Source organism: Bradyrhizobium sp. 87 (genome assembly GCF_023073015.1).
GTDB lineage: Bacteria > Pseudomonadota > Alphaproteobacteria > Rhizobiales > Xanthobacteraceae > Bradyrhizobium > Bradyrhizobium canariense_D.
This window is the reverse complement of the sequence record NZ_JADPIQ010000030.1, coordinates 1-52,981: the sequence shown is the minus strand read 5'-3', so window position 1 is coordinate 52,981 and position 52,981 is coordinate 1. Positions and strand designations below refer to the sequence as shown.

The following is a 52,981-nucleotide window of genomic DNA, read 5'->3' as shown; positions in this document are numbered from 1 at the left end:
ACTTGACGCCGGTCCGCTGGATCTTGCCGGGCGAGAGTTTGATCGATCCGTCGTCGCTGTCGTCGCCCTCATAGACGGGGATGTAGTCCATCCCCATCGCATCCTTCTTCGGCGTCGGCGATGTGTCCGGCAGGCCCATGGGATTGCGGTAGTATTTGATCTTGCGCTCTCCGGAGGCGCCGGCCGCCGTTGTCGCCGGCGGCGGGGTTTCCGCCTGGTCATCGTCGAAGCGGATGTCGGCGCCTGCGGGCACCGCGCGGAAATCCCGGCCATCCGGGGTCTTTCTCGGCACCAGCGAGTACGACGGCTTGCCGTCCGGATCCTGGTAGTAGATCGGGGCGCCGCTCTCCTCGGCCGCAGCGGGACCGATCACGGCGGCGGTTCGCGCCGTCGGCCACTGCGGGCCGGCGAAGACGAACGCGATGCCCGCCGCCGCGATCAACGCGGCGGCCAGGCTTGCTGCGACGGAGTTCGTCACTTCTGCGCCGTGATGACGAGCTTGTTCTCGACGGTGCCGGTCTCGCCTTGGACCTTGGCTCCGAGCGAAAGCTGCCATCGCCCCGCCATGCCGAAGGTCGCCTTGAAGCGGTACGTGCCCGGCTCCGTCCCCGGCATGGGGGTGACCTTGGTCGCCATCTCCTGCATGCCGTCCGGAGCCATGTCCAAACGGCTGGCGAAGATCACCGCATCCGGCACCGGTTTGCCGGTTTTGGTGTTCACGAGCCGGACCGTGACGACCTTGTCGGGCCCGGCCTGGACCGATTGGTCGACGAGCTCGAACGTGTAGTCCTTGATGTCGGCCAATGCGGCCGTGCTTGCGCCGGCGATGGCCGCAGCGATCAACGCGGCCTGGACGGCGCGCGCGAAGGTAGACGTCTTCATGTTGTATCCTCGATGTCCTGAATTCGCCGCCAAGGCGGCGCGCGTCATCCGCGCGCGCGAGGCGCACGGACGCGATCGGCGTCAAGCGCCGTTCAGGCCGGGGTTCGAGGGGGTTGGTCGGGAGGTGGACGGGTCAAGCCGTCGCCGACGACGTCGTCGGCGACGGAGTGCGTGGTCCGGATCGCGTGCCGCAGCGGGAGGGCGGCGGCCTCGGAGGGGCCCGCCTGGGCCGTCTTCAGGACGCACATCGCAACCAGCGGGCAGTCCTGGCAGTCCTTGCTCTTCTGCTCATCGGGGCAACAGGGCATGTCGGTGGACACGGACATGTCGCTCATGCCGTCCGAGCGAGCTTGCGCGGCTGCCGCCGGCGCCGCCAAGGGCGCCAACGTCAAACTGGCGGTCACCAAGACCGCGAACGCAACTCTGAGCAGCCCTCGCAGATTCATAAACCGAGCATCCCACGAGCGGGGTCGCTTTGTAAGTCGGGCCCCTTCACATGTTCGCCACCCGGGACCCGCAGCGACATAGCTCAGCCGGCCCTTTTGGGCCCGCCCAGGAGCATTCCAGGCCTTGGCCGGCCCTGATATCGCATTTCGGCTCCAACGCGCTCCTGGCCGGCCCAGACCAGGCAGTCGCAGCACCCCAGCACCTCACGAACCATGCGGGCCTAAATCTCGGGCCGACCGGTGCAGGACTGGCGGATCGTCATTCAGCGGGCCTGATTGCTCAGGCCTGGGCTGCACGGGCCCACATCAGCGCCAGCGGCCCCGGCGAAATGCCGGCCGCAAGCACGATCCAGCAGCCACCTGCCGTGTTGGGGCCGGCCGGCAACCTAGTGGCCGAGGAGGCCGTGGGGTGCTGCGCGCCAAGCCAAAATCGCTGGAACAACATGAAGCATAAGACCTGAGCTGGTCGAGGTCGTCTCGCGACTATTGTGCCCGCCGATCAAGCCGAGCTTCAGTTCAGCCTTCGTCCGCAGCCGCGCGGAACAGGTGGACAAGCCGGAGCCTCTGCATTTCGGAATCCCTGACCCGTGCTAACCGCCAGGAACGAGCCGGCGGTCCGAAGGATTCGTCCCGGCAGGAGCAAGCTCGATGCTGATGACGAAGGAAAGACGGCCGGCGATCAGAACGCTGCGCGGATGGGCGCTCAGCGTGTTGCAGGAGGCGGACGCCATCCACGAATGCGAGGAGCATGGCTGGGCAAAGGACCGGGCCGACCCTCACGGCCGCGACCGCGCGTTGGACATCGCCAGGCAGGAGCCTCCAGACGGATTGTCTCCGGATCAGGCTGTCGCCGAGGTCCGCGGAGTGCTGGATTCGATCGGCGATACCTGCCCTGAATGCCCGCCCGACTGAACCGCACCAACAACCTACGGTCCGATGCCGCTGTCGACGATCAAGGGATCAGGGGTGCCGCCGTGGTGCCAAGATGCTCAGCGGCGGCACGCACCCGGCCAGCGTGCTTTCGCCGCCGGTCCGCGAACTCCGCTGCGTCGACCTGCGAACGCACCTTGTAGCCAGCCGCCGTCAAGCGGGCGCACACGCGCGGAACTGCGGCATCAGTGGTGTCGTCAGATTTTGCCTCAAGGCCGATCAGTCCATTCAGATCGTCGATGAGGCGCAATCCTTCGCTTCGGAGCAGGACGCCGGCGCTCGGCTCTCGCGGTCCTCGATCAGCAGTTCGAACATAAGCGCGAGGTCCAGCATGGCCCCGAGCGTTGCAGGCCAACCCGAGCCGACGCCAACCGATCGAAAGTAGATCAGGGATGGGTGGGAAGCATGGCTCTGCAGGACGGTGGCGCACCAGTCTCGTCCTTTGTAAAGCACGCGCCTGATCTCCTCCGGAGAGTCGAGGTCGGCGTAACGCTCCAGCAGTCCGAGAGCCGAGGGTGGCTGACCCGCCGCCGTCGTAAGTTTGAGAATTCCGGCATCGCGGCGGGAAATAACCCTCTTGTACCTGGAGGAGGTAAGTAACAGCCATTGTCAGGACCGAGAGGCCCGAAAGGCCGGCCAGGATGAGGGCCCAGCGGGCCGGGCCATGGGCCTCAATGCCGCTCAGTCCCACCGTGCACAATGCGCTTCCGACGATGAACAGTGCCTCCTGGAAATCGGCTGGCGGCGCGAACCAATCGCCCAGAGCATGCGCGACCAGGCCGAAGCCCAGCCACAGAAGGACCATCCAGATGAGGAAGGAGCCCATGAGGATCGCCGGCGCAAAGCTGGTGGAGACCCCGCTCTTGCCGCGGCGGGCCCACTTCCAAACCGGAAGCATGATGGCGAGCAGCCGCCGCGCCACGCGGAGCGCGCCTCGGCTCTCTCCGGGCACCACCACCGTGTCGAATACATCGCGAAGGGCGAGGACGACCAGGACAATTCCTGCGATGATCTCGACCGTCGGTATGATCATGGAACGCCGCCAGGCGGGATGTGCTCAAACTCATCACAACTGGGCGCGTGGAGGATCAGCAATCCCGCCCAACAGGCCAGAACCGAGGTCAGGATCGATCCTGCGGAGATCCTTCTGCGGCTATCTGCTGGTCGGACCAAATGCATCGGCGCATTTTCAGTTAACCAGCACCAACCGCACGGTGCCGTGGCCGTTCCTATGCGCAGCTGCTCGGAGCCACCCTGTGCTCGGCCAAAGCGCCCTCATCCGTGCTCAAGCTCTACTGGGTCGCTGACTTTATCTCAGATTGCAGTGGCGTCACCCGAGCACGAACTGAAGTCTTGATCAGATCCTGTGCAGGAGCTTCATCTCGGCCGCCAGCTGGAAACTTCGTTTTCCGGCCAGCGCCGTCGCCTCCCAAATCGCGCCGTTGGCCTCGCAGCTGCCCGAAAAGCCGATGCCCACCTCGTAACCGCCGAAGATCGCGTCGCGAGCCGCCGTGTGTTCCTGGTTGACGATTTCACCGCGCCAGCGGTTATCCGCAGAGGAGTAAGAACCGAGATAATAGAAGAAGGCGTCTCCGCCCAGCATGCGGCCGTCCTCTAGCAGCATCACACCGGTCAGTCCGCCGTCAATCCCATCGAGCGCGCGGATGCGCAGCCCGTAAAGGCCATTCGGGATGCCGCCGTCGCCGACCTTTCCGGGCGGCGGCAAAGACTCCTCATCCAAGCTGGTCATCACGGCATGCATCACTTGATCAGGGAGCCGGACCGGAGAGGCATCGAAGTGATAGGAATCGCCAACCGCACGGCCGCGCAGGATCAGCTCGTCATCGTCCGCACCGTAGAGCTGCCGCACCTCGGGATTGAGGGCATGGCGCTGTCCGGCTACCCGACCGACGATCACGCCGTCGATCTCTTGGTAGCTTCCGACGTGGGCGAAAGCCGAGTTTCCCCCCAGCATGCGGCCACCGCGCACATGCATGACGCTACGGTTCAGCACGGCACCGGCGCGATACTCGCATTTGTACAATCCGTCGAACAACACCCTGTCCCCGCTATGCGTAGCGTATTGTAGCCGGTCAGATGGTACGCGAAAAGGCGGCTCGGTGCCGCCTCGAGCCTCGCGTTGATCATGTCGTCCCGATGGGGCTCATCTTGCGAGGAGCGAATCCCCGAAGCAGGCAAGCAGGGCGGCCGGGCCGGGATATACCTGGACGCATCCAGCCTGCCTCAGCGAACTCTCGGTGAAGCCGCCGCACAGCACGCCGACGATCGCGATCTTCGCTTTGCTCGCAGCTTCCGCATCGTAGGGGGTGTCACCGATCGCCACCGCATGGTGGCCCTCGACCCCAAGCTTCTTCAGGACCGCTTCGAAGATGTCGGGAGCCGGCTTCGATTCCTCGACGTCGTCCGACGAGGTCGTCACGTCGACCAGGTCGCCGATGCCCGCGATCTCGAGATACTTGGAAAGTTCATCCTTCTTGGCGGAGGAGGCGACGGCAATCCGGGCGCCGGCATTCCTCACGCGCCGAAGCAGATCGGGGACTCCCGAAAACGGGCGCACCAGCGGCAGATACTCGGACCTGAACCGGTTGCCGCGCCATTCCTCCATTTCCTTGCCATGGTCCCGCTGCGCGTCTTCGGACAGGAAGTGCGGAATCAGCTTGTCGCCTCCCTTGCCTATCTGCCCCCGAGCCTGCTCGAAGCCGACATCGTGGCCGAACTTCACCATCGCTTCGTGCCAGGCGAGCGCATGGAGATCGACCGAGTCCAAAAGCGTTCCGTCGATGTCGAAGATTACAGCTTTGGGCAATTCAGGATCCTCCCGAGCGTGAGCGACCAAGCTTTGAGTACCATTCGGCGTAGGTCGTGTTCTTGGCCATGTGCCGGTTGAGATCGGGTGCGCCGTCTTCCCACCAAACGGGGCCTCTCTCACCGAGCTCCCGTTTGAACTCGTCCACGGCCTTGTGCGCGGCGGCCTCCGCCTTGAGGTCTGCGCTCCGCTTTGCGTCGCGGACCGCGCGACGGGCCTTCATCAGATGGCCGACGAGACTGGTCCGCTCCGCTTCACCGAGGCGGGGCCTGGCCATGCGCCACAACCTGCCACGGACGACGAAGTAGCGACCGTCGGGCGTCACCGGATACTTCACGTTACATCAGGCCGACTTGCGCCGCGCCCCTGATGCAGGCTTCTTCGCCACCGCTTCCTTCGCCGGCTTCTTACCGGCGATCGGCATCAGCATCTCCTTCTGAGCCGCCGCAGCTTTCTTCGTCTTCTTGGCAGGCTTTTTCGGAGCCTCGGTCTTGGCTGCTGCGGCGCCGACGCTCTTGCGTAGCGCGTCCATCAGATCGACAACGTTCTCGCCTTTCGGCCGATCCTTCGGCACGATCGGCTTGCCGGCCCGCTTCTGGTTGATGAGCTCGATCAGCGCGCTTTCATAATGGTCCTCGAACTTCTCCGGCTCGAAGCTGCCCGCTTTCTGGTTCACGATGTGCCTGGCGAGATCGAGCATGTCCTTGGTCACTTTGACGTCCTGGATCTCGTCGAGGTATTCGTGTTCGCTGCGCACTTCGTAAGGATAGCGCAGCAGCGTGCCGACAAGACCCTTGTCCATCGGCTCAAGGGCGATGATGTGTTCGCGGTTGGTCAGCACCACCCGCCCGATAGCGACCTTGTTCATCTCGCGGATGGTCTCCCGGATCACCGCAAAGGCGTCGTGTCCGACCTTGCCGTCGGGGCGGATGTAGTAGGGGCGGATCAGGTATCGCGGGTCAATATCGGTCTTGTCGACGAACTCGTCGATCTCGATGGTCCGTGTGGACTCCAGCGCGATCTCTTCGAGCTCTTCCTTGGAAACCTCGATGAACTGGTCTTTCTCGAGCTGGTAGCCCTTGACGATGTCCTCGTTGGGCACCTCGTCGCCGGTGTCGGCGTCGACCTTCAGGTACTTGATGCGATGGCCGGTCTGGCGGTTGAGCTGGTTGAACGAGATCTTCTCGCTCTCGGAAGTGGCCGGGTAGAGCGCCACCGGACAGGTGACGAGCGACAGGCGCAGGAAGCCTTTCCAGTTCGCGCGGGGGGCCATGGCTACGCAACACTCCAGGTACAGGGACTCGGCTCAAGACGAACGGCGCGACACAGTTCCGACACTGCCGCCGCCGTCCACGCATATCCGCGCCTGGCCGCCCGCCGAGGCGCCATGGCGCACGCCGCGCAGCCTTGACTCCTGCGAACAAAATGAGAACAAGCCTTTATGACCCCACCCGAACAATCCGAACCGGCCACCTTCGAGGTGGAGGTCGCCGCCGACCAAGCCATTGCCGCCTGCGGCGGAGATGCGCGGGAAGCTGTGAAAGCTCTGCTTGTCGCTAACGGTTTCCTGGAGGCACAGGTCGCTGAGCTATGGGCCTCGGTTTCCGCCGGCTACTCGCGCCGCCGGCTCGACGTCCCGCGCGATCGGAAGGATTGGTACGACTGAGATGGCCGAGGTCACCTACTACGTCGCCTTGCCCTTCGTGGCCGCCGACGATGGCATCGCCGCCGGCGAGGCGACGGAGTGCTTCTCGGCCAATGCCGCCGTGATGCGTGCTGAGGCGCTGTCTCGCAAGCCCGGCATCCTGGGCGCGGTCGCGTTCAGCCGTAGCGGCGATCCTGCGACCGGCGAGTTCGGAGACGCTACGTTGATCCGGAAGTTCGGCGAAGTCCCGGACGACCTGAGCGCTCTTTGAACAGCGCGACTGCGAAGATGTCAGCGTGAGCCTGTGGAGAAGCTATCTGCCGCTGAGCGACAGGCTGATGCGAGTGACGATCTTGTCCCAGTCGCGCTCTTCGTCGGCGGGATAGTTGATCAGGACGCAATGGACCAGCCGGCCGGAGAAGTTGCAGCGGTTGTACCAAACCTTGTCGCCCTTGTAGCTGGAGACCGCAAAGAACCGTGGCGTCACCCGCTTGTACTGAATGCGAGGAGGCGGATGCTTCTTTGCCAGAAAAGCAGCGGGAGAATCGTTCGCGACATTGGACGCGGCCTGGATCGTGAGGTCTGCGCGTCCGTCGGCGGTCCGAAAGCGTTGACCGTAACCGTCGGGTCGGCCCGCTGCCTCGGTAAAAATCGAGGACGGAAGGTCAACGGAGGTGCCGCTCTCGGGGATGTTGTATCTGGACCATCTGACGGGCTGGGCCGAAGCCGCCAACGTCGAGGTGGCAAGTGTCAATGCGAGAGCTGCCCACGTCGATTTCATCGCATTCCTCCGTCGATCACAGGAAAAAGCGGAGAAGGGCAACTACGTTCCAACACTCCTGATGCTGCCGATTGAAAAGCACGCGAGCTACTCGCCTTCCTCCGGATCATCGGGTTCAAGCCATCTTCGCGAGAACTCGGCCACGTTCCGGGCGATCCGGACACGAGACACGGAACGAATCAGCGTCACAACGTTGAATCGTTATGTGTGCTGTGGCGTTGCGTCAGTCTCGTTCGGGAGTTTCGCGTGTTCACGGCGCCATCAAAGCTGCTATTCCTGGTTACATCGAGCCGTGTGATCCCACGTTGCGTGAGAAGCCGCCGCGCGGCGAAGACTGGGTCTACGAGATCAAGGCCGACGGCTACCGCGCGCAGCTGCATCTGCGAGATGGTGACCCCAAGGTCTATTCGCGCACCGGCCTGGACTGGACCGAACAATTCTCCTCGATCGCGGCGAGCGCAGACAAGCTCAAGGCAAACAGTGCAATCATCGACGGCGAGGCCGTGGTGTACGGCAGTGGCGGCCTGCCGGACTTCCAGCAGCTCAGGCGGGAGCTCGGCTCCAAGCGCAGCGAGCGTGTGCGCTACCACGCCTTCGATCTCCTGTACCTGGACGGCTATGACTTGCGGGGCGTCGTGTATGAGGAACGCAAGCGCCTGCTGCAGCGGCTTCTGAAGGACGGACCGGAAACCTTCATTTACGTCGAGGCGCTTGCGGCCGATGGCAACGTGATCTTCGACAAGGGGTGCAAGCTCGGCCTCGAAGGCCTGGTCGCCAAGCGGCTCGGCGGACCTTACCGGTCCGGACGTCAGGAGAGCTGGATCAAGCTCAAGTGCAAGAAGAGCGAGACCTTACCGGTCGTCGCGTTCGTCGAGAAGCTGGGAGCGTACCCCCGTAAGGTAGCCTCGCTCTACGTCGGCCGGCGCCAGCATGGCAAGCTGCTCTACGCCGGCAAGGTGCGTACCGGCTACACCGAGACCACCGCGCGCGAATTGCGCGAGCGACTTGATCCGCTAATCCGCAACACCTCTCCGCTCGATGTGGCCGTCAAAAAGCCGAAGGCGACCTGGGTCGAGCCAACCCTCGCAGTCGAGGTCCAATACGGCGCTCTGACCGATGATGGCCTGCTCCGCGAAGCTGTGTTCAAGGGCTTTCGCGATGATCTTGCGGTGCGCAAGGTCAAGGCGCCGCGACTGGTGCCCTCGGTGGCCGGCCGGCCGAAGCTGGGCGTCCCCCGAGAGAACATCCTGCAGCTTCTGCCCGACGCCGTTGTGCCGTCGAAAGAAGAACTTGCCGACTACTGGCGCAGGGTGTGGAAGAAAGCCCTCCCGCATCTCGGCCATCGTCCGCTGAAGCTCGTGCGTCACGTGCACGGCACGACCTTCTATCACAAGGGGCCGTTGCCGAGGGAGATCCCGGCCGCCGTGCACCAGCTCCGTATTCAGAAGCGCGAGGGCGGCCAGGGAACGCGCCTGTGGGTCGACAGCCTGGATGGCTTCCTTGGTCTGGTCGGGATTGGGGCCATCGAACTGCACCCGTGGAATGCGACCGTCGAGGACTTCGAACATGCCGACCGCATCGTAATCGATCTCGATCCCGGAGAGGGCATCGAATGGGACGCCGTCGTGGAGACCGCGCTCGAACTGCGCGCGCTGATGAAACGAGAGGGCTTCGAGACCTGGCCCAAGCTCACCGGCGGCAAAGGAATTCATCTGATGGCGCCACTGGATCAGCCGGTGCTGCACGACAAGGCGCATCGGGTCGCGCATCAGTTGGTCGCCGCCCTCGCAGCGCGCCATCCAGACCGCTACCTGCTGTCCGCCCAGGCAAAGCGTCGCGATCGCATCTTCCTCGATTATCTGCGCAATGGCCGCGGCACCACCGCGATCGGCACCTATTCCCCGCGAGCCCGAGAGGGATTCCCCATCGCAGCGCCCGTGACCTGGAAGCGCATCGAGAGCGGGATCGCGCCGGACGCCTTCACCATCGACAGTCCGTTCCGCGCCAAACCAAGGAGGTGAGCGATATGTCGGACGCATTCGATCAATGGGTGGAATGGCGCTGCAAGCCTCTGGGCGACAGCCGCAGCATTCCCGCCGAACTCTATGCCGCGGTGACGTCGCTGCCTGAAGCCGATCGCTCGGACCGGCAGCGGGTGAACGAGGCGGTTCTCCGCCATGACACGGCTCGCCGCGAGGGCAGAACCGTATGGCTCTCGTCGATGTCTCGAACCACTGGCGCGGGAACCGTCACGATGGGGGATGCCGAGCAGAAGCACATGACGGATACGATGGCGGTCGGTTCGATGTCGCTGCTCGCCTCGCGTGTCGCCGTCAAGAAGGTGCGCGACGACGACATCAAGGAGTTCGCCGAATTCGAGGTCGCCGAGCAGGAGACCATCGCGGACGTGCTGATGTCGATGATGGACTCGAGCGAGGCGACAGGCAAATCGAATCCTCCCTCCGAATCCGAGGCTCGCCAGCACGTCCCGCAGGGCGAGCAGGCCACGCTGCAGAAGATGGAGCAAATGCAGGGCAAGGAGTTCGAGGCGGCCTATGTCCGCGCGCAGACCGAAGGTCATCAGAAATTGCTGCGCATTCAGGAGGACTATCTCGCCAGCGGCAAGGATCCAGCCCATATCAACGTGGCCAAGCTCGCGCGTGGGCAGATCAAGGAACATCTGCAATTGCTGGCGGATCTGCGCGAGGATGACGACGACAAGGACGCGACAACGGGTCGATCATCACGCGTCAAGAAGTAAGGCTCCTGAGCGCCACAGCTTCGGGCCAGGGCGGGACGCGGCGGAGCGGCTCGCCCGGCCTGGTTCGTGTCGACGCCGGCGTGCAAGCGCAGCACTTGCACCGGTTACTTCTGCGCTGCTCTGATACCTGTTGTAGCCGGCTCTGCTCCAGAAGCTCGATGAGCGCAAGCGGCGGTCTTCGCACCCTCGTCAGCTGATACTGCAGGCGAAGTGCCCCGACTGCGGGCGGGCTGGCCGCCCGCATTCCGTGGCTGGAGACGGAGGCCGCCCGATCATCCTCATGCCTGATGTGAACGGCCCCAGGCTTGCCGCGGAAGCGCGACGTCGCTGGCCCGTTCGAAGGTACTCCTCATGTCGGGCCACACGCGGGAAGCGGTCGTCCATACCGGGGTGGTTGAGCGCGGGGTGGAACTGATCGCAAAACCGTTCACGATCAATGAACTGACGGCTCGGGCCCGCCACGTGCTCGACAAAAGGGTGTGACATGGGATGCTGAGAGCAGTAGCTTTCAAGGACCCACTCGTGAGCCACCTTACAACGAATAGCCAATTGACCGCGGCCATCGAAACAAGGGAACGCTGCAAGCCGTTTCTCGCTGCCCTCGAGGGTTCCCGACGGTTTCGACTTGCCGGGTTAAGTGAAGCTTCTTTCAAGGTCATGTCTTTCGGAAATGAGAGATGCGCGAGGATGCAGCTGAGCAATTCCCAAGACGCCGCCGAAAGATCGATCATTCTTCTTGTCGTGGATGAAGATCTTCTCCGCGAGTGCTTGAGGAGGCCTTGATGGAGGCGGGTTACGGCGTCGTAAGCGCCGCATCCGGCGAGGAGGCCGCCGATCTGCTCGGTGGGGCGCCGCTACCGCGAGCTCTCATCACCGACATCAATCTTGGCCGCACCAGGATGGACGGCTGGACGCTCGCCCGTCTCGCAGGCCAGCATGATCCGGGCTGCGGGATCCTCTACGTCTCTGGCGATAGCGCCCATCGGTGGACCTCGAACGGCGTAGCGCGCAGCGTTATGCTGTCCAAGCCCTTCGCGCCGGCGCAGTTGGTCGAGGCCTTGTCGGATCTCCTGATCGGGAAGTCCTAATCACCTGCCGGCTTCAAAAGGTTCCCGTCAAGTTGACCCTGGGCTTGTCCAAAGAATGATAATCGCCTGAAGCGAAGGAGAATAGGGTGTCAGTCGAATTCCGCAACAACGTGCAGGTCCGTGGCCGCGGCGAGCGTGCCATGATGTTCGCCCATGGTTTCGGATGCGATCAGAACATGTGGCGCTTCGTGGCGCCGGCCTTCGAGGCGGAATTCAGCACGGTGCTGTTCGACCACGTCGGAGCCGGCCGGTCGGACCTCAGTGCTTACGACCGCCGGAAGTATTCCACATTGTCCGGCTATGCGGAGGACGTCGTGGAGATCGGCCACGCGCTCGGGCTCAACGGCGCGGTCTTCATCGGGCATTCGGTCAGCGCGATGATCGGAGTGCTTGCTGCGATCAAGGATCCGGAACTGTTCGATAGCCTCGTGCTGGTGGGGCCCTCGGCGCGGTACATCGACGACGGCGACTATGTCGGCGGCTTCAGCGCCCAGCAGATCGAGGAGCTTCTTTCGTTTCTGGAGGAGAACCACATGGGGTGGTCGGCGCAGATGGCGCCTGCCATCATGGGCAACCCCGACCGTCCTGAACTTGGCGAGGAATTAACCAACAGCTTCTGCCGTACTGACCCCGCCATCGCCAAGGAATTTGCCCGGGTCACCTTCCTCTCCGACAACCGCGCCGACTTGGCCAAGGTCAAAGCGCGCACACTGATCCTCCAGTGCAGCGAAGACATTATCGCCGGACAACAGGTGGGTGCGTACGTCCAGCGCAACATTTCGAACAGCAAAATGGTCGTGCTGAAGGCGACCGGCCACTGTCCCAATCTGAGCGCGCCCGAAGAAGTCGTCGCCGCAATTCGAGATTTCGTCTGAGTGAACAACAATCATCCTGCCGACAGCGATTTCGAAGACCTCTACGAAAACGCACCCTGCGGCTACCTCTCCGTTCGTCCTGACGGCCGCATCGACCGGGCCAATCGGACCCTTGCGGACTGGATGGGCTACCCACCCGATGACCTTCCCGGGATGCGGCTGAGCGACTTGCTCAACAACGCGGGACGCATATTCCTCGAGACCCATGTCGCGCCGCTGCTTCGGATGCAGGGCTTCTTCGATGAATTCGCGCTCGATCTCCTCACGAAGACCGGGGCTCGGCTGCCGGCCATCGCCAACGCCCGCGAGCGGCGGACCGACACGGACGCGCTTCTGTTCACCCGCCTGACGATCATGCGCGCGGCGGACCGGCGCCGCTATGAGCGCGGGCTGATCGACGCGCGCAAGGAAAGCGACGAGCTCAAGACGGCGCTGGAGGAGCGCCTTCAGCAGGAGCGTGCAAACGCAGAACTGCGCGAGCAGTTCATCGCTGTGCTTGGTCACGACCTGCGCAATCCCCTCGCATCGATTGCGGCCGGCGCACGGCTGATGCTCAAGGCCAAGACTTCGGAAGACGCGCTTCGCCTCGAGTCCATGATGCAGAGCAGCGTGGGCCGGATGGCCAAGATGATCGAGAGCGTCATGGACCTGGCGCGAGGCCGCCTTGGCGGAGGCATCACGCTCTCCAAGGCTATGACCGCAATTGAGCCCGTGCTCGATCAGGTCGTGGCGGAGTTGGCCACCGCCCATCCGGATCGCGGCATCGAAACCATATTCGAGGTTGAGTCACCCGTCTTTTGCGATCCGGCCCGCATCGCCCAGTTGTTCTCAAACCTTCTCGGCAACGCGATTAGCCACGGCGCGCCTGACCGCCCCGTGCGGGTCGAGGCGAGCGCCAAAGCAGAGCTGTTCGAACTCTCAGTCGCCAACGCAGGCGCGGCCATTTCGGAAGACGCGCGCAAGCGCCTGTTTCAGCCATTCTACCGCGGAGAGGCGCACGGGCCTTCGCAGGGACTTGGGCTGGGTCTCTATATCGCAGCCGAAATCGCCAAGGCGCACGGTGGCACGATCGAAGTGGATTCGTCCGAGACCGAGACCAGGTTCATGTTCCGGATGCCACTCGAAGGCGACGGATCGCTGCGGCCCAGTCCCAGCACGCGAGTTCGGGGACATGCCGGTTGATCTGAGCGCGGGCGAGGTCCGCCTACCCAGCGAGCGAATGCTCGAGGAAGAAGCGCAGCATTTCCCTCGTCGCATCCGGCCCCTGAGCATCGGTATAGGACCCTGCGGGACTGCCGCCCGACCACGCGTGTCCGGCGCCGTCGACGTTCCAGTGTTCGGAGATCGCCCGACCGCCCCCGTCGATCAGAACGGTGCGAGTATAGCCATGGCCGTCGGGTACGCGTCCGCGAAGCACCTTGCTCGTCGGTCTCGTCGCTCCGGCCGACTGCTCGATGATCTGATCGCCATTCTTTGGATGGACCGTCGTGTCGCGATCGCCATGGAAAACGATGGTCGGCACAGAAGTTTTGCCGTTGGTAATTGCCTTGGACTCGCCTCCCTGCCGCATGGCGGCGAACGCAGAGGGAAGATCGCTCGCGGCGCCGCACGCCAAGCCCGAATGAACACCGACGGCAGCGTAAAGGTCGGGATACGTCGCGCCCATGATGGCGGCGGCGGCCCCGCCGGCCGACAAGCCTGCGACGTAGACGCGCTTCGGATCGATCGCATGGTCCCGCATGACCTGGCGGGTGATGCCGGCGATCATAGACGGCTCGCCTCCGCCGCGGCGCTGGTCGCCCGTCCGAAACCAGTTCCAGCACTTCGACTGATTGGCTCCGCTCGGCTGCTCGGGATAGACGACGAAGCAATTCCGCTCCTCTGCCATGAAGTTCATCCGGGTGCCGGCGGCGAAATCGTCCGGCGACTGGGTGCAACCATGGAGCATGACGATCAGGGGGAGCTGTTTTCCCTGAGAGCGGCTCGGGATGAACAGCTTGTAAGTCCGGCTTCCCGCTGCGTTGCTGAAGGTACCGGCGATGAACTGGGTGTTCTCGGGCATGATATCCGACGTTGACGGCGGAGCGCGACCGATCGGACCTTCCAGGCCGAACCCAGAAAACTTCCTCGTGCCATCGAGCGACGCGGTGCGTTTGCGTCCTTGAACAGGGCGAGGCTGCGTCGGCCGGCTTTCCCCCCTCTCAACGACGTCGGCCTTGGCATCGATGGTTGGCGGCTCGAGCCGCGCGAGCGGAGCCTGAGCGTCGCTGCGAGACGTCGGTACTGGGCTGCTGCCGCCCTGAAGCATGCGCTGCAGGAGTGCGGTGGCTTCGACCAGTTGGCCGGCACGGGTGAGGCGCGTGGCTTCGCGGACCATGTCTTGATTCAGCATCGTTCACCTCGTTCTGTCGGCGAGAGCGGCCTTGACCGCGGGAGTGGCGTGAAGCGCCCCAAGCACCGACACCGACACGATGGTGGCGCGGGCCAACTCGGGAGTGACGTCCTGCGCGATGGTGGCCAAGCCCAAGACGTTGATCTGCAGCATCTCGCCGGCGCGCCGCGCCGCTTCGAGATCTTCGCGGGTGTAACTGCGCAGACCGAGGTCCAGGCTCTTCCGGGCCGTGGAGTGCCTCACGACGTCTGCATGACGTTCGAGCTGGTTCCGGATGGCGGTCCGAATGAAATCGGTCCGATTGGAATAGAACCCCTCCTGCACCATGAGATCGACGTGACCGAGATCGACATAGCCAAGGTTGATCGTGATCTTCTCGGTGTCGGAAGTTTTGGGTCGCAGCTCGCGCAGATTCTCGGCCATGCAACATCCTTTCACCATCCAGTTGGATGGCCGGTGGATGCTAAATGGATGCTTTGTGGCGTAGTTCAAGGGGGGCGGCTGGCCTCTGGACTGTTGGCGCTACGTAAACAGAGTCGTCGAGGGGGTCATTTCACGCGGTCGACGAATTCCACCGGCGTGCCCTTGGAGAGGCGTTCCGCGACACGCTCGGCATCCCAATTCGTGAGCCGGACGCAGCCGTGCGATTCCGACTTGGAAACTTTTCCCGGGAACGGCGTGCCGTGGATCCCGTAACCGTCGCCGGAGAGATTGATCCACATCGAGCCGACCGGATTGTTCGGGCCCGGCCTGATGGTGAACGGCTTGCGGGAGTGAACGCCCTTGAGATGGTAAGCCGGATTGTAGCGGTAGGTCGGATTGCGATCGATCTCCGTCACCTTCAAGGTGCCGGAGGGGGATGGTTTCTCCTCACTGCCGATCGTCGCGGGGTGGAATCCTATCAGCGCGTTCGACTTGTCGAACAGCTTGACCGTCTGCCGGCTCTTGTTGACTTCGACCTTGGCCGCCTTCTCTGAAGTCTGCTCGGCTCCGGAGTCGATCACGACGATGGCCTCGCCGGCGCGGTCGAAGTGCCTTCCCGGATTCAGGGCGGACAGCAGATCCTCGCTCATGTGAAACTTCTCGGCCAAGCCTTCGCGCGGGCTGCCGTAGGACAGCTTCGGAATGTCCTTCACGTCCTCCATCTTCGCAGGCAACTTCTTGAGAAACGGCTCCCGCGGTGGTGTAGTTCATCGTCACCCGGCGGCCGTCCGCAGCAAGCTTTCCCCAAACACCGGCGTTGAGGTCTCGGAGACCGGCAATTGCTGCGCCTCTTCGAAGGCCCGCAGTGCTTCTTCGCGTTCTCCCCGAACCTTCTGTCGATCTCGCCTGGCGAGAAGTGCGCCCGCTCCAGCAGGACCCGCAACCGGACCCCCGCCGGGGTCGGCTTCTCGTTGGACAGGGTCTTCGTCGAGGGCTCGGCCGCGTCGATCGCGGCCGGCTTCATTTCGGCGGCAAGCGCCGAACTCGTGACGCCCGCCAGCACAAGGCCGATGAAAATGCATCCGGAGGACGCATGCAGCCTGCCTTGCGGTGGCGCCGGTGGATCCGGTTTGAGCCGCTGTCGAGTTCCAAGAGAGGGTACAGATGTTCGGCTGCGTTGGTGACTGGCTACCGCTACGCTGCGACGATTTCGCGCAGAGCGGTCCCAAGGTCAGCCGCGGTGTAGGGTTTGGGCATGAACCGCCCGCCACTTGGCAGTTCCTCTACGGCAAACCGGGCCTTCCCCGATGTGGTGAGGATTTTGACCGGTGGCCAGCGGCGGCGAACGTAATACGCCAACTTCAAACCATCCATCGAGCCGGGCATGTGAACGTCGGAAAACACAACGTGGACGTCCGAGCGCTTTTCCAAAATGGCGATTGCTTGGTCAGCGTGCCGCGCTTCGATGACCTCGAAGCCTAACTCGGTAATTACCTCAGCAGCCATCATCATCAACAATGGCTCATCTTCAACGACAAGCACCACGAGCCGTGACTGCATGACCCCTCCCATGGCGTGAGCCTCTAAAGGGCTCCAATCACCGGGATGCCTGCAATGATGCGATGATGCATGCTAACCGCTTGATGATGGAAGGGTTCCGTCGGCCCCCGAATATAGACCAACCTTGGATCTATTGAAGTTTGTCGGATATTGTCGTCCAAGTACCGTTCGCCGGAGTGACATGGAATGAATGCTTCAAGCGGGGCCGATCAGCGCATGCGAGAAGTTGAGAACGAAAACGACGTGCTTCGCGAGCTCCTTTTGAAGGCAGGCGTTGAAGCCAACGCCCACGTGGCTGCCGCAAAACTACAAACCGTTCTTATCGGGGAACTCCACCATCGCGTAAAGAACATGCTCGCGATTGCATCCGCGATTGCGGCTCAAAGCCTACGCGATGCTTCATCTATTGACGCGGCGGCCAAGACCATCGCCGAGCGGATGAGCGCGCTCGGCGTATCTCATGATCTCTTGATCCAAGAAAGCTGGACCGGGGCGGGTTGCCGAACGCTGATCGAGAACGCGATCAAAGCATTTCAGACCAAAGGCTTCGAGCAATTCACTATTGAGGGGAACAACGTCGCCGTGTCTTCAGGACCTGCGGTCGCGTTGTCTATGATAATTCACGAGCTAAGCACCAATGCGTTGAAATATGGCGCGCTCTCAGTTGCTGAGGGACGGGTCGCCATCACTTGGTCGATTGACGCGGAAAACCAACGCTTTCATCTCGAATGGCGCGAACGCGGTGGACCGCCGGTTGTCGAACCAGCCAAAAAGAATTTTGGTAGCCGTTTCATTCAGACGGCTTTGCCCGGTCAGCTTAAAGGCGAAGCTCGATTGCTGTTCGAGTCGACCGGAGTCGTTTGCGACATCAACATTCCCCTAAGCTCCCTTCAAGAAACCATTATTGCGGTAGTCGACTAGAGCGTGGTTGGACCGCTCGACTCGTCCCCAAACGCTCGCAGCGAAACAGCGCCGGTGAAGTCGCCCAGCATCCGGTTGCCCGTGGCGCTGAAAGCAGCCGCTCCGATCATGCCTTCCCCACGGCGCGCATCCACAGGTCAAGCGAACACGGAGCTGGCACCCAAAGCCTGCATCGTCTTGCCGCGCGGTGCCCATTGTCGCACACGGCGGCCATCCTGCTGGACCATCAAGCAACACGAGTTCAGTTCGGTACGGCGGACGTAACAGCCCCGCGATCGGCCAGAACGGCGGCGCGTCTTCATGCGGGCAGGACGACACCGGTTATGGTGGGCTCGCTGCCCGGCCTGACATCGGCGCCGAGGAGATCAAGTCCGGTGTCCCCTGGAAGCAACCGGCGGATAGGCCGCGTGTGTGTCGGCCTCCAGCTGCTCTATAGCCCGATGCCAGTATTCTTCGGCTCGCCCCTCTTGGCGCCCCTCGAGTGCCCAAAGATGGTAGGCCCGCTCTCGGATGCGCCGCTCTTGATCGGAATCAGTGCTGGAATCGGACATGTCTTCAAACTCGGATATCGCGACGGCCGTTGCCGATGGAGATCTTACCGTTCAGGCTGTGTTGGCAGTCCTTTACTCCTCAATCACCATCTCGACCAGCTTCGCTATCTTGGCACGCGTCAGATCACCGGAGTTAGAAATGTAGGGCTCAACCTCAGGGGTAAAAACGAAAGGGATACCCTTCTTAGTTCCGCTGTCACCGATGCGAGTTACGACGATGTTGCCGAATGCAGTTGAGATGCTGGTCGGAGGACCATTGCCGATTGTGAAAGAAACCCCGACTGGACGGTGGTCGTTGCGCTCAATCTGCGGAGCGAAGGAGAACTGCTCTTCCCCGAAATGATGCTTCAGCTCCTCCAGAAAAGGTATGACTTCGCGCTCCATCGCCTGCTTGCAGTGCTCGATATCGGCGGTCCGCTTGTCCTTGTTTTCTGCGGCGATGATCGCCTGCCTCTCTTTTTCGGCGACCGCTGCGGATAATTTCTGTCGGAATTTTTCAGCCAGCTGCTCGGCGTTCATTCTTGTTCCAATCGAGCTCGTCCCTGATCCATGTGTTTCATAGGACTACGGCTTATCGGCGGCACCAGCGGATCCGGACGCATCGGAGCTGGTAGGGATGCCGCTCGGCTGCTACGTGATTAGCTAGTCCTGCGAACGGGTGTGCCCGTGTCTATTTGTATGAGGCGGCAAATCAAAGTGTTGAGGAGACGAACGCGCTGCCCGTTGGTTTGGCGTCGTCGGGGTTTGCGGCTTCCGATCCACGCGGCTGATTGCGATGGGGGAACCAAGAGGGGGCAGGAGAGTTGTTGAGTGTCATCGCTCAGGCAGTTGGTACGGTGCGTTCTGGCCATCGTGTATGGCCATCGTCTCTGCGAAGATGCTACCCAAACAGGCTATCCTCAAGGATTTTGGTGCCGCTACACTACAGAGCCGGTCGAACTCAGTGCCCGCGCTCTGGGATGCTCATACGCCAAGGTTCTCGAATATCTCCCTGCTGAAAGGCGTTTGATCGTGCGTGCCGGGATCGGCTGGCCGGCTGGGACTGTAGATCATGTGACTCTCGGTGCCGATATTGGATCGCCCGGCGCCTTTGCCTATCAGACAGGTCAATCGGGGATGTCCAACCATTTGGAGCAAGTGATTCGTCTTCCGAACGCCGAAACTTCTCGCCGAACATGGGATCAAGCGCGCGATAAACGTGCTTATCCGGCGGGGTGGCGAGGGCGACATTTATCCCGAAGCCGTACCAGCCCGAGCAGATTGTCGACCCGATCCGTGAGCTTACCAGCGCGGCGTGAAGAACAACCCCGAGCGCCAAGAGGTAGATTGCTATGAATACCGTCAGAATTACGTTCATGGCCGCAATGATAGCAGTGGCTGGCGCCAACCAGGCGCGCGCTGAGTGCCAGATTGCCGACGCAGGGCTTGAAGAGGCTATTCAGCTAAATCCACGCCTCCGAGGCCCAGCCAACACTCAGGCCGTGCGCGACCTCCGGAGTTTGAGGGATGCCGCCTTTACGCTGCGGTCCTATGGGCGTCACGAAGACTGTGAGCGTCTCCTCGCCAACATTCGCGAACTTATCGCCGGACCACCCATGGGGTCCCTTGGAGACAATGATGAAGAGGCGGCCGATAAGCAAATGGCTGATAGCGAACCCAAAGCCAGGCGCGGGGCATCGTCAGGGAGCAGGGACAAAAAAGGCGCCAAGCCGTTGATGAAGATCGACCAACTTACGCCCGGCTTGAGGACCGACGAGATGATTGGGGCGGAAGTTCGCAGCTCCGATGACAAGATCGTTGGCGAGGTGCGGAACATCGTGTTCGGCACCAAAGATGGAACGGACTATGCGATTGTCGCGTCGGGAGGTTTTTTCACTACCGGCAAGGACAGCATTGTGGTGCCGATCCGATCTCTTAAGGTGACGCAGGATCGATCCAGCTTCTTTCTTCCTATTGCAAAAGAGGTCATGAAAACGGTGCCTGTGATGCCTGATCAAGACTACAAGTGGCTCTCTGATCAAGCCTGGCGTATCCACAACGATGCATTTTTTGGAAAGCCCTAGGTCGTGGTCAATTTGTAGATGGACCGCTGATGCCGCACAGCCCCAACTCACCCGGCCATTGGTCGGGCTGAGGAGCGCGGAAGGGCTACAGTGGCAGTCGGTGCAACGGATTGGGACGCGGCGCAGGCATGGCGGCCAGATTTGCTCCTGAGTGCAACGCTGCTCCATTTGGCCGGCGCGCGAGGCGCGATCTTCGTTACCGAAAAATCTAGAACGCTGGCGAGTTTCATGCTCTACTGAAGCATCACCGGCCGAGGCTTTGTCCGTAGGCGTCGGTGGCTGAGAGAGATCGCGCTCCCGCCTGCATGTGCAAGGGAGTGATCATGCCGCACCGCAAGCTAATAGCGCGCCTACAGGCAGTCGGCGATCTATTCGAACGAGATAAGGTTAGACTCGCGCGCATACCATACAGGATGAAGTCCCTGGCTGATGGCGAATACGCGGTGCGCGAGGGAGACAAGCCTAGCAGCTGCATCGTTGTGATCGACGGCTTCCTAGCTCGGCAAAGAGTGGTGAATGATCGAAATCAGATCTCGTCGTTCTACCTGGCTGGGGACATGCCCGACCTGCCCACCTTGCATCTGCCGATCGCGGATTGTGATCTTTGCAGCATGGGCAATTCGACCATAGCCGCTGTGCCCCATTCATCTCTCAGAGAGATCATGAACGAATCTCTCGGCCTTACTCACGCTTTTTGGCGCGAAACGCTGATACAGGCTGCCATCTATCGCGAATGGGTTGAGAATCTCGGAGCGCGCCAAGCCTTAGGTCGACTCGCGCATCTTCTTTGCGAGCTTACCACTCGCATGGAATTCGTTGGGCTGGCGGACAACGGCAGCTTCCGGATCCCGCTCACCCAGCAAGATGTTGCCGATGCATGTGGGCTTTCGATAGTTCACGTGAACAGGACGATCCAGGAACTCAGGGGTTTGGGCCTCATCGAATGGGAAAACCACACCGTTACTCTGCTCCGCGCCGACGAACTGCAAGCTGTAGCCGAGTTCACCCCTGAATATTTACATGAGCTAAACCCAATCCTAGGATCAAAGATCACCAAAGCTGGCTTTGGGTCATAGAAAAATACTGACTCACGGCCGGAGTGCCGGTAAGTGATAAGAACACCTCTGCAGCTCGGGAGGGTCATGAAGCGCGCAGGTTAGCGCCGCGTAAGCTGCCGGTCCGAACAACACGCGGTTGCTGCCCTTTTGTCGCAAGCCGACTGGCAAACCACTGCCGCTTGTGGGCCCGTGCGAGAAGTGCCCGTTTGAACTGGACCTTGCCCTCGAGGCCTACGATAGGGTTATAGCCGCTGACACCAACTCTTCGCGCATCCGTCGGTCCAACTGATTGCCTGCGCTGGTGCTGGCTCCGTGACGATGGCAGCGACGCGCTCGCTAACGCCATCTGTTGGCCCCACTCCGACGTCCGGTGAAGTGCCGTACTGCCCCCGATCAGAGCAGAGCGGACCTCATCCGCAACGTGAGTTCAGCGCGGCTATAAGTATGCGGCCTACTTCGGGCTTAGGCGCTCCTCTGCTTTTGGGCGGATCCCGAAGCCCCTCACCTGGAAGCAGTCAATTCCACACGATTGGCGCCCCGCGAAGTGCACTCCTGCCGATCTGCTTAAGCCCGTCGACCGAGGTCTCGCCCTTGCTCGCGGCTTCGAGGATCATGGAGGCCACGTGCGTGCGGGCAGCGGTCTCGTAGCAAGACACGCTCTCGCACACATCTTCGAGGACCGCGCGCAAAAGCGCGGTTGTTTCAGCATCGAACATTGGAGGTCTCTCCCAGCGAAGCCAGCATCCTGCCTGAACCCGCCCAGCCTGGGATTCACGCAAGTTAGGGAGAAGGAAAAATTCTGCGGAAGGACGGAGAGGATTGAGCGTGGCCCGCCTTTTGGGGGCTGGGGGGCTTGAGGGCGGAGCCACGCAGGCCTTGCATTCGCGCGGGCCCGCCGCATCAACGGCATCCGGCCAAACCCGTGCTCGGAACGCAAAGAACTATGGCTCCGGAGGGCGCAGCCGGCTGTGCGCCCATTTGAGGACGTTGGGGTCGCGCAGAGGGTCGTCGTTGCAAGTGGTGCAGACGTACCGCGGGCGCTTTTCCGAAGCCTCGTCGGGTACAGCTTTCATCGGCTTGCCGCACGCGGGGCACGCCTTCCGGACCGGATGGAGCATGGCCATCTATTTCCCCCTGTGACGGCACTCTAGTTCAGCCGACAGCGGAGGCTCAAGCAGGCCGATGAAATCCTGGTCGCGTTCACGCACTATTGCGGCCTTCTTGACTCCGCGGCCGCAGAGCACTCAACTCTGGGCAGTGATGTTGAGGGGCGTGTCATGGAGCAGGAGTTCTACCGAGGTCTGGCCCAACGGGTCCGCGGTATGGCCGAGAAGGCTGATCCGTTCACCCGGCGTCGTCTCCTCGATCTCGCCAAGCGGTACGACTCCAAGGGCGGCGCCGCAGGACGGGGAGCGACCGAACGGCCGCTGCCGGTGCCGCGCACGACGCCGCCTGCATCGATCTTCTCCGGACCCGGGGAGACGCGCGCGCCACTTGGCATTCTCGATGGCGGCGCAGCGCGCCCCCGATCGAGCCGCAGCGCGCCAAGAGAGCCGCCGACGGGCGTCTCCCGAGGACCATGCTCGCCCAGCCGGTGGTTCTGGCCTCACCAGCGAAGATTTGAGGTCGTAAGCGGGTGCCGCATCGCATTCCGCCCTGAACTCGATCCTAGCGGCTTGGAACGGGGTTGGGGAGGCGCCCGTGGAACACGGCGCCTCCATCAGGAGCGCTCGCCCCCGGCAGCCGCTGCGCGAGCCCGCAACAGGGTCCAACTGCACCGACACTCCCGAAAAGTGCGCGGTTTTCTGATGGCCAGAAATTCCGACGATCTGCTCCGCGACATTCTGCAAGGTGCGAGCGACGTCGCCGAATACGTGAGCGTGATTGAGTACGTTACTTTTGTGGCTCTGCCGCGCGGAATGCTTGAGCGCCAACGCTGCGGTCATGCGGGCCGAGGCACCGTCCCGCAAGCCGGGCCATGCCGGCGCGATCGCTTTCTCGCGGACAGGCGACCCGTCCAGCGGCGACTTCAGCGAAGCCAGGCTGATCCGGAAGTGACGTGCCGGACCATCTCAGCACCCTATGAAACTCGATCGGATCCGGAACGAGATCGCCCGCATGCGCGGACAACTCCGCGCCCAGGAGCGCCAGATCCAGATGCTGCAGCGGGCCGGCGTCGCGACCGCCTCGGCCGAAATCTTGAGGATGCGGGCGAAGGTCGACGATCTCTGCCGCGAGCGGGACGCGTCCCGCAAGGCCGAGAGCGAGGTCGAGCGCCGCACTGGAACATGCGATCTACTCAGGGTCGGGAAGAGGAAGGTCAACGATTCGGTTCATCAAATCGCGGAGATCAGAGGCCTCACGTTCGCCCACGGCCTTTTCAAAGGCGGTCTGCGCGCGCCGCCATGCGGCCAGGGCTCTGGTATGCGTTCTGTGACCCAGCTTTGTGACGGTAACGATCCGTTCCCGCCGGTCAGTTTCGCCGACTGAAATCTCAACGAAACCGTCACGCACCAGCGGTCTGAGGTTATGGCCTGTGGTGGCGCGGTCCATGGACATCAGCTTGGCGAGACGCGCCATCGTCATTGGCCCCGACGTCACCAGATAACTCAACAGACCATATTGCGTCGCTTTGAGCCCACTCGGGGCGAGGGCGAGGTCATAGTAGCGCGAGAGACGACGGGCTGCGCGGCGGACCTGATTGCAGTTACAGCGCGCCGGGTCATCAACGAAATTCGATGCTCCTATAGCTGCTCGCGTCATCGATCCCCTCCGATGCGCAAGATATCACCCGCGCGTGTTTGCTGTCGATAGTTCCAGAGCGGCGGGATCCGAGAGACCAGTTGAACGAGGGCTTCTCCTGCTGTATATCCAATATAGTTTGATATGCCCCTATTTGTGCCCGACGCCGCCTCGGCTCGCCGGGGGCTCCGGAGGAGGAGATATGGATTTTCCTGTCTTGATCTCGGATGCCGCAGGGACTGTCGATCATGCGTATGCGAGCTGCTGATCCGACAGGTCTCCAAGCTCAGAGCTCTCGTGCGCCACGTGGATTTGTACATGGCTGGACACCCGGGCTGCGCGCTATGAACCGCATGGGCTTGTCGCTGGGCCTGATCATGCTGGCTACGTCCGCGCTGGCGCGTGACGATGGGCGCTACACCGGCTCACCACTGAAGGCTTGATTCGAAAGCCTGTCCAGCGACTTTGGGCAGTGCTGCTCGGATGCGGATGGATACTTCGTCGCGGATGTCGACTGGGAATCCGACCACGGCCACTATCGTGTGCGCATCAACAGTGAGTGGGTGATGGTGCCGGACGGGGCCGTGATCACACAGCCTAACAAGGTCGGGCGGACTATGGTTTGGAACTACTACATTGATGGCCACCCGCGGGTGCGCTGCTTTTTGCCGGGCACCATGATGTGACATGTGGGCTCGAGCCGCAGTCACGCCGATCATGCGCCCTCCAGTGCTTTGCGGATACGCGGATTGTGTTCGAGAGCCCATTGGACGGTCTTTGGAGCGCGCCCAAGCAATCGCTCGAGCTCGTCGGTGACAACGTCATAACGTCCGCCTGCGACCAGGCGGGTGATGGCTTTCAGGTGGTCCGCAATGTGCGGATTGCGAGATGCCAGAGCCCCGTCGATGTATGTGCCGATCCAGGCGTCCAGGTCCTGGGGTACGTACGAAACCTGGCGCCCCAGCGCGGCGCCGTAGTCCTCAGCAAACCCGTGCATGTCCTTCAACACCGGTCCCGTGAGCGCATACGACATTGATATGTGCGACGGCGGGTCGGTCAGGATTTTGGCGCAAACTTCCGCAACGTCATAGGCAGCGATTGGCGCGATCTTCTGCGTGCCAAACGGCAGATGAAGTTCGCCCGCGCTCAGCAATTGCTTGAGCGGAAACCAGGAAAGGATCGGGTTCTCGGCGAACATCGTTGCTCGGATGTTGACGACCGGGAGACCGGACCATTGCAGCGCCTGCTCCGACGCCCAATGTGCCCGCTGTTGCGGCGACCACTCGGCGACAGATCCGCCCAGCCAGGCTATTCGCGCCTCCCGCTCGGCGGTCATTCGATCGAACGTCATGAAGGTCTGCTCGAACTCCGAGATGTTCACGAAAACCTCGATGCCGCCTTCCGCACGCGCAGCGGCGGCCATCAGGATGGTCGCGTCGCTATAGTAGGGGTTCAAGCTCATGCTGAAGTAGATCCGGCGACAACCTTTCAGGGCAGCCGCGACATCGGCCACATCAAGAAGATCGCCGACGAATACCTCGACTCCGGCCTGTCGAAGCGCCTCAGCCCGCTCGTCCTCCCTCCTGACGAAGGCGCGCACCGGATATTGCTGCGACAGCAGCATCTTGATCGTCGTCCTGCCTATGGAGCCAACCTCGCCACCGGCACCGGTGATCAATATTGGGGGCCGCTTCGACATCGATTTGTCCTGTTGGCGGAGTGACCGAGTGGTTCGTGGACAGGTCCGATCCTCGCGCGCGGGATCAGCTACGTTCTTATGAAGCGGAGGATGTGGTCGAAGACGGCATCGGGTTGTTCAAGATGGAGAAAGTGCCCGACTTCAGGCATCACGACACGCTCGAGACCATTCGTGAACGCCGCCTCCATGCCTTCGCTAAGCTGGGCGGAGATGCAGCCGTCGTCTGCCCCATGAAGATAGAGCGACGGGACCGTAATTGGGCCAGTCGCGAGAGCCTCGAGAGCTTGCGCTGCCGCGTCCGATGGCGGGGCGAACAACTGCCGATAATAGGCCAGAGTCTGCGTGAGGACGCCGGGCTGGGCAAAGGCCTCGTTGAGTGAAGATCGAGCCGGAGCTGGCAGCACATAGCCCGGTGACCATTCCCGCCACAGGCGGTCGAGGAATGCAAAGTCGTTCAGCTGAACGGCGATCTCGGCCAGACGTGTCTGGAAGAAGAACATGTACCAGCTTCGTCGCTGCTGATCACCGTCGGCAACGAACGCCGACGCCAGTCCCTTTCCATAGGGCACGGCCAGCCCGACAAGCTTGCGGACGCGTCCCGCATCGAGGCTTGCCGCAGCGTAGGCTGCACGTGCGCCCAAATCATGGCCGACGAGAACGGCTTGCTCAGCTCCAAGCGATTCGATGAGCGCTAGTACGTCCTGACCTGTTGCCAAGGCGCGGTACGACCCGTCCGGTGCAGCGCCGCCGACCCAATATCCACGGAGCGCCGGCGCCACCGCCCAATATCCTTCTCGCTCGAGACGATCGAGAAAGGGGATCCAACTCTGCGCATGATCGGGAAAGCCGTGCAGGCAGAGCACGAGGGGACCATGTCCAGCCTCCAGAATCGGGAAATCGAGCCCGTTGGCGTGAACCGTGCGGTTGCGGATATGGCCGCTCGCCAGAGAGTTCTCCCGCGAGCGCCCTGGACTATCGGCGTGCCGTTGTTGGGTCATTGAAGCGGAGGCGTTCATGCTCGGGTTTTCCTTCGTAGAGCCTGTCTGAACTAGCGAGCGCGCGCTTCCCGACTAGAGGCCCCACGAGCGAGGCGCCACTGCTACGCGGCCATTCGCAGCAGATCGACGATATCGGCTTCGTCTTACGGAGTGCCTGATCTTCTCGATCTCGTCGGTGTTGGAGTTCAGGGTCCGACTGGTAATGAGGAAGACGCGCGTTGCGTCAAGTCGCTCCGCCTCGTGGATGCGCTGCCGCCAATGTCAGGCGAGCCAGCTCGGACGGGTGCTCGACAGAGGCCTACGCTTTTCCACAGCGCCGCAACCGCTCCACGCGTCAAGCGTCCATGATTCTTTTCATCGTGGCCCTTTGCATCGATCGCGGCGTCAGGCGATTTGAAAAGGCAGCCATGTTGTTCGCCAGGCCAGGGATCACCATGGCCTTTCCTTGCGAGAGCGCCCGAACGCCGCTCTCGGCAACCGGACGCGGCTTCATGGTGAGGAGCCGCAGCATGGCCGATGTGGTTGCGCCGGCTGCCGCATCGAACCCCGTCGCGGTGTGCCCTGGGCAGAGACTGGTCACGACCACACCATGCGGGCGGAGTTCGTCATGCAGAGCCTCGCCAAAAGCCAGCACATAAGCCTTGGTCGCCGCATAGGCCGCATAGCTGGGAACGGCCTGGAAGGCCAGGAGGCTGGCGATGAGAAGGATATGTCCGGATCGCCGCTGAGCCATGTCGCGGCCGAAAAGATAGGTCAGCTCTGTGAGCGTCGTGATGTTGAGCTGGATCATGTTCGCGGTCTGCTCGATCGGCGTGTCCAAAAAATAGCCGTGCAAGCCGAATCCGGCATTGTTCACTAAGATGTCGATCGTCACCGACCTCGCGTCGAGACTGCTTTTCAGGCGGCTGGCCGCGCTCGGCGCGGCAAGATTGATGGCCTCGACGAGCACATCCACCCCGTATTTGCTGCGGAGATCGGAGGCAAGCTTTTCCATCCACTCCCGCCGTCGAGCCGCCAAGACGAGATTGACTTTCTGCGCCGCCAGGAGACCTGCGAATTCAAGACCGAGGCCACTCGACGCTCCCGTCACCAGCGCCCATTTTCCGGCGAAGCTGTTCATTGCTTCATTCGACATCGTTCTCGTCCTCATCTAGTTGGTCAGCGAATGGGGCTCGGCCAGATCTCAATCAGAAACACTGGCCCATCCTTTCAAGCTGCGGCGGCGCCGCGAACCTGTTTCGCCGCGGCATCCAGAACGGCCTGCGCCAGATCAGGATCGTTGATCACGCGCGATAGCGTCACCGCGCCAACCATCGTCGCGAGAATGGCCATGGCCTTGCTGCGGGAGGCCTCGTCGCCGGCCCCGGCGAGAAAGCGGTCGAGCACGTCGAGATGCGCCTTGATTCCTGCTTCGAATTCGGCCTTCACCTCGGGGCCCTGTCGGGCAGCGTCTGAGCCGAGTGCCACGATGGGGCAGCCGTCCATCTTTTCTCCGCGATGGTCGCCGCTGAGGTAAAACCCGATCACCGCGCTCAGCGGATCATCGGGATTCTGAGCAGCCGCGTCCGACCATCGGCCCGACGCGCTCTCCAATGCTCGCCTGGACGCCTCGACAGCCAAATCCTCTTTTGACGCGAATTGCTTGTAGAAGGCGCCTTGGGTTAGCCCCGCCCCTTCCATCAGATCCTTGAGCCCGATGCCATCGAAGCCGCGCTCCCTGAAGAGGCGACTTGCCACATTGATCACGGTTTTGCGGTTCTCCGCGGCCTGAACGCGACTGACTCGCATTGGCACCTCCAACTTAGATTGCATTTGAACTCTAATACGATAATATAGAAGCCGAGCGCAATCTATCAAGGGGCCCCAACGCCGAATCTCTTGGTGGAGGGCTTCAGCCGGCGCTCTTACGTCGCCCGAGGCCCCGGAATCACATTTTCTTTGTCTCCCTTCCTTTTTAGATTGCGTTCGAAATCTAAACAGAATACAGAGTTCGGACGAAATCTAAATTGGGAGATTGACATGAGGATGCGGGGTTTTGCGGTTTTGGCCGGTATTTTGATCTCGGCCGGGGTGGCGACCTTCGTTGCCCTCGGGATCCCGCCCCGGGAAGCCTCTGCGGTCGGTGACCCCAGGCAAGAGTCCCCAATGGTCCGTCTCGCGATGGCCGCGCCGGTCGGCGGATCCGAACGCGGTTTCACCGGCACCATCGGGGCGAGGGTGGAAAGCAATCTCGGTTTTCGCGTCGCCGGTAAGATCGTCGAGCGGCTCGTGAGTGTCGGTGAGCAGGTCAAATCCGGGCAGCCGCTGATGCGGATCGACGAAACCGACCTCCGCCTGGCGCTCGCAGCGAAGCGCAACGCCGTCGCCGCTGCGCGTGCAGCTGTCGTTCAGACCGACGCCGATGAGCGGCGATACGCCAACCTGGTCAGCGACGGATGGACTTCCAAGCAGCGCTACGAGCAGGCGAAGGCCGCGTCGGATACAGCCAAAGCGCAGCTTGCCGCGGCGGAAGCCGACGCCGGGGTTGCCGAGAACCAGGCGACCTATTCGGTCCTGGTGGCCGATGCGGATGGTACGGTCACCCAAACGCTGGGCGAGCCGGGACAAGTTGTCTCCGCCGGCCAAGCGGTCGTTCGGGTCGCGCAGTCCGGTCCTCGCGAAGCTGTGGTGGCGCTCCCCGAAACGATCCGGCCGGCGATCGGCTCGCTCGCTGAGGCGAGCCTGTATGGGAGCGATGGGCGGTTTACTGCGCATCTGCGGCAGTTGTCGGATTCCGCCGATATCCAGACCCGCACTTATGAGGCCCGCTACGTGCTCGGCGGTGAGGCCGCGGCGGCACCGCTTGGCGCGACGATCACCATTCGGCTTGCAAGCCAGGGGAGCCAGCCGGAAGTTCAGGTGCCGCTGGGAGCCGTGCTCGACGACGGCAGAAAGACCGGCGTTTGGGTGTTCGACGGCGGCACCTCGACGGTCCGCTTTCAGACCATCAAGCTTGTGCGTGTGACCAGCGAAAATGCCGTTATCTCCGGCCTGAACTCCGGTGATCGGGTTGTCTCTCTGGGCGCACACCTCCTGCAGGAGGACGCTCACGTCAGGACAGCCTCTCAAGACAGGAGCAACTGATGAGCTTCAATCTTTCGGCGATCGCAGTCCGTGAACGGGCCGCAACGCTGTTCTTCTTGCTTTTGCTGGCAGCCGCGGGCGCCTACGCCTTCTTCATGCTCGGACGGGCCGAGGATCCCTCCTTCACCATCAAGACCCTGACGGTCACGACCGTGTGGCCGGGTGCGACCGCACGCGAGATGCAGGACCAGGTCGCCGAACCGCTGGAAAAGCGGATCCAGGAGCTGACCTGGTACGACCGGGTGGAGACGACCACACGGCCGGGTTATGCGTACATGACCGTGACGCTGAAGGACAACACACCGCCATCGAGCGTGCAGGAGGAATTCTATCAGGCCCGCAAGAAGCTGGGCGATGAAGCCCGCAAGCTGCCCCCCGGTGTGCTCGGCCCCTTCATCAACGACGAATATTCGGACGTCAGCTTCGCCCTTTATGCGCTCAAGGCCAAGGGCATGCCGATGCGGGAGCTCGCCAGGCAAGCCGAGACCATTCGTCAGGATCTTCTGCACGTGCCCGGCGTCAAGAAGATCAACATCCTCGGTGAACGCCCCGAGCAGATATTCGTCGAGTTCTCCTATCCCAAACTGGCGACCCTCGGCGTATCGGCAACGGATATCGTTGCCGCCTTGCAGCGGCAGAACACGGTCACACCGGCGGGCTCCATCGATACCAAGGGGCCGCAGGTCTTCATCCGGGTCGAGGGGGCCTATGACAGCGTCCAGGCGATCGCCGACACTCCGATTGTCGCAGCCGGGCGAACGCTGAAGCTTTCCGACATCGCCGAAGTCCGTCGCGGCTACGAGGATCCTCCCACCTACCTGATCCGGCACCAGGGCGAGCCCACCATCATGCTCGCAGCGGTCATGCAGGAGGGCTGGAATGGTCTCGCGCTCGGCAAGGCGCTGGAGGAGAGGTCCGCAGCGATCTCCCGGACACTGCCACTCGGGATGACGTTGGCAAAGGTCAGCGACCAGGCCGTCAACATCTCCTCATCGGTGAACGAATTCATGATGAAGTTCGCGATGGCGCTCGGCGTGGTGCTGCTGGTGAGCCTACTCAGCCTCGGCTGGCGCGTCGGCATCGTTGTCGCGGCTGCCGTCCCACTGACGCTTGCCGTCGTGTTCCTCATCATGCTGGAGACCGGCCGTTTCTTCGACCGCATTACGCTGGGCGCCCTCATCCTGGCGCTGGGCCTTCTCGTGGACGACGCCATCATCGCCATCGAGGTGATGGTGGTGAAGATGGAAGAGGGCATGGACCGCATCTCGGCGGCGGCGTATGCATGGAGCCACACCGCGGCACCGATGCTGTCGGGAACGCTGGTGACGATCGCAGGCTTCCTGCCGGTGGGCTTCGCCCGCTCGACGGCCGGGGAATACGCCGGCAACATCTTCTGGGTCGTGGGATTCGCCCTCATCGTCTCCTGGATCGTCGCGGTGGTCTTCACGCCGTATCTCGGCGTCAAGATGCTGCCCGCTATCAAACCGATCGAAGGCGGCCACCACGCGATTTACGGTACGCCCAACTATCGGCGCTTGCGCGCTCTCATTACCTTCGTCGTGCGCCACAAGTTCGTGACCTGCGGCGTCGTCGCCGTCGCTTTCGCGCTTTCCGTCGCCGGCATGGGTGGCCTCAAACAGCAGTTCTTCCCGACGTCCGACCGCCCCGAAGTGCTGGTGGAAGTTCGTCTGCCGGAAGGCACCAGCATCGGGACGACGACCGCCACCGTCGCAAAGCTTGAACGCTGGCTGGAAGGCCAGTCGGAGGCCAAGATCGTCACGAGCTATGTCGGTCAGGGTGCGCCGCGCTTCTTCTTCGCGATGGCGCCGGAGCTGCCCGATCCGGCCTTCGCAAAGATCGTCGTGCTGACACCGGACGCGGAAGCGCGCGAGGTCTTGAAGCATCGGCTGCGACAGGCGGTGTCGGATGGGCTTGCGCCTGAGGCCAATGTGCGCGTGACGCAGCTTGTGTTCGGACCCTATACGCCATTCCCCGTCGAGTTTCGGATCATGGGGCCTGACCCCGCCCAACTATACGCGATCTCTGAAAAGGCGCTCGGTATCATGCGTGGCGTTCCTGATGTGCGCCAGGCGAATCGCGATTGGGGTGATCGCACGCCCGTGCTCCGCTTCATCCCGGATCAGGATCGGCTGAACCTCATCGGCCTGTCTCCCGCGGAGGTGGGCCGGCAACTCCAGTTCCTTCTCACTGGCATCGCCGTGACACAGGTCCGCGAGGACATTCGCAATGTCCCCATCGTGGCGCGCAGCGCCGGCGGCGAGCGGCTGGATCCGACGCGACTGGCGGATTTCTCATTGATGAGCCGAGACGGCCGCGCCGTTCCTCTAGACCAGGTCGGCCATTCGGAAGTCCAGCTTGAAGAACCGATCATGAAGCGTCGCGACCGCACCCCCGTCGTCATGATCAGGTCGGACATCAATGAGGCGACTCAGCCTCCGGAGGTCTCCAAGGATATCAAGACGGCCCTTCAGCCGCTGATCGCATCCCTTCCGGCCGGTTATCGCATCGAGTTGGGCGGATCGATCGAGGAGGCAACCAAGGCCAACGACGCGTTGGCGACAATCTTTCCGGTCATGATTGCCGCCATGCTGATCGTCATCATGCTGCAGGTGCGATCCTTCTCGATGATGGCCATGGTCGTGCTGACCGGACCGCTTGGCCTCGCCGGCGTCGTGCCGATGTTGCTGATTTTTCACCAGCCCTTCGGATTCAACGCCATTCTGGGCCTGATAGGCCTCGCGGGCATCCTGATGCGCAACACACTTATCTTGACCGACCAAATCAAGGAGAACCTTGCCGCCGGCCTTGACGACTATCACGCCGTCATCGAGGCCACGGTGCAGCGCACCAGACCCGTGATCCTGACCGCATTGGCTGCGGTGCTGGCCTTCATCCCTCTTACGCATTCCGTTTTCTGGGGATCGATGGCGTATACGTTGATCGGCGGCACCGCGGTCGGAACGGTTCTGATCCTGCTGTTCCTTCCTGCGCTCTATGCCGCCTGGTTTCGGATCAAGCCGACCGCAGACGACATGCATGAGGTTTCACCCAAGAGGCCGGAACTGCAGCCGGCATTGGCTGCCGAATAAGGCGCTGTTGCTCCAATGGATCGTTCGGTCCGAACGGGAAGAGAGTCCGACGAGGCCCGCGCCCGGATCCTGGGAGCGGCGGAAGAGCGCTTTCGGCGTGTCGGTCACCACAGGACGTCGGTGGCCGACATCGCCGCCGAGCTCGGCATGAGCCCGGCGAACATCTACCGGTTCTTTCCCTCCCGGAATGCAATCGACGAGTCCATCTGCGGGCGTCTATTGAACGAGCTTGCCGACTTCGCCTTTGCGATCGCACGGAGGGACGCGCCGGCCGCCGAGAAACTCGAGGAACTGCTGAGCACTGTTCACCACCACAGCAAGATGACGTTGGTCACGGCGAAGCCCATGCACGATCTGATCGTCGCCGCCACGCAGGAGAACTGGCCGATCATCAAGGCGCATATCGAGCGGATGGAGACGATCTTCGAGGCGATCATACGCGGGGGCGCCCAAGCTGGCCAGTTCGATGTCGAAGATGCCGCGGAAGCGGCGCGAGCAGTCAGATCCGCGTTTATGCCATTCTTCCATCCCATTCTCATCGAGCACTGCGTTGTACACGGCGAAGACACGGAAGCAGGCCTGCGCGACCAGATTCGTTTCATACTGAAAGCACTCGGCAAATCAGGCTGAGCGGTCTGCTGCGTTCAACCCCTCCATCCACAACACGGAGCCCATCACCATGGATGACGTCATCATCATCGGCGGCAGCTTTGCCGGTCTCGCCGGCGCCCTGCAGCTCGGCCGTGCCCGCCGCACGGTCACCGTTCTCGATACCGGCCTGCCGCGCAACCGCTTTGCCGGCCACTCGCATGGCCTGCTCGGCCACGATCACAAGCCGCCGCTGGACATCCTGGCCGAGGCGCGGCAGCAGCTGGCGCGTTATCCCATGATCAAGCTGGTCAGTGCCCGGGCCGACAGCGTCTCCGGCGCGATCGACGATTTCTCCGTCCTCACTTCCGACGGCGAAAGCATTGGGGCGCGTCGCCTGATCCTGAGCTATGGCGTCGCCGACCAGATGCCTGACGTTCCGGGCTTTGCCGAAGGCTGGGGCACGTCCATCGTGCCCTGCCCCTATTGCGACGGCTTTGAAGTCGCCGGCCAGCATTGGGGCCTCGTCTGGTCCGGCCCGCAGTCGCACAATCAGGTCAGGCTGTTCCACGATTGGACCGACAGGTTGACGCTCTTCGCCGATGGTCACGACATTCCGCCCGATATCCGGGCCGACCTGGCGCGCCGCAACATACCTGTCGTCGAGGGCCGGATCACCGGGATCGCCCATCACGGGGGCCATAGCGCCACCGTCAAGCTCGATACCGGCCCCGATGTCGCGGTCGACATCCTGTTCGCGCATCCGCGCAACAAGCCGTCCGCAAGCCTGCATGAATCACTGGGTCTCGCCACGGTGGATACGCCCGGCGGCATCGCCCTCAAGGTCGACGAGCGCCGCCAAACCAGCATGCCCGGCATCTACGCCGCCGGCGACCTCGCCAACCCCCTCATGCCCTCGGTCACCACGGCATCATGGCAAGGCGCGATGGCGGGTATCTTCGCCCAGCAGTCGATGCTGGTTTGAGAGCACAGATTGGAGATAAGCATGGCCCTCGAACCGGACAGCGCGGGTGTGCGCTTCCCTCCGCCCTTCGTCTATCTGGGAGCGCTGCTGTTGGGGCTGGCGGCGGAGCGGTTCGTCACCCTGCGCTCTTTCGGCATCGACTGGCGGTTGCTGGTCGCGACGGGCGCGCTGCTGTTCGTTGCCGGCGCGGCGATGATGCTTGCGGCGGCGGGGCTGTTCCGGCGGCTGGGCACCAACGTTCCGCCGTCGCAGCCAACGACCCTCATCGCAACGACCGGCCCTTATCGGTGGACCCGCAATCCCATGTATCTCGGCATGGCGCTTATCTATGCCGGCCTTGCGATCGGCTTGGACGGGCCGATCGCCTTCGCCTTGCTCCCGTTGGTACTGATCGCGATCCAGACGCAGGTGATCGCCCGCGAGGAGCGCTATCTCGAAACGAAGTTCGGCGACGACTATCGCCGCTACAAGGCCGAGGTTCGCCGCTGGCTCTGACTATTGCGCCGCTGCCGTCTGCGTGGCCGCCCGTCAGCCAGCTTTGCCAACGGATCGCCGTCGTTACCCGGAGCAGCTTTCAGTATCTGGAAAGTATCCATCCCGTCTTGCAGAGCCGTCGGCTATCCAACAACAGGGGACATCAATGGTCTACAGTCTAATTGTCAAAAAAGAGATCCGCAGGAGCTTCGATCATGTCAACAACCAGCGTTGGGATGATGCTGCAAAAGGCCTAACACCAAACGCGTATCACTGGGTTGCCGGAGATCATGCGTTGGGGGGTGAGCGACATGGAAAGCAATCCGTGAAGCAGTGGTTCGAGCGCATGGGCCGTGTTTTCCCGAAGCTGCACATAGATGTTGAGCAGGTCGAGGTGACGGGTTGGCCATGGAATACCACAGTGTTCGTCAAGTGGCGGGCCAACGCGAGGCTACTTGACGGCCAAAGCTCGTATGTGAACAGTGGCGTCCACGTCTTCAAGTTGCGATGGGGCAAGGTTTATTCGATTGAGGAATACTTCGACTCGCAGGCTGCAGAACGAAGCCTCGCTATCCAAGCTCGTGCCGGTTTGGATGAGGCTGCGGCTGGACCAATCGTGAGCTAACGCGGATCATTCGTGTGATGCCGCCATCAGCTTATCAGGTCGCCGACTGGAATGCCCAAACCGGGGAGCGCTGGGTCGCCCACCAGGCCCGGCTCGATGCCGGGCTGGCGGTGTTCGGCCAGGCCGCAATCGAAGCCGCCGCGCCCGCGGCGGGCGAGCGCGTGCTGGACGTCGGCTGCGGCGCGGGCGCGTCGAGTCTGGCTCTGGCCGCCCGCGTCGGCGCGGGGGGCCAAGTGCTGGGCGTGGACATATCCGAACCGCTGATCGGCCGAGCGCGCGCGCTTGCGCCACAGAGGATACGCCGGCCCTGTTCCGGGTGGCCGACGCCAGCAGCGCCGAGCGGGCGTTCGACATCCTGTTCTCGCGTTTCGGGGTGATGTTCTTCGACATCCGACAAAGGCGTTCGCCCATATGCGCCGCGCGCGCTCAAGCCGGGCGGGTGGGTCGCTTTCGTCTGCTGGCATCGACGACTGCCACGCGTTGCTGGAGGTCCTCGCCTTCGAACTGCCGACTACGGGCTCGCCGGCGCTCGCGCTGCTGCTCGAGAACGCCCGCAAGCCGACGCTGCGGATATGGGCGGAGCAATCGCCTTTCGAGCTGAAGGATTCGTTGAAGAGGCGAGGTTATCGCTGGAGCGACGGCACGGACGGCCGTCCGAAAAGCTGGTACATCGACGTCTGCGAGACCGCGCTGGACGCCGAGCTCGCGTTCCTCAAGGCGGAGATCTACCTGCGCGACGTCGAGCTGCGCCAGCAGACGCTGACCGCCTTCACGCGCTTCTCGAGCCGGGCTTGAGCGGCCGGCCTCCGAGCAGGCCGGCTCCGGATTGGAGCACGAGAGAGCGGGGCTCAGCGGCCGAGACGCTTCTCGACCCGCTTGCGGGAGTTGCCGACCTTCTTCACGGCCTTCTTCACCGCGGCGGCCGAGCGGCCGGTCTTCTTCGCCTCGTAGCCGACTTCGTACTTCTGCCCGCCGGCGACACGCGCCCGGTCCTGCTTGCGTCCTCGCGCGGTCTTCTTCTTCGCGGCTGCCATCTGCTCCTCCTTCTGCGAATCTGATGGCGGTGCAACGCCGTAAGGATTCCCGGGGTTCCCGAAGCTCCTCGCCATTGCCGCCGGACTCGAGACAAGCGGCCATCCGTCTGTGAGCGCCTGGGCTTCACCGTCGACCGGAGAAACGCGGTGGAATCAGTGGAGCGCTGACTTTTAAGATCGCGCTGCCCACGCGTCAGGTTCCTCATGACCAGCCGAAGAGGCTTCCGATCCTGCGGTGCCGACCGAACCATAGGCGATTGCCTGCGTTTACCGAGATCATGTCCGACGCTTTTGATTACTTCCGCGCTTACGCTCTCCGGGCTCTTTGCAAAGCCCGAGCGATGCCGCGGGGCAGGATCAAGCATCTGCAGCTGGTGGTCGGCCGAATTTACAATCTCCTCAAGAAAGAGGCCGCCTATGCCCCGAACACGCAGCACCTTGAGGACTTCCGGGCAGCGCAGAAGCTTGAGGCATCTCTCGATGGTTGGCCCGGCGACGGCCCGGTCTCTCAAGCTCGCTTTGCTCCGGCGAGGCAGCAAGGCGCGGAACGGGAGGCTCGTTGAGTGGCTTCCGTCGACGCTCGCAGCGTAGCAAGTCTCCTGCGAGAATACGCTCAGCGCGCCGCCCTGCGTGGCGGCAATCCCTACAAGGCAAGAGCGTATTCTCGGGCGGCCGACAGCCTGGCGGCCCTTGCCGTCCCTCTGCACGTGCTCATCGCCGAAGACCGACTGACCGAAATCCCCGGCGTCGGCGAGGCGATTGCCGAGATCATCACCAAGCTTCACAAGAGCGGCACTCATCCGAGCCTTGAAAAGCTCCGGAAGGAGATTCCGGAGGGCGTGCTCGAGATGCTGGCCGTGCCCGGTCTTCCCCCGGAGAAGGTGCTGCGTCTCTACAAGGATCTCGGCATCACCTCGCTCGCGGAGTTGGAGGCCGCCGCCAAGGACGACCGCATCCAGAAAGCCAAAGGATTGGGCGCCGCCCTGCAGACCAAGATCCTGCAGAACCTGGCCATCGCGAAAAGCGGACAAGGCCGCCTCCGCCTGCACCGTGCCGCCGCTCTGCTCGCGCACGCCAAGGACTCGCTTCGCAAGGCGCGGCCCGAGCTTAAGCGCGTGACCATCGCAGGCGACTTCCGCCGCGGCTGCGAACTCGTCGGCGACCTCACGATCGTCGCGGAGGCTCCCAAGCTCGACAAGAGGTCGAAGGCATCCGCGGCGGACGGACTGCAGATCCGCCTGTCCGACCGCAACCACTTCGGCGCCGTCCTTCTTTTCGGCACCGGCTCAGCCGCTCACATCGAGAGGCTCCAGGCTTTGGCCGCGGAGAAAGGAATGCGGCTGGAGAGCGACGGGTTGCACAAGGGTCGCACCCTGATCGGCGGCGACGAGGCCCAGATCTACAGCGCTCTCGGCCTGCCGTTCATCGATCCTGAACTCCGTGAGGGTCGCGGCGAGGTCGAGCTGGCCCTGAAGGGCAAGCTGCCGAAGCTCGTCAGCGACAAGGACCTGCGCGGAATCCTTCATTGCCACACGGATGCCTCCGACGGCACGGAGACCCTGGAGACGATGGCCAAGGCCACGCGCCAGCGCGGTTTTGAATATTTCGGCGTCGCCGACCACTCCAAGTCCGCGCACTACGCGGGCGGGCTCTCGGTCGAGGAGATCGCGCAGCAGCACCGGGAAGCCGACCGCCTGAACAAGCGCTTCGGCAAGGATTTCCGGATTCTCAAAGGCATCGAGTCCGACATTCTGGCCGACGGCTCGCTCGACTATGACGACGACGTGCTGGAGCGCTTCGATTTCGTTGTCGCGAGCATCCATGGCCGCTTCAAACTCGAACGCAAAGCGCAGACGCAGCGGCTGCTGCGGGCCATCGCGGATCCTCACACCACCATCATCGGCCACATGACCGGGCGCCAGCTGCAGCGGCGGCCGGGCTACGAAATCGACATCGAGAAGGTGCTGCGGGCCTGCGCCAAGCATGACGTCGCCGTCGAGATCAACGCTCACCCATGGCGGCTCGACCTGGACTGGCGCTGGCACCAGACGGCCCTCGAGTTCGGCTGCATGCTGAGCATCAATCCGGACGCGCACTCGATCCCCGAGCTCGACCACATGCACTGGGGCGTCCAGATGGCGCGCAAGGGCGGTGTCCCCGCCGACCGGGTCCTCAACGCGATGCCTCTTGCGGAAATCACGCGCTACCTCCGCCAGAAGCGGCGCTCATTCGCCCGGGCCGCCTGATGCCGAAGCCGCACCCGCTCTCCTTGGAGGGCACAGTGGTCGCAGTTGCCGCCGATCGCGGTCACCATTTCAGCAAGCCCCCTCAGGATCGGATCGTGCTGGAGGAAGGCCACGGCGTCCAAGGCGACGCCCACGCCGGCCCATTCGTCCGGCACCGTTACCTTGCCCGCCGCCGGCCACGCCTGCCCAATCTCCGGCAGGTTCACCTGATCCCGTCCGAACTCTTCGCGACGCTACTTAAAGCCGGCTTCGAGGTCGGCGCCGGCGACCTCGGCGAGAACATTAGCAGCGCCGGCTTGGCCCTCGAGCGGATGCCGCTCGGCACCCTCATCGAATTAGGTCCCATGGCCATCGTCGAGCTGACCGGTCTCCGGACGCCCTGTGTCCTCATCGACCGCTTCCGGGCCGGCCTTAAGCAACAGGTGCTCTCGTCGGCGGAAACGGGCCCTCCATTCAAATCCGGGGTGTTGGGCGTGGTACGGGCCGGCGGGATGGTCGCGGCTGGTGATACTGCGCGGATTCGCCTTCCGTCCTCCCCGTTTCGGCCTCTGCCGGCCGTGTAGAAAGACCCTACCATGGCTCGCAAATCGACCCTGCCATATCGCCTGCAGCCCATGCTGGCCACGTTGACGGATGCGCCGTTCGACGATCGCGATTGGGTCTTCGAGGACAAATTCGATGGTTTCCGCATGGTCGCGGAAATCCGGCGTGGTCGGGTCGCGCTCTACAGCCGCAATGGAAAGATCATCAGCCACTCCTATGTCGACGTCGCGAAAGCCCTTGAATGCGTGAAGGAGGACGCCGTGATCGATGGCGAGCTCGTCGCGATCGGCAAGGACGGCGCATCCCATTTCCAGTTGCTCCAGAACGCCTTGCGCCATGAGGCCAAGCTCTTGTACTGCGCGTTCGACCTCATGTTCGCGGACGGCAAGGATCTGCGCACGCTGCCGCTCCTCGAGCGCAAGAAGCGGCTCAAGGCCATACTGCCACGCCACAAGCTGATCGCGTTCAGCAACCACCGCAAAGGCAGCGGCACAAAGTTCTTCGCAGAAGCCGAGCTGAGACGTCTGGAAGGCATCATGGCCAAGCGTGCCGACAGCCCGTACGCGTCCGGACGCCGGACCGCCGACTGGCTGAAAGTGAAGACCGCGCAGCGGCAAGAGGTCGTGATCGCCGGCTTCACGGCGCCGAGGCGAACCCGGCCCTTCTTCGGCGCCCTCGTGCTGGCGGTACGCGAAGACGATGCGTGGCGGTACATCGGCCACGTCGGCACCGGCTTCAGCCACCAAGTTCTCGAAGAGCTTCACGGCAAGCTCGTGAGGCTCAAGACAACCAAGTCGCCGTTCGCTGCCAAGGTGAAGGATGAGCAGGTCACGACCTGGGTGCGTCCTTCGTTGGTCGCGGAAGTGAAGTTCGCGGAGTGGACCAGCAAGGGCGAACTGCGCCAGCCGGTCTATCTCGGCCTGCGGTCCGATAAAAAAGCCACGGACGTCGTCCGCGAAAATAAGGTGCCGCGCAAATAGCGCCGCCGAGCCGCAGCGTGCGCCTGGGAGTTCGGCTGGCAGCGCGCTCGGACGCCGAAGGCCACGGCGGCAGGGGCGGCAACCCGAGAGCCTTGCGGACGGGTCCGAACGACCGGCGGTGAGCTGGGCAAGCGCCAAGCCTGGCGAGCGCCTCATAATGAGCCGGCACCGGGTAGCCCTTGTGATCCGCGAAGCCGTAGCCGGGATGACGCACCTCGAGCGTCCGCATGACCGCGTCGCGCTCGACTTTCGCGAGGATGGAGGCGGCCGCAATGCTGGCGGACTTGGTGTCACCTTTAATGATGGCCTGCTGAGGGATATCGATTTCCTTCAACCGCTTCGCATCGATCAGCAAGTGCTGCGGCGTCAACGCCAGCCCCCGGACCGCACGCTGCATGGCCTGGATGCCCGCCCAATAGATGTTGATCGCGTCGATCTCCTCGACCTCGACGAATACCACACACCAACTCTCTGCCTTTTCCTTGATTTCCTTCGCGAGTTCTTCGCGAGCCGCGGCATCGAGTTTTTTCGAGTCGTCGATTCCGACTATTCGCGTGCCGGGTTTCAGGATTACGGCGCCAGCGGAGACGGGCCCGGCGAGAGGGCTCATTCCAGCTTCGTCCACGCCTGCCACGGCCTGAAGGCCGCTCTCCCAGAGAGAGGTTTCGAAACTGAGGATCTTCCGGAGGCGCTGTCCTTCGGACCTGTTTTCGAAACGCCGTTTATCGATTAAAGCCAGGATGGCACGGGCTCCCGCGCGGGTGTCGGTGCGCAAGGTCTGCTCGACGCTGGCCTCGAGTGGTCTTTTCTCGACGACATAGCGCTGACGCAGCACATCGAGCGAATATTGGGACATAGCGGCCTTCGGAAAGACTGACTGTGGGGAGCGTGTCGGTGAACTTTGTGGCGATTGTCTGAAGTTCAGCCATGCCATCCTCATCGACTGCGCAGCGCCTTCTCGAAAGGAACCGGCCCGGCTCCCATCTGAGGTCCCGATAGTCTGAGCGGCCATCGCACATCGCGCCCGTCCACCTCAGAGCGGAACCAACCGGTATCTTCATTCCTTTAGAAAGGAGCGGAGCCTCGATCCTAGGGTGCTTCCGAGGGACGGGCCGATGCTCCGACAGACCGGCAACGACGAACAGGTTCTGGACCGCACCGGCGAAGTGGCGGCTACCATCGCGGAAGAAGGCCTCCGGTACGTTAGCGACTCCGCGCCGGGCTACACGCGCAAGCGGACCGGAACCACCTTCAGCTACTACGACAAGGACGGAAAGCGGATCACCGACGCCGCCGTCATCCGGCGTATAAAGTCCATCGGCATCCCGCCGGCCTACGAATCCGTTTGGATCTGCCCCACGGCCAACGGCCACATCCAGGCGACCGGGCTCGATGCGCGGGGCCGCAAACAGTACCGCTACCACGCGAAATGGCGCGAGTTCCGCGACCAGAACAAGTACGAGCACATCCTCCGGTTCGCTGGTGCGCTGCCCGCGCTGCGCGACCGTGTCGCCGCCGACATGAAGCGGCACGGACTGCCCCGCGAGAAGGTGCTGGCCACGATCGTTAGTCTTCTGGAGAAGACATTGATCCGGGTCGGCAATGCGGAGTATGCCCAGAAAAACAAGTCCTACGGGCTCACCACCATGCGTCGCAAGCACGTCGAGGTCGGGCGCGGAATCCTTCGGTTCGACTTCACGGGGAAGTCGGGCAAACAATGGAAGCTTCGCGTCGAGGACAAGCGGATAGCCGCGATCGTGAAGCGCTGCGCGGAGATCCCGGGACACGAACTCTTCAAGTACCTGGACGAGGACGGACAGCCCCGCACCGTCGACTCTGGCGACGTCAACGCGTACATCAAGGACATCACAGGCGAGGACTTCAGCGCCAAGGACTTTCGGACTTGGGCGGGGACGGTTCTGGCGGCGTTGGCTCTAGCCGAATTCAAGAAGTACGATAGCCAGGCCGAGGCGAAGCGCAACGTCGTCGCCGCGATTGAGAGCGTCTCGAAGCAGCTCGGCAATACACCGGCAATCTGCCGCAAGTGCTACGTGCACCCGGAAATCCTGAACGCCTACGTGTCCGGTGACCTCGTGAAGATGATTGAAGGCAAGATCGCGCAAAAGTTCAAACGCCAGCACGCCAAGCTCACTTCCGACGAGATCATGGTGCTGGCATTTCTCCGCAAGCGTCTCGATAGTCTGAACGCCCGCGCCTAGGACTCCTGTACCCTCTCTAGAGGCCTGCTTACTCGTCGGTGCTGCCAGGCACGCCTCAAACGCCGTGTTCTCTCGTCGGCGGAAACGGGCCCTCCATTCAAACGCGCGGGTGCTGGGAGTGATGAGGGCCGGCGGACCTGTCAGGACGGGCGATACGGCTCGGTGCTGATACCATCCGTTCTGTTTCCGCGCTGCCGGCGCTCTAGACGAAAGTACATGCTCCAGACCATCTGAGCGCGGAACTGGAGGGCGCGGCTTTCCATTGACCATCAAGGGTGTCCTGATGGCCCGGATCGAAGATTACGCGCTTATTGGCGATTGCGAGACCAGCGCACTGGTCGGGCGCGACGGCTCAATCGATTGGCTCTGTTTCCCGCGGTTCGATTCCGATAGCTGCTTCGGGCAGCTCCTGGGAGACGAGAACAACGGATACTGGAGCCTTCGCCCGGTCGACGGATATTCGAACGAACGTCGCTACCTTCCCGGCACGCTGATCCTGGAGACCGTCTTCGCGACTAAGACCGGTCGCGCGCGTCTCCTCGACTTCATGCCCCCGAAGACTGGCGTGTCGAAGGTCGTCAGGATCGTTGAGGGCCTTGAAGGATCCGTCGCCATGCGGAGCGAACTGGTCGCACGGTTCGACTATGGTGTCAGTGTACCCTGGGTGAGCCGCCTCCAGGATGGTGCGGTCAGCTTGGTCGCGGGAGCGTCCATGCTGGTGCTAAGGACGGGGGTGCCGCTGCACGGCAAATCGATGAAGACAGTCGGCGCGTTCTCCGTCGAACCGGGCCAACGCGCTGCCTTCGTTCTGTCCTACCAGACATCTTATGAAGACCCAGCCTCCCCTGACGATCCGTGGCTTCTCCTGGACCGTACGGAAAGTTTCTGGCGCGATTGGTCCAGCCGCTGTGAAGCGGCGGGTCCATATTCGGACCAGGTTCTGAGATCTCTCATAACTCTCAAGGCACTGACGTTTGGACCGAGCGGCGGCATTGTCGCCGCTGCCACGACCTCGCTTCCGGAGCAAATTGGCGGGTCTCGCAACTGGGATTATCGCTTCTGCTGGGTCCGCGATGCCACGCTAACGCTGTTGGCTCTTATGGGGGCCGGCTACTACGACGAGGCGCGCGCTTGGCGAGACTGGCTCATCCGCGCCGTGGCGGGAAGCCCGAACCAGCTGCAGATCATGTACGCGGTCACAGGCGAGCGCAGGCTAACCGAGTGGGAGGTGCCCTGGCTTTCGGGATACGAGAACTCAAAACCTGTGCGTATCGGGAACGCGGCCCACACTCAGCTTCAGCTTGATGTCTATGGCGAGTTGATGGACGCCCTATATCAGGCCCGCCGAGGCGGCCTTCGCGAGAACAAGCGAGCATGGGCGATCCAGTGTGCCCTCCTCGATCATCTCAGGGAGATTTGGACAGAGCCGGATGAGGGTATCTGGGAAGTGCGAGGTGGGCCCAAGCATTTTACCTATTCGAAGATGATGGCGTGGGTCGCTTTCGATCGAGCCATCAAATCGGCCGACGAGTTCGGGATGCACGGTCCCGTGGACAATTGGAAAGCGCAGCGCGCCGCCATTCAGGAAGATGTCTGCCAACGCGGCTACGATGAACAGCGGAAGTCCTTCGTTCAGGTCTACGGTGAGTCCCAGCTCGATGCATCCCTGCTGCTGATCCCCGCGATAGGTTTCTTGCCGCCCGAAGATCCGCGGGTGATCTCGACCATTGAAGCTATCGAACGCGAGTTGTTCAAGGACGGCTTCGTGCAGCGATACGATACGAAGGCGACCAAGGACGGCCTGCCGCCTGGCGAAGGGATGTTTCTGGCCTGCAGCTTCTGGCTCGCGGATGCCTATCACCTGATCGGCCGCGATGCTGACGCCAAGGCATTGTTCGAGCGTCTTCTTGCGCTGCGCAATGACGTCGGGCTGCTGTCGGAAGAGTACGACACAGAGCGAAATCGATTGGTCGGCAACTTCCCCCAGGCCTTCTCTCACATCGCCCTGGTGAACACTGCTCATAATCTCACTCACCGCGAAAAGCCTTCCGAGCATCGCGGTAGCAAGAAAGCGCTTCCGAGCAAGGAGCAGGAAAGTAAGGGCACCACGAGGAGGCACGTATGACAGAGAAGCCGATCGATGCTGCTGCCTCAGCCGGTCCGGAGGCGCGACCTCAAGGTCCGGTTCGCTTTCCGCTCGTGCTGGAAGGACAGCCTGCGTTGGTGACGGGAGCAAACTCGGGAATTGGGCGCGCGGTGGCCCTTGGGCTCGCGGCGTCTGGCGCTGATGTAGTAGTCAACTACGTGGTCGAGCCACAAGCGGCGGACGATGTGGCCCATCAAGTCGAGGCGCTTGGCCGGAAGGCGATCACCATCAAGGCGGACGTCAGCGACGAAGAAGACGTCCGGGCGATGTTCGCCAAGGCCATAGACCACTTCGGAACTCTGCACATCGTGGTGAACAATGCCGGATTGCAGCGCGATGCGCCGTTTCACGAGATGACGCTCGAACAGTGGAACAAAGTCATCGGCGTCAATCTCACCGGCCAATTTCTCTGCGCCAGAGAAGCGATCCGTGAGTTCAAGAGACGAGGTGTAGTGAAGAACGTGTCAGCGGCAGCGGGCAAACTCGTCTGCATGAGCTCCGTCCATCAGGAGATCCCTTGGGCGGGTCATGAGAACTATGCAGCCTCAAAGGGCGGCGTCATGCAGATGATGCGAAGCTTGGCGCAGGACGTTGCTCCGCTGGCCATCCGGGTCAATGGCGTCGCGCCTGGAGCCATCCGTACGCCCATCAACCGACCCGCGTGGGAAACCAAGGAAGCCTACGACAGCCTGATGACGCTGGTCCCCTATCGACGCATCGGTGAGCCAAACGATGTCGCCCAAGCGGTCGCCTGGCTGGTTTCAGATGCGGCCGACTACGTGGTTGGCACCACCTTGTTCATCGACGGAGGCATGATGCTTTTCCCGGGCTTTGCAAGCGGGGGATAGACAAAGCTTGGGATTCGCAAGGAAAGTGGAGAGGCTCAACCGGAACGGCCAAGCATGCGGGTGTTGCGGCATGCGGCCTTCGGCAACAGGAGGAATGAGCATTGCCAAATGGCGCACGCACAATGAGCGCGGGCAAGATCGCCCGCGAGGTAGCGAGAGCACTGGCGTCCGCTCTGAAGCGCCAATCCATCTCTCCGAAGAAGGGTCATAGAAAAGAGGAAAAAGCACCTCGCCAGACCTCGCCCTCGCTATGCCGCGAAAAGTAGCGGTAGCTCCGATGCCCATCTGGCTTACTGCGGGTCTTTGGGGGCTGCTTGGGGCCTCATCATTGCTCCTGGGAGCAGCGGTCGCATTCGTATTCAGGATGCCTCGCTACGTTACTGCAGGCATCATGTCTTTCGGCTGCGGTGTGCTGATTTCGGCCGTGGCCTATGACCTTCTGGAAGACGGATACCAGGAAGGGGGTATCTGGCCCATCATTGCGGGTGCGATCGCTGGCTCTGCCACCTATGCTCTTTCCGATTGGGCAGTCTCTCGAGAAGGAGCGCGCTCGCGCAAGCGGTCCGGCGATCAGCAGGTCAACGCCGGCGAAGGCGGAGGCTTGGCGATTGCCGTCGGCTCACTTCTCGACGGTATTCCGGAAAGCATTGTCCTGGGTTTGGGGCTGTTGAGCGGAAAGGGCATCAGCATCGCGATGCTCGCCGCTATCTTTCTGTCCAACTTCCCGGAGGGGCTTTCTAGTGCGCTCGGCATGCGGGCCGCTGGCCGGTCGGCTACCTATATCTTTGGACTTTGGGGCGCGATCACCATCCTTTCGGGAATTGCAGCCGCCTCTGGAGCAGCTTTCCTGGGAGGTGCTGCTCCTCAGGTCGTTGCTACCGTAAGTGCTGTAGCTGCGGGCGCTCTTCTCACGATGGTGGTGAACACCATGGTGCCGGAAGCTGTCGAAGGCGAACAGAAGCTGGCCGGCGTGCTCGTGGTTGTCGGCTTGCTCGCGGCCTTCGCGCTTTCTAACGTCGGCGAAACGTAGAAGGGCACAGCGTGTCGGGCTTCCATGAAGTCGAGAACCGCACGTCCGTTGGCCGTGATCTTCCAGCCGCCGCTGATGCGAACCAGCCCGTGTGAGAAGATGTCGAGATCCGGTACTCGGGCGGCGAGGCGCTTGGTCCGGTCCGCCCATTCGCGGCCACTGGTCGCCAGGATCGCCATGTCGCGTTTGAGGTCCTCCATAACCGCGAATCCCTCCGGATAGCTCACCAGGATCTTGAGGAGCGTCGCCTGGAAGTTCACGCCCGCTCCCGATCAGCGCCACGTCATGGGTGCACGGGACAGGGCGTCCCGGCTGACCTGCCTGAGACCCTCGGGAGAAACCTCGCCATTGGCGGTAGCCTCTAGGATATCCGATGCGACGAGCGTACGTCCACGATCTCGCTGTGCGACAAGCTTTCGCAGACTTCATCACGGACCACGCGCGAACGCGCGGTCGTTTCCAGGTCGGACATGACGGGCCCCCAAGCGAAAACAACACCCTAGCCCGGCTTTGTCGGCCTGGGGATTCCGGCGTGTTAATTTTCGCGGCAAGTGCCCTCGGACTTTTGAGGGGCAGAGCGCTGCCGGCCAACGCTGGTGACTACCACACAAGGAGTGGAGGTCCCGATCTGCTGGTCGCTTCGGTGCGATCTCTCAACCGCAGCGAGGTCGGCTTGCCGGGTGAGAACGGACCAAGCTGGAAGATGGCTGCGAGGCCTGCAAGTGACCCAGAGCGGACGATTGCACTTACAACGGTCAATGAATCCGCTTCCAAAGCCTCTTGTAATAGACCATCAAGGTTCGCTGCGAGACCGTGCGACACTGCATGACGGTGTTCGGGCGCCCCGCACCGTTATCGAACGAGATCGTTCCTCGGCCTCGATCCCACTTAATTCGAAGCCTGCTGTCGAACTGCATATCGATAGCAATCTCGTCGTCTTTTACCGAGACCACGGCACCCTCGAAGGTCCGCCCGCTCTCTCCGCGCTCGAAAAGCACGCGCTTCGCCGCAACGTCCATAGTGAAAAAGATCGCATCAGCGTCCTCGCAACGGATCGAGATCGGATCCTTGACTGGATCTCTCAAGCGGAAGTCCAGCACGCTGCGGGGACGACCAGCTTTGCAGGAGTGATATAACGTCGGTCGCAGACTGCTGTCATCGAGCCCGGGCCAGATGAGCATATTTCGATCTCGGTCGAACACTAGATCAATCCTGCCCGATACGACTTGCAGGAAGAAAGTAATTTTCGAATCGGCGGCCTCGCTCGTCACAGCTCCGACCCGTAGGTTTATTCCAGAGTATGAAGTAACGTCAGCCGGCGGCGTCTCGAAAGCCACAGACTGCGCGCCAAGATCAAAAGTCACAAAATAGGGCCGAGCCGGCGCTTCCGTTTCACACCTGATTGAGAAGACCTCAGACGCCGTCGCGGCATTAGGCGCTCCGAGAAATACAAGAACGGCCACAAGCGCATGCCCTGCGCACGCCGTCTTGCGAAAAATTGCAGCAAAGACCGCCACGAGGGCAATTTTGAGCACCGTTCTCATGCGCGGACAGGCTTCTTCGAAGGGCCAACACCCGTTGGTTGTGCAACAACTAGCGCTAAGCCTTCGTAAATTTCTCGGCCGCATTTCCGGTTGTGCCCCAAAGCGGAATAGCTCAGCCCTACGTTAGATAGTCCATGAGCGACTTCGACATTGGGTACCCGGAGCTAGTACCGAAATTTCCAACCTGCGGTCCGTCTGGCGCATAGCCACTGGCCTGGTAAAAGCGTAGCGCGGTCTCCGTACTGGTGAGGGTGCATCGCATGTTGCCTCGCTCAAGAGCCCTTCGTTCGAGCGCACCGAGCAAGGCGCGACTAACGCCCCGGAATCTCGCATCCGGGGAAACGTAGTTCAGAGTAATTTGGCCTGCATCTGTAACGGACCCGACAGCAAGAATGTTGTCGTCCTCAGCGGCGACGAGGAGAGAATTTCCGGGCTGCCGAATCCAAGAGGCGAAGATCTCGGGCGTCTTACTGCCCAACCACCGCGCCAGAATGGCGGCATCATTCTTGTGATCGGCAACGCAGAGTTCCGCAATCGACGGCCTCATAACCAGACAAGCGGCTTCTGCGTCCTCGCTTCTGGCGTCCCTGATTTGCATGCGGTCATTTTGACACGAGCCATCATAGTTGCAACCCTAAGGCGCCGGAAATATCCACTTCTGGCCCATCAGCGAAGTAGCGCCGCACCTCCTTGAGGTCCGCTTGGTGAGGCAGGGCGGACCAGATTTGCTAGGGTTTGAGTTCTTCGCGTTGTGACCCATCGCTGACGTTGAGCGTCAAGAACCGGCGCTAGATTTCAAGCAAATCCCGCCCCGCACTAATTGCGCCGGAGAAGGCTTTGCGAGCTTGTTCCAAGAACACACCTGCTCGAGAACAGCGTCAGGCTGACGCCCACCGACAAAGCCACAATTTCGGGGATCGGTCTCACTGATCAGCGAACCTAACTTGAGCCATTGCAAGAGCGGCCTGGGCTCTTTTTGTCCGAAGTCCTGCATCCAGGAGAGGTGGCACGCGATCCGCTCTTGAGCGCTCAGGCCAGCCAGAAATTTTTACGTCGGGTCATGTCGGGGATGGCATGCATAGAACGTCCTCGGTTCATTGGGGGGTAGCGCAGGACCCGGAGAGGCGCGCACCCTAGAAAGGAACCGCTTATGTCAAAGACTTCGCCCATGGTGTGGACGGGACGTGTCCTGACCGGTCTGTTCGCCGTATTTCTGCTTACTGCATCGATCTTTCCCAAGCTGACTGGAATGAAGGTGGCGGCCGACACCCTATCGTCGTTGGGTTGGAAGGTCGATTATATCCTAATGATTGGCCTGATGGAATTTACCTTCATCGCGCTCTATCTCTTCCCGCCGACGGCTGTACTAGGCGCGGTGCTGATGACGGGCCTCCTCGGCGGAGCCATGGCGACCCAGGTGCGGGTCGAAAACCCGTTGTTCAGCCACGAACTATTCTCAATCTATCTGGCTCTGTTCATGTGGGGGGGATTGTGGCTGCGCGATCCGGCCCTGCGAGCGATGCTCCCGTGGCGCAAGAACGAAGCTTAGGAGTTGTTCGTCAAAATGGCATTGCGCCCCGCGCGGCGAACTGCGGCGTGTCTCGGGAAGATACCACTTTGACCGCCTTTGCCAGGGCCACCCGGTATCGGACAACGCGCGTTCAAATGGGCAGCTATCGAAGAGGCGGGGCGCTGATGCTTCAAATCTGCCGTTGCGTCGGCCGGTCAAGCGACGTATCCGGATTGGGTGCCGCTCTCTATGGCTCGCCGGGCGTGCCTTATGCCGCCGCGAATTCCGGAGCCTGACTCAGATGGCATCGGTCCGGATAGCAGCGCTCGGAGCGATTGGCGTGCGGACCGGACGGGTCCTGACCGAGGGCGATGAACTCCACTACGAGGTGCGCGGCGACGGTCCGCCGCTACTGATGATTTCGGGCGGCGGCGGCGATGCCGGGTTTTATGAGGTGGTCGCAACTGTTCTAAGCGGCCAGTATCAAGTCATTACCTATGACCGGCGGGGCAACTCGCGCAGCACTCGGAACAATCCGCAAAACTTCGAGATCAGTCAGCAGTCACGAGATGCTGTGGCGGTTCTTCGGGCTAATGGTCACGCTTCGGCGCTGATGTTCGGAAACAGTGGCGGCGCCGTCATTCTCCTGGATTTAGCCAAGACCCACCCGCAGTCGATCATCCTCGGCGTCGTGCATGAAGCGCCTGTTGTTCGGGTGCTGCCCGACGCGGCGAAATGGAGCCGATTCTTCGCCAACTGTTACGCGACAGCGCACAGATTTGGGAGCCACGCTGCAATGGCTCGCGTCGCCCTCTCAACGCGATTGCCCTGGAAGTCGCTCAAGGCTGTTCCTTCCGATCTGGCCAAGCGCATGGCCGGAAATCACGATTTCTTCGTCATGCACGAGATGATACCCTTCTCGGGCTACAAGCCCGATGTCCGGAAGATCCAGGAGAACGAGGTCAGGCTGATCATTGCCGCTGGCGCCTTTACGTTGCGGAAAAACCTCTACTACGGCCGCGCCAGCCCTATCCTCGCTGAGCAGCTAGGGAGGCCGATGTCTGTGCTTCCAGGCAATCATATCTCCTATCTGGACCAGCCGCTCGCATGGGCGACCGCACTTCGCGAGCTTCTCGGCACCCGCCAGCTTGCGCCGAATGAGGGCGGATAAACCAGGCTGGAGACGACCTGGACGCCGGCCCCGCGCCACGGGCGCCGACGTAAAGAATTCGATGAGTAAGGCCGCCTCAGTTGGCGGCCTCTTTTCAATTATCCGGTGCGAGACCATGTCGCCTTCTGGCCCCTGGCTGACCTCAGCCCAGAGCGCGGGGCTGTCCGCTTCGCGCAACTGACCCGACCAAGGTCATACTGGCTGGAGAGGGCAGCCTTTGACCTAAACGGACTCAGGGCAGTTGGTATTCTGCTCGATCCCAAAGTGATACGATTTCCGACTATCGACGGACCATGCTGGAGCTTCTTTGATGTCTTATCTACCGCCGAAGTGGCCGATTCCTGCTGATGTAAAATGGATCGAGGTCAATGGATATCCCATGGCCTATCAAGATCGTGGAGCTGGCCCGCCGCTTGTCCTGGTCCATGGATCGTTTTGTGATTATCGAATTTGGCCGGATCAGATCGAACCGTTTTCCAAACAACATCGAGTTCTGAACGTAAGCCTCAGGCACTATTTCCCTGAACTGTGGGACGGCGTGGGAAACGATTTCTCATTCGCCCAGCACGCCGACGATGTGGGCGCCTTCGTAGAAAAGCTGAATCTTGGTCCGGTCCACTTGTTGGGCGTTTCTCGCGGCGGTGCAGTTGCTATCGAAGTGGCGAAAAAATATCCTGACCTCATCCGAACCCTCATTCTGGCGGATGCAGGTGTCAGGCTTGAGCTTCCTGAAACGGAAGCGAATTTAAAGGCGACGGCCTTCCGATCAAACTTGTTTGCTGAGTTGCGGAAAGATGTAGCCAATGGAGATGTTGAGGGCGGCACGGCCCGCTTCATGCATCGCTTAGTCGGTCCGGACTTTTGGCAGAGTTTGTCAGCGGGACGGCAGAAAGAGTTTCTTCAGAATATTCGGACCGCGATCGTCGATGATCCACTTCCTCTCACCACAGACGAAGAGCTGCGGAACTTCAGTTTCCCCGTCCTTATGACAAATGGCGAGAAATCGCCGCCACTGTACGGTGTTTTGATTTCCGAGATGCAAAATCGGGGCAATTTCGAGCCGCCGGTCATTATTCCTTGCGCGGGTCACGCAATGACCGCTGAGAACCCAAAGGCTTTCAATCAAGCTGTTCTGAAGTTTACTTCGGAGCTTTGAAAACAGCCTTTTCCGGTACACCTTGCATTTCTGTTTTTCGGTCCAATGACTGCCCGCGCTGACGAGGTGATGGAATAGAAACTGCTGCGGTGCACGAGTCCGTTCCTGGCCCGAAGCCGCCTTGAAGAAAGGGGCAGAGCATGTCCGCTCTGCCCAGCTAGTTCAGACGTCGACTTGCTCTGCTATTGCAAGCGCATCGTCGACTTCAATTCCTAGGTATCGGACGGTGCTCTCGATTTTGGTGTGCCCCAGAAGCAGCTGCACCGCTCGCAAGTTGCCCGTGCGCCGATAGATAAGGGTCGCTTTTGTTCGACGGAGCGAATGCGTTCCGAACAGGTGAGGATCCAACCCTATACCGGCCAGCCAGCCCGATAATAAACGCGCATATTGCCGCGTGGTCAGGCTGCACCCGGGGCCTCTACAGCCGGTGAACAGAGTCGCCAGGCTTCTTGCCGGTTGCCCTCAGGTAGTCATCGATCGCTTGACGGGTAGACTCTGTAAGCTCGAACTTGACCGGCCGTCCAGTTTTCTTCTGGCGGACGCTTGCTCTATCGGCCGCATACCCGCTTGATGCCACGTCATCGACTTTCAGGCCCACCACGTCGCACCCACGAAGCTTGCTGTCGATTGCGATGTTGAACAACGCCAGATCACGGATTCGTCCCTCAACCTGGAGCTTCGTCCGGATAGACCAAACGTGCTTCGGCCGAAAGTGGCGGCTTAGCGCCAACGACCTTACCCTTGTTCCACGGGACGCGCTTTTGAACGTTCTCTGCGGATTTTGAGACATCGGTCATGATGACCTCCTCAGTTGATGAGGCTGGTCAGTTTCGAACTCTCTTACGTCGGCTTTCGGACCATAGGAGGCGTACTTAGGTCCAATTCGATGACTAGAGGTCGCAATTTGACCCTGGCTGTTCTCTAATTCCGGGCGTGAGGTCAAGCTCTCCTTGAACATCCTTGCCGGGTCCATGGTTCTCTCCGCGGTAGGGGCGTGCCCTCCGCAT

The 52,981-nt window shown here is 61.9% G+C and carries 51 protein-coding genes and 8 pseudogenes; 33 read left to right on the top strand and 26 right to left on the bottom strand.

The window, feature by feature from the left end; genetic code table 11:
* From IVB50_RS08530 to IVB50_RS08520, 3 genes and pseudogenes are all read right to left on the bottom strand, one after another.
* Positions 1–478: pseudogene (locus IVB50_RS08530) on the bottom strand (efflux transporter periplasmic adaptor subunit); the annotation flags it as partial.
* Entirely contained in the window at positions 475–882 is a 408-nt protein-coding gene (locus tag IVB50_RS08525) for a FixH family protein (protein WP_247295453.1), read from the bottom strand. The pseudogene IVB50_RS08530 and the gene IVB50_RS08525, both read right to left, overlap by 4 nt.
* Before the next feature lie 92 nt (positions 883–974).
* The gene (locus IVB50_RS08520) at positions 975–1,328 is read right to left on the bottom strand and encodes a hypothetical protein (protein ID WP_247295451.1); all 354 of its coding nucleotides are present in this window, start codon (positions 1,326–1,328) and stop codon (positions 975–977) included.
* Between the two features lie 648 nt (positions 1,329–1,976).
* On the opposite strand from IVB50_RS08520, the gene IVB50_RS08515 reads away from it, so the two are divergent.
* Entirely contained in the window at positions 1,977–2,240 is a 264-nt protein-coding gene (locus tag IVB50_RS08515) for a hypothetical protein (RefSeq protein ID WP_247295449.1), read from the top strand.
* Positions 2,241–2,280: 40 nt separating this feature from the next.
* Here the strand turns inward: IVB50_RS08515 and IVB50_RS08510 are convergent, their stop codons facing one another.
* The 5 genes from IVB50_RS08510 to IVB50_RS08490 all read right to left on the bottom strand — a co-directional run bounded on the left by IVB50_RS08510 (position 2,281) and on the right by IVB50_RS08490 (position 6,358).
* Complete coding sequence (locus IVB50_RS08510) at positions 2,281–3,291, bottom strand: ion channel (RefSeq protein WP_247295448.1); 1,011 nt, start codon at positions 3,289–3,291, stop codon at positions 2,281–2,283.
* Between the two features lie 324 nt (positions 3,292–3,615).
* Positions 3,616–4,314: a GrlR family regulatory protein gene (locus IVB50_RS08505; protein WP_247295446.1), complete on the bottom strand. Its 699-nt coding sequence runs from the start codon at positions 4,312–4,314 to the stop codon at positions 3,616–3,618.
* 108 nt (positions 4,315–4,422) lie between these two features.
* Entirely contained in the window at positions 4,423–5,085 is a 663-nt protein-coding gene (locus IVB50_RS08500; RefSeq protein WP_247295443.1) for an HAD family hydrolase, read from the bottom strand.
* Between the two features lies 1 nt (position 5,086).
* The gene (locus tag IVB50_RS08495; protein ID WP_247295442.1) at positions 5,087–5,422 is read right to left on the bottom strand and encodes a hypothetical protein; all 336 of its coding nucleotides are present in this window, start codon (positions 5,420–5,422) and stop codon (positions 5,087–5,089) included.
* Positions 5,423–5,428: 6 nt separating this feature from the next.
* Complete coding sequence (locus IVB50_RS08490; protein WP_247295440.1) at positions 5,429–6,358, bottom strand: Ku protein; 930 nt, start codon at positions 6,356–6,358, stop codon at positions 5,429–5,431.
* 168 nt (positions 6,359–6,526) lie between these two features.
* Between IVB50_RS08490 and IVB50_RS08485 the strand changes: the two genes are divergently transcribed.
* Together IVB50_RS08485 and IVB50_RS08480 are read left to right on the top strand one after the other, a co-directional pair.
* Positions 6,527–6,751: a hypothetical protein gene (locus IVB50_RS08485; RefSeq protein WP_247295438.1), complete on the top strand. Its 225-nt coding sequence runs from the start codon at positions 6,527–6,529 to the stop codon at positions 6,749–6,751.
* A gap of 1 nt (position 6,752) precedes the next feature.
* Complete coding sequence (locus tag IVB50_RS08480) at positions 6,753–7,001, top strand: hypothetical protein (RefSeq protein ID WP_247295436.1); 249 nt, start codon at positions 6,753–6,755, stop codon at positions 6,999–7,001.
* A gap of 42 nt (positions 7,002–7,043) precedes the next feature.
* On the opposite strand, the gene IVB50_RS08475 is transcribed toward IVB50_RS08480, so the two are convergent.
* Positions 7,044–7,511 carry a hypothetical protein gene (locus IVB50_RS08475; protein ID WP_247295434.1) on the bottom strand — a complete coding sequence of 156 codons (468 nt, stop codon included), beginning with the start codon at positions 7,509–7,511 and terminating at the stop codon, positions 7,044–7,046.
* A gap of 203 nt (positions 7,512–7,714) precedes the next feature.
* On the opposite strand from IVB50_RS08475, the gene ligD (IVB50_RS08470) reads away from it, so the two are divergent.
* The 6 genes from ligD (IVB50_RS08470) to IVB50_RS08450 all read left to right on the top strand — a co-directional run bounded on the left by ligD (IVB50_RS08470) (position 7,715) and on the right by IVB50_RS08450 (position 13,417).
* Positions 7,715–9,532: a DNA ligase D gene (ligD, locus tag IVB50_RS08470; protein WP_247295431.1), complete on the top strand. Its 1,818-nt coding sequence runs from the start codon at positions 7,715–7,717 to the stop codon at positions 9,530–9,532.
* A 5-nt stretch (positions 9,533–9,537) separates the two neighbouring features.
* Positions 9,538–10,272 carry a DUF4142 domain-containing protein gene (locus tag IVB50_RS08465; protein WP_247295428.1) on the top strand — a complete coding sequence of 245 codons (735 nt, stop codon included), beginning with the start codon at positions 9,538–9,540 and terminating at the stop codon, positions 10,270–10,272.
* A gap of 351 nt (positions 10,273–10,623) precedes the next feature.
* The gene (locus tag IVB50_RS42390; RefSeq protein WP_256464931.1) at positions 10,624–10,755 is read left to right on the top strand and encodes a hypothetical protein; all 132 of its coding nucleotides are present in this window, start codon (positions 10,624–10,626) and stop codon (positions 10,753–10,755) included.
* 299 nt (positions 10,756–11,054) lie between these two features.
* Positions 11,055–11,360 carry a response regulator gene (locus tag IVB50_RS08460; protein WP_247295426.1) on the top strand — a complete coding sequence of 102 codons (306 nt, stop codon included), beginning with the start codon at positions 11,055–11,057 and terminating at the stop codon, positions 11,358–11,360.
* An 86-nt stretch (positions 11,361–11,446) separates the two neighbouring features.
* Complete coding sequence (locus IVB50_RS08455; protein ID WP_247295425.1) at positions 11,447–12,235, top strand: alpha/beta hydrolase; 789 nt, start codon at positions 11,447–11,449, stop codon at positions 12,233–12,235.
* Positions 12,236–13,417: a PAS domain-containing sensor histidine kinase gene (locus IVB50_RS08450; RefSeq protein WP_247295424.1), complete on the top strand. Its 1,182-nt coding sequence runs from the start codon at positions 12,236–12,238 to the stop codon at positions 13,415–13,417.
* 22 nt (positions 13,418–13,439) lie between these two features.
* Here the strand turns inward: IVB50_RS08450 and IVB50_RS08445 are convergent, their stop codons facing one another.
* From IVB50_RS08445 to IVB50_RS08435, 3 genes are all read right to left on the bottom strand, one after another.
* The gene (locus tag IVB50_RS08445; protein ID WP_247295423.1) at positions 13,440–14,627 is read right to left on the bottom strand and encodes a PHB depolymerase family esterase; all 1,188 of its coding nucleotides are present in this window, start codon (positions 14,625–14,627) and stop codon (positions 13,440–13,442) included.
* A 3-nt stretch (positions 14,628–14,630) separates the two neighbouring features.
* Positions 14,631–15,050 (bottom strand): CopG family transcriptional regulator, encoded by a 420-nt coding sequence (locus IVB50_RS08440; protein ID WP_247295420.1) that lies wholly within the window; start codon positions 15,048–15,050, stop codon positions 14,631–14,633.
* Positions 15,051–15,175: 125 nt separating this feature from the next.
* Positions 15,176–15,763, bottom strand: coding sequence for a L,D-transpeptidase (locus IVB50_RS08435; RefSeq protein WP_346770954.1), 588 nt, complete (start codon positions 15,761–15,763; stop codon positions 15,176–15,178).
* A gap of 126 nt (positions 15,764–15,889) precedes the next feature.
* On the opposite strand from IVB50_RS08435, the gene IVB50_RS42655 reads away from it, so the two are divergent.
* Complete coding sequence (locus IVB50_RS42655; RefSeq protein ID WP_346283330.1) at positions 15,890–16,234, top strand: hypothetical protein; 345 nt, start codon at positions 15,890–15,892, stop codon at positions 16,232–16,234.
* A 10-nt stretch (positions 16,235–16,244) separates the two neighbouring features.
* On the opposite strand, the gene IVB50_RS08430 is transcribed toward IVB50_RS42655, so the two are convergent.
* Positions 16,245–16,610, bottom strand: coding sequence for a response regulator (locus tag IVB50_RS08430; protein ID WP_247295418.1), 366 nt, complete (start codon positions 16,608–16,610; stop codon positions 16,245–16,247).
* Between the two features lie 186 nt (positions 16,611–16,796).
* Between IVB50_RS08430 and IVB50_RS08425 the strand changes: the two genes are divergently transcribed.
* On the top strand, positions 16,797–17,531 hold the full coding sequence (locus IVB50_RS08425) for a sensor histidine kinase (RefSeq protein ID WP_018455627.1): 735 nt from the start codon (positions 16,797–16,799) through the stop codon (positions 17,529–17,531).
* Between the two features lie 623 nt (positions 17,532–18,154).
* Here the strand turns inward: IVB50_RS08425 and IVB50_RS08420 are convergent.
* Complete coding sequence (locus tag IVB50_RS08420; RefSeq protein WP_247295415.1) at positions 18,155–18,601, bottom strand: hypothetical protein; 447 nt, start codon at positions 18,599–18,601, stop codon at positions 18,155–18,157.
* Between the two features lie 812 nt (positions 18,602–19,413).
* On the opposite strand from IVB50_RS08420, the gene IVB50_RS08410 reads away from it, so the two are divergent.
* Both IVB50_RS08410 and IVB50_RS08405 read left to right on the top strand, forming a co-directional pair.
* Entirely contained in the window at positions 19,414–20,145 is a 732-nt protein-coding gene (locus tag IVB50_RS08410; RefSeq protein WP_247295412.1) for a PRC-barrel domain-containing protein, read from the top strand.
* A gap of 323 nt (positions 20,146–20,468) precedes the next feature.
* Complete coding sequence (locus IVB50_RS08405; RefSeq protein WP_247295411.1) at positions 20,469–21,221, top strand: Crp/Fnr family transcriptional regulator; 753 nt, start codon at positions 20,469–20,471, stop codon at positions 21,219–21,221.
* Positions 21,222–21,718: 497 nt separating this feature from the next.
* Here the strand turns inward: IVB50_RS08405 and IVB50_RS08400 are convergent, their stop codons facing one another.
* Positions 21,719–21,919, bottom strand: a complete 201-nt coding sequence (locus IVB50_RS08400; RefSeq protein WP_018456175.1) for a hypothetical protein — start codon at positions 21,917–21,919, stop codon at positions 21,719–21,721.
* A gap of 561 nt (positions 21,920–22,480) precedes the next feature.
* Here IVB50_RS08400 and IVB50_RS08395 point away from each other — a divergent pair.
* Both IVB50_RS08395 and IVB50_RS08390 read left to right on the top strand, forming a co-directional pair.
* A pseudogene (locus IVB50_RS08395) lies at positions 22,481–22,684 on the top strand (hypothetical protein); the annotation flags it as partial.
* 403 nt (positions 22,685–23,087) lie between these two features.
* Positions 23,088–23,289 (top strand): annotated as a pseudogene (locus tag IVB50_RS08390) (hypothetical protein).
* A 209-nt stretch (positions 23,290–23,498) separates the two neighbouring features.
* On the opposite strand, the gene IVB50_RS08385 reads toward IVB50_RS08390, so the two are convergent.
* Positions 23,499–23,966 carry a MarR family transcriptional regulator gene (locus IVB50_RS08385; protein WP_247295409.1) on the bottom strand — a complete coding sequence of 156 codons (468 nt, stop codon included), beginning with the start codon at positions 23,964–23,966 and terminating at the stop codon, positions 23,499–23,501.
* Positions 23,967–24,289: 323 nt separating this feature from the next.
* Here IVB50_RS08385 and IVB50_RS08380 point away from each other — a divergent pair.
* A pseudogene (locus IVB50_RS08380) lies at positions 24,290–24,631 on the top strand (hypothetical protein).
* Between the two features lie 29 nt (positions 24,632–24,660).
* On the opposite strand, the gene IVB50_RS08375 reads toward IVB50_RS08380, so the two are convergent.
* The 4 genes from IVB50_RS08375 to IVB50_RS08360 form a co-directional block, all read right to left on the bottom strand.
* Positions 24,661–25,623, bottom strand: coding sequence for an NAD(P)H-binding protein (locus IVB50_RS08375; RefSeq protein ID WP_247295407.1), 963 nt, complete (start codon positions 25,621–25,623; stop codon positions 24,661–24,663).
* 89 nt (positions 25,624–25,712) lie between these two features.
* A complete protein-coding gene (locus IVB50_RS08370) occupies positions 25,713–26,660 on the bottom strand; it encodes an alpha/beta hydrolase (protein WP_247295405.1) in 948 nt (315 codons plus the stop codon).
* Between the two features lie 316 nt (positions 26,661–26,976).
* Positions 26,977–27,777, bottom strand: coding sequence for an SDR family oxidoreductase (locus IVB50_RS08365; protein ID WP_247295403.1), 801 nt, complete (start codon positions 27,775–27,777; stop codon positions 26,977–26,979).
* 74 nt (positions 27,778–27,851) lie between these two features.
* Complete coding sequence (locus IVB50_RS08360; RefSeq protein WP_247295401.1) at positions 27,852–28,430, bottom strand: TetR/AcrR family transcriptional regulator; 579 nt, start codon at positions 28,428–28,430, stop codon at positions 27,852–27,854.
* A gap of 231 nt (positions 28,431–28,661) precedes the next feature.
* Here IVB50_RS08360 and IVB50_RS08355 point away from each other — a divergent pair, with 231 nt between their 5' ends.
* From IVB50_RS08355 to IVB50_RS08320, 8 genes and pseudogenes are all read left to right on the top strand, one after another.
* Positions 28,662–29,765 carry an efflux RND transporter periplasmic adaptor subunit gene (locus IVB50_RS08355; protein WP_247295457.1) on the top strand — a complete coding sequence of 368 codons (1,104 nt, stop codon included), beginning with the start codon at positions 28,662–28,664 and terminating at the stop codon, positions 29,763–29,765.
* Positions 29,765–32,875: an efflux RND transporter permease subunit gene (locus tag IVB50_RS08350; RefSeq protein WP_247295399.1), complete on the top strand. Its 3,111-nt coding sequence runs from the start codon at positions 29,765–29,767 to the stop codon at positions 32,873–32,875. The genes IVB50_RS08355 and IVB50_RS08350 overlap by 1 nt, the downstream gene beginning before the upstream one ends.
* A gap of 15 nt (positions 32,876–32,890) precedes the next feature.
* Positions 32,891–33,505, top strand: coding sequence for a TetR family transcriptional regulator (locus IVB50_RS08345; RefSeq protein WP_247808293.1), 615 nt, complete (start codon positions 32,891–32,893; stop codon positions 33,503–33,505).
* A gap of 49 nt (positions 33,506–33,554) precedes the next feature.
* Entirely contained in the window at positions 33,555–34,448 is an 894-nt protein-coding gene (locus IVB50_RS08340; protein ID WP_247295394.1) for an NAD(P)/FAD-dependent oxidoreductase, read from the top strand.
* A 21-nt stretch (positions 34,449–34,469) separates the two neighbouring features.
* Positions 34,470–34,943, top strand: coding sequence for an isoprenylcysteine carboxylmethyltransferase family protein (locus IVB50_RS08335; protein WP_247295392.1), 474 nt, complete (start codon positions 34,470–34,472; stop codon positions 34,941–34,943).
* Between the two features lie 145 nt (positions 34,944–35,088).
* Positions 35,089–35,547: a nuclear transport factor 2 family protein gene (locus IVB50_RS08330; protein WP_247295390.1), complete on the top strand. Its 459-nt coding sequence runs from the start codon at positions 35,089–35,091 to the stop codon at positions 35,545–35,547.
* Between the two features lie 17 nt (positions 35,548–35,564).
* Positions 35,565–36,008 (top strand): annotated as a pseudogene (locus IVB50_RS08325) (class I SAM-dependent methyltransferase); the annotation flags it as partial.
* A gap of 1 nt (position 36,009) precedes the next feature.
* Positions 36,010–36,342, top strand: a pseudogene (locus IVB50_RS08320) (3'-5' exonuclease); the annotation flags it as partial.
* 53 nt (positions 36,343–36,395) lie between these two features.
* Here the strand turns inward: IVB50_RS08320 and IVB50_RS08315 are convergent.
* Positions 36,396–36,581, bottom strand: coding sequence for a DUF3606 domain-containing protein (locus IVB50_RS08315; RefSeq protein WP_247295388.1), 186 nt, complete (start codon positions 36,579–36,581; stop codon positions 36,396–36,398).
* Between the two features lie 563 nt (positions 36,582–37,144).
* On the opposite strand from IVB50_RS08315, the gene IVB50_RS08310 reads away from it, so the two are divergent.
* From IVB50_RS08310 to ligD (IVB50_RS08300), 3 genes are read left to right on the top strand one after another with little or no spacing between them, the layout of a single operon-like run.
* A complete protein-coding gene (locus tag IVB50_RS08310; protein ID WP_247295386.1) occupies positions 37,145–38,827 on the top strand; it encodes a DNA polymerase/3'-5' exonuclease PolX in 1,683 nt (560 codons plus the stop codon).
* Positions 38,828–38,862: 35 nt separating this feature from the next.
* Positions 38,863–39,390, top strand: coding sequence for an MOSC domain-containing protein (locus IVB50_RS08305; protein ID WP_346283331.1), 528 nt, complete (start codon positions 38,863–38,865; stop codon positions 39,388–39,390).
* A 12-nt stretch (positions 39,391–39,402) separates the two neighbouring features.
* Positions 39,403–40,350 (top strand): non-homologous end-joining DNA ligase, encoded by a 948-nt coding sequence (ligD, locus tag IVB50_RS08300; protein ID WP_247295382.1) that lies wholly within the window; start codon positions 39,403–39,405, stop codon positions 40,348–40,350.
* 43 nt (positions 40,351–40,393) lie between these two features.
* Here the strand turns inward: ligD (IVB50_RS08300) and IVB50_RS08295 are convergent.
* Positions 40,394–41,206 (bottom strand): annotated as a pseudogene (locus tag IVB50_RS08295) (ribonuclease HII); the annotation flags it as partial.
* Positions 41,207–41,465: 259 nt separating this feature from the next.
* Between IVB50_RS08295 and IVB50_RS08290 the strand changes: the two are divergent.
* The 3 genes from IVB50_RS08290 (at position 41,466) to IVB50_RS08280 (ending at position 45,563) form a co-directional block, all read left to right on the top strand.
* A complete protein-coding gene (locus IVB50_RS08290; protein WP_247295380.1) occupies positions 41,466–42,569 on the top strand; it encodes a DNA topoisomerase IB in 1,104 nt (367 codons plus the stop codon).
* Between the two features lie 262 nt (positions 42,570–42,831).
* Positions 42,832–44,694, top strand: coding sequence for a glycoside hydrolase family 15 protein (locus tag IVB50_RS08285; protein ID WP_346283332.1), 1,863 nt, complete (start codon positions 42,832–42,834; stop codon positions 44,692–44,694).
* Positions 44,691–45,563, top strand: a complete 873-nt coding sequence (locus IVB50_RS08280; RefSeq protein ID WP_247295378.1) for an SDR family oxidoreductase — start codon at positions 44,691–44,693, stop codon at positions 45,561–45,563. The genes IVB50_RS08285 and IVB50_RS08280 overlap by 4 nt, the downstream gene beginning before the upstream one ends.
* Positions 45,564–46,427: 864 nt before the next feature.
* Here the strand turns inward: IVB50_RS08280 and IVB50_RS08275 are convergent.
* The 3 genes from IVB50_RS08275 to IVB50_RS08265 form a co-directional block, all read right to left on the bottom strand.
* On the bottom strand, positions 46,428–46,853 hold the full coding sequence (locus IVB50_RS08275; RefSeq protein WP_247295376.1) for a hypothetical protein: 426 nt from the start codon (positions 46,851–46,853) through the stop codon (positions 46,428–46,430).
* Positions 46,854–47,348: 495 nt separating this feature from the next.
* Positions 47,349–48,137 carry a hypothetical protein gene (locus IVB50_RS08270; RefSeq protein WP_247295373.1) on the bottom strand — a complete coding sequence of 263 codons (789 nt, stop codon included), beginning with the start codon at positions 48,135–48,137 and terminating at the stop codon, positions 47,349–47,351.
* Between the two features lie 118 nt (positions 48,138–48,255).
* Complete coding sequence (locus IVB50_RS08265) at positions 48,256–48,684, bottom strand: GNAT family N-acetyltransferase (protein ID WP_346770955.1); 429 nt, start codon at positions 48,682–48,684, stop codon at positions 48,256–48,258.
* A 603-nt stretch (positions 48,685–49,287) separates the two neighbouring features.
* Here IVB50_RS08265 and IVB50_RS08260 point away from each other — a divergent pair.
* The 3 genes from IVB50_RS08260 to IVB50_RS08250 all read left to right on the top strand — a co-directional run bounded on the left by IVB50_RS08260 (position 49,288) and on the right by IVB50_RS08250 (position 51,974).
* Complete coding sequence (locus IVB50_RS08260; RefSeq protein WP_247295369.1) at positions 49,288–49,686, top strand: DoxX family protein; 399 nt, start codon at positions 49,288–49,290, stop codon at positions 49,684–49,686.
* A 262-nt stretch (positions 49,687–49,948) separates the two neighbouring features.
* Positions 49,949–50,818, top strand: a complete 870-nt coding sequence (locus tag IVB50_RS08255; RefSeq protein ID WP_247295367.1) for an alpha/beta hydrolase — start codon at positions 49,949–49,951, stop codon at positions 50,816–50,818.
* 310 nt (positions 50,819–51,128) lie between these two features.
* A complete protein-coding gene (locus IVB50_RS08250) occupies positions 51,129–51,974 on the top strand; it encodes an alpha/beta hydrolase (protein ID WP_247295365.1) in 846 nt (281 codons plus the stop codon).
* A gap of 162 nt (positions 51,975–52,136) precedes the next feature.
* Here IVB50_RS08250 and IVB50_RS08245 read toward each other — a convergent pair.
* Positions 52,137–52,771, bottom strand: a pseudogene (locus tag IVB50_RS08245) (tyrosine-type recombinase/integrase).
* Positions 52,772–52,981: the final 210 nt, after the last annotated feature.

Coding starts and splice junctions, on each gene's coding strand:
- IVB50_RS08405 (WP_247295411.1), top strand. CDS start 20,469: ATGCCGCACCGCAAGCTAATAGCGCGCCTACAGGCAGTCGGCGATCTA.
- ligD (WP_247295431.1), top strand. CDS start 7,715: ATGTGTGCTGTGGCGTTGCGTCAGTCTCGTTCGGGAGTTTCGCGTGTT.
- IVB50_RS08355 (WP_247295457.1), top strand. CDS start 28,662: ATGAGGATGCGGGGTTTTGCGGTTTTGGCCGGTATTTTGATCTCGGCC.
- IVB50_RS08370 (WP_247295405.1), bottom strand. CDS start 26,660: ATGAACGCCTCCGCTTCAATGACCCAACAACGGCACGCCGATAGTCCA.
- IVB50_RS08520 (WP_247295451.1), bottom strand. CDS start 1,328: ATGAATCTGCGAGGGCTGCTCAGAGTTGCGTTCGCGGTCTTGGTGACC.
- IVB50_RS08340 (WP_247295394.1), top strand. CDS start 33,555: ATGGATGACGTCATCATCATCGGCGGCAGCTTTGCCGGTCTCGCCGGC.
- IVB50_RS08345 (WP_247808293.1), top strand. CDS start 32,891: ATGGATCGTTCGGTCCGAACGGGAAGAGAGTCCGACGAGGCCCGCGCC.
- IVB50_RS08460 (WP_247295426.1), top strand. CDS start 11,055: ATGGAGGCGGGTTACGGCGTCGTAAGCGCCGCATCCGGCGAGGAGGCC.
- IVB50_RS42390 (WP_256464931.1), top strand. CDS start 10,624: ATGTCGGGCCACACGCGGGAAGCGGTCGTCCATACCGGGGTGGTTGAG.
- IVB50_RS08270 (WP_247295373.1), bottom strand. CDS start 48,137: ATGAGAACGGTGCTCAAAATTGCCCTCGTGGCGGTCTTTGCTGCAATT.
- IVB50_RS08265 (WP_346770955.1), bottom strand. CDS start 48,684: ATGAGGCCGTCGATTGCGGAACTCTGCGTTGCCGATCACAAGAATGAT.
- IVB50_RS08445 (WP_247295423.1), bottom strand. CDS start 14,627: ATGCTGAATCAAGACATGGTCCGCGAAGCCACGCGCCTCACCCGTGCC.
- IVB50_RS08255 (WP_247295367.1), top strand. CDS start 49,949: ATGGCATCGGTCCGGATAGCAGCGCTCGGAGCGATTGGCGTGCGGACC.
- IVB50_RS08250 (WP_247295365.1), top strand. CDS start 51,129: ATGTCTTATCTACCGCCGAAGTGGCCGATTCCTGCTGATGTAAAATGG.
- IVB50_RS08480 (WP_247295436.1), top strand. CDS start 6,753: ATGGCCGAGGTCACCTACTACGTCGCCTTGCCCTTCGTGGCCGCCGAC.
- IVB50_RS08360 (WP_247295401.1), bottom strand. CDS start 28,430: ATGCGAGTCAGTCGCGTTCAGGCCGCGGAGAACCGCAAAACCGTGATC.
- IVB50_RS08475 (WP_247295434.1), bottom strand. CDS start 7,511: ATGAAATCGACGTGGGCAGCTCTCGCATTGACACTTGCCACCTCGACG.
- IVB50_RS08385 (WP_247295409.1), bottom strand. CDS start 23,966: ATGACGCGAGCAGCTATAGGAGCATCGAATTTCGTTGATGACCCGGCG.
- IVB50_RS08260 (WP_247295369.1), top strand. CDS start 49,288: ATGTCAAAGACTTCGCCCATGGTGTGGACGGGACGTGTCCTGACCGGT.
- IVB50_RS08400 (WP_018456175.1), bottom strand. CDS start 21,919: ATGTTCGATGCTGAAACAACCGCGCTTTTGCGCGCGGTCCTCGAAGAT.
- IVB50_RS08350 (WP_247295399.1), top strand. CDS start 29,765: ATGAGCTTCAATCTTTCGGCGATCGCAGTCCGTGAACGGGCCGCAACG.
- IVB50_RS08410 (WP_247295412.1), top strand. CDS start 19,414: ATGAATACCGTCAGAATTACGTTCATGGCCGCAATGATAGCAGTGGCT.
- IVB50_RS08440 (WP_247295420.1), bottom strand. CDS start 15,050: ATGGCCGAGAATCTGCGCGAGCTGCGACCCAAAACTTCCGACACCGAG.
- IVB50_RS08425 (WP_018455627.1), top strand. CDS start 16,797: ATGAATGCTTCAAGCGGGGCCGATCAGCGCATGCGAGAAGTTGAGAAC.
- IVB50_RS08315 (WP_247295388.1), bottom strand. CDS start 36,581: ATGGCAGCCGCGAAGAAGAAGACCGCGCGAGGACGCAAGCAGGACCGG.
- IVB50_RS08330 (WP_247295390.1), top strand. CDS start 35,089: ATGGTCTACAGTCTAATTGTCAAAAAAGAGATCCGCAGGAGCTTCGAT.
- IVB50_RS08290 (WP_247295380.1), top strand. CDS start 41,466: ATGCTCCGACAGACCGGCAACGACGAACAGGTTCTGGACCGCACCGGC.
- ligD (WP_247295382.1), top strand. CDS start 39,403: ATGGCTCGCAAATCGACCCTGCCATATCGCCTGCAGCCCATGCTGGCC.
- IVB50_RS08515 (WP_247295449.1), top strand. CDS start 1,977: ATGCTGATGACGAAGGAAAGACGGCCGGCGATCAGAACGCTGCGCGGA.
- IVB50_RS08420 (WP_247295415.1), bottom strand. CDS start 18,601: ATGAACGCCGAGCAGCTGGCTGAAAAATTCCGACAGAAATTATCCGCA.
- IVB50_RS08365 (WP_247295403.1), bottom strand. CDS start 27,777: ATGTCGAATGAAGCAATGAACAGCTTCGCCGGAAAATGGGCGCTGGTG.
- IVB50_RS08510 (WP_247295448.1), bottom strand. CDS start 3,291: ATGATCATACCGACGGTCGAGATCATCGCAGGAATTGTCCTGGTCGTC.
- IVB50_RS08525 (WP_247295453.1), bottom strand. CDS start 882: ATGAAGACGTCTACCTTCGCGCGCGCCGTCCAGGCCGCGTTGATCGCT.
- IVB50_RS08430 (WP_247295418.1), bottom strand. CDS start 16,610: ATGCAGTCACGGCTCGTGGTGCTTGTCGTTGAAGATGAGCCATTGTTG.
- IVB50_RS08280 (WP_247295378.1), top strand. CDS start 44,691: ATGACAGAGAAGCCGATCGATGCTGCTGCCTCAGCCGGTCCGGAGGCG.
- IVB50_RS08335 (WP_247295392.1), top strand. CDS start 34,470: ATGGCCCTCGAACCGGACAGCGCGGGTGTGCGCTTCCCTCCGCCCTTC.
- IVB50_RS08490 (WP_247295440.1), bottom strand. CDS start 6,358: ATGGCCCCCCGCGCGAACTGGAAAGGCTTCCTGCGCCTGTCGCTCGTC.
- IVB50_RS08465 (WP_247295428.1), top strand. CDS start 9,538: ATGTCGGACGCATTCGATCAATGGGTGGAATGGCGCTGCAAGCCTCTG.
- IVB50_RS08485 (WP_247295438.1), top strand. CDS start 6,527: ATGACCCCACCCGAACAATCCGAACCGGCCACCTTCGAGGTGGAGGTC.